Source organism: Cuneatibacter sp. NSJ-177, from assembly GCF_022867805.1.
In the GTDB taxonomy this organism is placed as follows: Bacteria; Bacillota; Clostridia; order Lachnospirales; family Lachnospiraceae; genus Pseudolachnospira.
The window spans coordinates 173,014-229,432 of record NZ_JALIFO010000015.1 but is presented as its reverse complement, the minus strand read 5'-3'; the positions used below and the strand labels follow the sequence as shown (position 1 = coordinate 229,432).

The 56,419-nt window shown below is 50.5% G+C and carries 58 protein-coding genes (1 of these 58 cut by a window edge); 47 read left to right on the top strand and 11 right to left on the bottom strand.

The window, feature by feature from the left end; all coding sequences use genetic code 11:
• Window positions 1-91: 91 nt before the first annotated feature.
• From aroC to guaA, 3 genes are all read left to right on the top strand, one after another.
• Window positions 92-1,132 (top strand): chorismate synthase, encoded by a 1,041-nt coding sequence (gene aroC, locus MUB23_RS18820; RefSeq protein WP_244802294.1) that lies wholly within the window; start codon window positions 92-94, stop codon window positions 1,130-1,132.
• A gap of 128 nt (window positions 1,133-1,260) precedes the next feature.
• A complete protein-coding gene (locus tag MUB23_RS18815; protein ID WP_244802293.1) occupies window positions 1,261-1,611 on the top strand; it encodes a zinc ribbon domain-containing protein in 351 nt (116 codons plus the stop codon).
• 13 nt (window positions 1,612-1,624) lie between these two features.
• The gene (gene guaA / locus MUB23_RS18810; protein ID WP_244802292.1) at window positions 1,625-3,166 is read left to right on the top strand and encodes a glutamine-hydrolyzing GMP synthase; all 1,542 of its coding nucleotides are present in this window, start codon (window positions 1,625-1,627) and stop codon (window positions 3,164-3,166) included.
• Between the two features lie 224 nt (window positions 3,167-3,390).
• On the opposite strand, the gene MUB23_RS18805 is transcribed toward guaA, so the two are convergent.
• Entirely contained in the window at window positions 3,391-3,924 is a 534-nt protein-coding gene (locus MUB23_RS18805; RefSeq protein ID WP_006861348.1) for a helix-turn-helix domain-containing protein, read from the bottom strand.
• Between the two features lie 308 nt (window positions 3,925-4,232).
• On the opposite strand from MUB23_RS18805, the gene MUB23_RS18800 reads away from it, so the two are divergent.
• The 19 genes from MUB23_RS18800 (at window position 4,233) to MUB23_RS18710 (ending at window position 23,462) form a co-directional block, all read left to right on the top strand.
• The gene (locus MUB23_RS18800; protein ID WP_006861347.1) at window positions 4,233-4,421 is read left to right on the top strand and encodes a hypothetical protein; all 189 of its coding nucleotides are present in this window, start codon (window positions 4,233-4,235) and stop codon (window positions 4,419-4,421) included.
• Complete coding sequence (locus MUB23_RS18795) at window positions 4,421-5,512, top strand: site-specific integrase (RefSeq protein ID WP_122011789.1); 1,092 nt, start codon at window positions 4,421-4,423, stop codon at window positions 5,510-5,512. The genes MUB23_RS18800 and MUB23_RS18795 overlap by 1 nt, the downstream gene beginning before the upstream one ends.
• A complete protein-coding gene (locus MUB23_RS18790; protein WP_122011788.1) occupies window positions 5,502-5,837 on the top strand; it encodes a plasmid mobilization protein in 336 nt (111 codons plus the stop codon). Before MUB23_RS18795 ends, MUB23_RS18790 begins: the two co-directional genes overlap by 11 nt.
• On the top strand, window positions 5,827-6,969 hold the full coding sequence (locus MUB23_RS18785) for an AAA family ATPase (protein ID WP_122011787.1): 1,143 nt from the start codon (window positions 5,827-5,829) through the stop codon (window positions 6,967-6,969). Before MUB23_RS18790 ends, MUB23_RS18785 begins: the two co-directional genes overlap by 11 nt.
• A gap of 267 nt (window positions 6,970-7,236) precedes the next feature.
• Window positions 7,237-8,406: a plasmid recombination protein gene (locus tag MUB23_RS18780; RefSeq protein WP_244802291.1), complete on the top strand. Its 1,170-nt coding sequence runs from the start codon at window positions 7,237-7,239 to the stop codon at window positions 8,404-8,406.
• Window positions 8,407-8,415: 9 nt separating this feature from the next.
• Complete coding sequence (locus tag MUB23_RS18775; RefSeq protein ID WP_006861261.1) at window positions 8,416-8,793, top strand: TnpV protein; 378 nt, start codon at window positions 8,416-8,418, stop codon at window positions 8,791-8,793.
• Window positions 8,794-8,926: 133 nt separating this feature from the next.
• The gene (locus MUB23_RS18770; RefSeq protein WP_006861260.1) at window positions 8,927-9,235 is read left to right on the top strand and encodes an ArsR/SmtB family transcription factor; all 309 of its coding nucleotides are present in this window, start codon (window positions 8,927-8,929) and stop codon (window positions 9,233-9,235) included.
• An 88-nt stretch (window positions 9,236-9,323) separates the two neighbouring features.
• On the top strand, window positions 9,324-10,337 hold the full coding sequence (locus MUB23_RS18765; RefSeq protein WP_006861259.1) for a permease: 1,014 nt from the start codon (window positions 9,324-9,326) through the stop codon (window positions 10,335-10,337).
• 18 nt (window positions 10,338-10,355) lie between these two features.
• Entirely contained in the window at window positions 10,356-10,733 is a 378-nt protein-coding gene (locus MUB23_RS18760; RefSeq protein ID WP_006861258.1) for a thioredoxin family protein, read from the top strand.
• A 2-nt stretch (window positions 10,734-10,735) separates the two neighbouring features.
• A complete protein-coding gene (locus MUB23_RS18755) occupies window positions 10,736-10,915 on the top strand; it encodes a cysteine-rich KTR domain-containing protein (protein ID WP_006861257.1) in 180 nt (59 codons plus the stop codon).
• A 352-nt stretch (window positions 10,916-11,267) separates the two neighbouring features.
• Window positions 11,268-12,200 (top strand): adenine-specific DNA-methyltransferase, encoded by a 933-nt coding sequence (gene yhdJ / locus MUB23_RS18750; RefSeq protein ID WP_244802290.1) that lies wholly within the window; start codon window positions 11,268-11,270, stop codon window positions 12,198-12,200.
• 42 nt (window positions 12,201-12,242) lie between these two features.
• Window positions 12,243-13,298, top strand: a complete 1,056-nt coding sequence (locus MUB23_RS18745) for a hypothetical protein (protein WP_244802289.1) — start codon at window positions 12,243-12,245, stop codon at window positions 13,296-13,298.
• A 95-nt stretch (window positions 13,299-13,393) separates the two neighbouring features.
• The gene (cas6, locus tag MUB23_RS18740) at window positions 13,394-14,281 is read left to right on the top strand and encodes a CRISPR system precrRNA processing endoribonuclease RAMP protein Cas6 (RefSeq protein ID WP_244802288.1); all 888 of its coding nucleotides are present in this window, start codon (window positions 13,394-13,396) and stop codon (window positions 14,279-14,281) included.
• 197 nt (window positions 14,282-14,478) lie between these two features.
• Window positions 14,479-15,897 carry a Wadjet anti-phage system protein JetA family protein gene (locus MUB23_RS18735; protein WP_244802287.1) on the top strand — a complete coding sequence of 473 codons (1,419 nt, stop codon included), beginning with the start codon at window positions 14,479-14,481 and terminating at the stop codon, window positions 15,895-15,897.
• The gene (locus MUB23_RS18730) at window positions 15,890-16,552 is read left to right on the top strand and encodes a DUF4194 domain-containing protein (protein ID WP_244802286.1); all 663 of its coding nucleotides are present in this window, start codon (window positions 15,890-15,892) and stop codon (window positions 16,550-16,552) included. Before MUB23_RS18735 ends, MUB23_RS18730 begins: the two co-directional genes overlap by 8 nt.
• Window positions 16,549-19,866 carry an SbcC/MukB-like Walker B domain-containing protein gene (locus MUB23_RS18725; protein ID WP_244802285.1) on the top strand — a complete coding sequence of 1,106 codons (3,318 nt, stop codon included), beginning with the start codon at window positions 16,549-16,551 and terminating at the stop codon, window positions 19,864-19,866. The genes MUB23_RS18730 and MUB23_RS18725 overlap by 4 nt, the downstream gene beginning before the upstream one ends.
• Entirely contained in the window at window positions 19,853-21,085 is a 1,233-nt protein-coding gene (locus MUB23_RS18720) for a Wadjet anti-phage system protein JetD domain-containing protein (protein WP_244802284.1), read from the top strand. Before MUB23_RS18725 ends, MUB23_RS18720 begins: the two co-directional genes overlap by 14 nt.
• A 103-nt stretch (window positions 21,086-21,188) precedes the next feature.
• Complete coding sequence (locus MUB23_RS18715) at window positions 21,189-21,734, top strand: nitroreductase family protein (protein ID WP_244802283.1); 546 nt, start codon at window positions 21,189-21,191, stop codon at window positions 21,732-21,734.
• A gap of 348 nt (window positions 21,735-22,082) precedes the next feature.
• The gene (locus tag MUB23_RS18710) at window positions 22,083-23,462 is read left to right on the top strand and encodes an MATE family efflux transporter (protein WP_244802282.1); all 1,380 of its coding nucleotides are present in this window, start codon (window positions 22,083-22,085) and stop codon (window positions 23,460-23,462) included.
• Here the strand turns inward: MUB23_RS18710 and bioB are convergent.
• Entirely contained in the window at window positions 23,444-24,412 is a 969-nt protein-coding gene (gene bioB, locus MUB23_RS18705) for a biotin synthase BioB (RefSeq protein WP_244802281.1), read from the bottom strand. The two genes, MUB23_RS18710 and bioB, sit on opposite strands and share 19 nt — an antisense overlap.
• A gap of 343 nt (window positions 24,413-24,755) precedes the next feature.
• On the opposite strand from bioB, the gene MUB23_RS18700 reads away from it, so the two are divergent.
• From MUB23_RS18700 to MUB23_RS18690, 3 genes are all read left to right on the top strand, one after another.
• Window positions 24,756-25,166, top strand: a complete 411-nt coding sequence (locus MUB23_RS18700) for a polyketide cyclase (protein ID WP_244802280.1) — start codon at window positions 24,756-24,758, stop codon at window positions 25,164-25,166.
• A gap of 41 nt (window positions 25,167-25,207) precedes the next feature.
• Window positions 25,208-25,567 (top strand): hypothetical protein, encoded by a 360-nt coding sequence (locus MUB23_RS18695; RefSeq protein ID WP_244802279.1) that lies wholly within the window; start codon window positions 25,208-25,210, stop codon window positions 25,565-25,567.
• A gap of 80 nt (window positions 25,568-25,647) precedes the next feature.
• Window positions 25,648-26,415: a MerR family transcriptional regulator gene (locus MUB23_RS18690; protein ID WP_244802278.1), complete on the top strand. Its 768-nt coding sequence runs from the start codon at window positions 25,648-25,650 to the stop codon at window positions 26,413-26,415.
• A 112-nt stretch (window positions 26,416-26,527) separates the two neighbouring features.
• On the opposite strand, the gene MUB23_RS18685 is transcribed toward MUB23_RS18690, so the two are convergent.
• From MUB23_RS18685 to MUB23_RS18660, 6 genes are all read right to left on the bottom strand, one after another.
• Window positions 26,528-28,300 (bottom strand): DUF2079 domain-containing protein, encoded by a 1,773-nt coding sequence (locus MUB23_RS18685; RefSeq protein ID WP_244802277.1) that lies wholly within the window; start codon window positions 28,298-28,300, stop codon window positions 26,528-26,530.
• A gap of 208 nt (window positions 28,301-28,508) precedes the next feature.
• Window positions 28,509-29,654 (bottom strand): M56 family metallopeptidase, encoded by a 1,146-nt coding sequence (locus MUB23_RS18680; protein ID WP_244802276.1) that lies wholly within the window; start codon window positions 29,652-29,654, stop codon window positions 28,509-28,511.
• The gene (locus MUB23_RS18675) at window positions 29,644-30,024 is read right to left on the bottom strand and encodes a BlaI/MecI/CopY family transcriptional regulator (protein ID WP_244802275.1); all 381 of its coding nucleotides are present in this window, start codon (window positions 30,022-30,024) and stop codon (window positions 29,644-29,646) included. Before MUB23_RS18675 ends, MUB23_RS18680 begins: the two co-directional genes overlap by 11 nt.
• 171 nt (window positions 30,025-30,195) lie before the next feature.
• Window positions 30,196-30,993, bottom strand: coding sequence for a hypothetical protein (locus MUB23_RS18670; RefSeq protein WP_244802274.1), 798 nt, complete (start codon window positions 30,991-30,993; stop codon window positions 30,196-30,198).
• Window position 30,994: 1 nt separating this feature from the next.
• Window positions 30,995-31,870: an ABC transporter ATP-binding protein gene (locus tag MUB23_RS18665; protein WP_244802273.1), complete on the bottom strand. Its 876-nt coding sequence runs from the start codon at window positions 31,868-31,870 to the stop codon at window positions 30,995-30,997.
• Entirely contained in the window at window positions 31,867-32,481 is a 615-nt protein-coding gene (locus MUB23_RS18660; protein ID WP_244802272.1) for a TetR/AcrR family transcriptional regulator, read from the bottom strand. The genes MUB23_RS18665 and MUB23_RS18660 overlap by 4 nt, the downstream gene beginning before the upstream one ends.
• 309 nt (window positions 32,482-32,790) lie before the next feature.
• On the opposite strand from MUB23_RS18660, the gene MUB23_RS18655 reads away from it, so the two are divergent.
• From MUB23_RS18655 to MUB23_RS18600, 12 genes are all read left to right on the top strand, one after another.
• Entirely contained in the window at window positions 32,791-33,276 is a 486-nt protein-coding gene (locus MUB23_RS18655) for a TRAP transporter small permease (RefSeq protein ID WP_244802271.1), read from the top strand.
• Entirely contained in the window at window positions 33,273-34,541 is a 1,269-nt protein-coding gene (locus MUB23_RS18650) for a TRAP transporter large permease (protein WP_244802270.1), read from the top strand. Before MUB23_RS18655 ends, MUB23_RS18650 begins: the two co-directional genes overlap by 4 nt.
• A gap of 113 nt (window positions 34,542-34,654) precedes the next feature.
• A complete protein-coding gene (locus tag MUB23_RS18645; protein ID WP_244802269.1) occupies window positions 34,655-35,785 on the top strand; it encodes a TRAP transporter substrate-binding protein in 1,131 nt (376 codons plus the stop codon).
• Between the two features lie 5 nt (window positions 35,786-35,790).
• Window positions 35,791-36,813, top strand: a complete 1,023-nt coding sequence (locus MUB23_RS18640; protein WP_244802268.1) for a hydroxyacid dehydrogenase — start codon at window positions 35,791-35,793, stop codon at window positions 36,811-36,813.
• Window positions 36,814-36,819: 6 nt separating this feature from the next.
• Window positions 36,820-37,119, top strand: coding sequence for a hypothetical protein (locus MUB23_RS18635; RefSeq protein WP_244802267.1), 300 nt, complete (start codon window positions 36,820-36,822; stop codon window positions 37,117-37,119).
• 76 nt (window positions 37,120-37,195) lie between these two features.
• Window positions 37,196-38,272, top strand: coding sequence for a zinc-dependent alcohol dehydrogenase (locus MUB23_RS18630; protein ID WP_244802266.1), 1,077 nt, complete (start codon window positions 37,196-37,198; stop codon window positions 38,270-38,272).
• A complete protein-coding gene (locus tag MUB23_RS18625; protein WP_244802265.1) occupies window positions 38,260-38,667 on the top strand; it encodes a C-GCAxxG-C-C family (seleno)protein in 408 nt (135 codons plus the stop codon). Before MUB23_RS18630 ends, MUB23_RS18625 begins: the two co-directional genes overlap by 13 nt.
• A gap of 30 nt (window positions 38,668-38,697) precedes the next feature.
• The gene (locus tag MUB23_RS18620) at window positions 38,698-40,353 is read left to right on the top strand and encodes an FAD-dependent oxidoreductase (protein ID WP_244802264.1); all 1,656 of its coding nucleotides are present in this window, start codon (window positions 38,698-38,700) and stop codon (window positions 40,351-40,353) included.
• A 36-nt stretch (window positions 40,354-40,389) separates the two neighbouring features.
• Window positions 40,390-41,556, top strand: a complete 1,167-nt coding sequence (locus MUB23_RS18615) for a TRAP transporter substrate-binding protein (protein ID WP_244802263.1) — start codon at window positions 40,390-40,392, stop codon at window positions 41,554-41,556.
• 47 nt (window positions 41,557-41,603) lie between these two features.
• The gene (locus MUB23_RS18610; protein WP_244802262.1) at window positions 41,604-42,119 is read left to right on the top strand and encodes a TRAP transporter small permease; all 516 of its coding nucleotides are present in this window, start codon (window positions 41,604-41,606) and stop codon (window positions 42,117-42,119) included.
• A 2-nt stretch (window positions 42,120-42,121) separates the two neighbouring features.
• The gene (locus tag MUB23_RS18605) at window positions 42,122-43,423 is read left to right on the top strand and encodes a TRAP transporter large permease (RefSeq protein WP_244802261.1); all 1,302 of its coding nucleotides are present in this window, start codon (window positions 42,122-42,124) and stop codon (window positions 43,421-43,423) included.
• Between the two features lie 55 nt (window positions 43,424-43,478).
• Window positions 43,479-43,916, top strand: a complete 438-nt coding sequence (locus tag MUB23_RS18600) for a type II 3-dehydroquinate dehydratase (protein ID WP_244802260.1) — start codon at window positions 43,479-43,481, stop codon at window positions 43,914-43,916.
• An 11-nt stretch (window positions 43,917-43,927) separates the two neighbouring features.
• Here MUB23_RS18600 and aroD read toward each other — a convergent pair whose 3' ends face one another.
• The 3 genes from aroD to MUB23_RS18585 all read right to left on the bottom strand — a co-directional run bounded on the left by aroD (window position 43,928) and on the right by MUB23_RS18585 (window position 46,068).
• Entirely contained in the window at window positions 43,928-44,677 is a 750-nt protein-coding gene (gene aroD, locus MUB23_RS18595; protein ID WP_244802259.1) for a type I 3-dehydroquinate dehydratase, read from the bottom strand.
• A gap of 35 nt (window positions 44,678-44,712) precedes the next feature.
• Window positions 44,713-45,450 carry an IclR family transcriptional regulator gene (locus MUB23_RS18590; protein WP_244802258.1) on the bottom strand — a complete coding sequence of 246 codons (738 nt, stop codon included), beginning with the start codon at window positions 45,448-45,450 and terminating at the stop codon, window positions 44,713-44,715.
• A 150-nt stretch (window positions 45,451-45,600) separates the two neighbouring features.
• A complete protein-coding gene (locus MUB23_RS18585; protein WP_244802257.1) occupies window positions 45,601-46,068 on the bottom strand; it encodes an AraC family transcriptional regulator in 468 nt (155 codons plus the stop codon).
• A 209-nt stretch (window positions 46,069-46,277) separates the two neighbouring features.
• Here MUB23_RS18585 and MUB23_RS18580 point away from each other — a divergent pair, with 209 nt between their 5' ends.
• The 10 genes from MUB23_RS18580 to MUB23_RS18535 form a co-directional block, all read left to right on the top strand.
• Entirely contained in the window at window positions 46,278-46,718 is a 441-nt protein-coding gene (locus tag MUB23_RS18580) for a hypothetical protein (RefSeq protein WP_244802256.1), read from the top strand.
• Between the two features lie 208 nt (window positions 46,719-46,926).
• Complete coding sequence (locus MUB23_RS18575) at window positions 46,927-47,343, top strand: YjdF family protein (RefSeq protein ID WP_244802255.1); 417 nt, start codon at window positions 46,927-46,929, stop codon at window positions 47,341-47,343.
• A 166-nt stretch (window positions 47,344-47,509) separates the two neighbouring features.
• Complete coding sequence (locus MUB23_RS18570; protein WP_244802254.1) at window positions 47,510-48,046, top strand: DUF6323 family protein; 537 nt, start codon at window positions 47,510-47,512, stop codon at window positions 48,044-48,046.
• 24 nt (window positions 48,047-48,070) lie between these two features.
• Window positions 48,071-48,925: a DUF6179 domain-containing protein gene (locus MUB23_RS18565; RefSeq protein ID WP_244802253.1), complete on the top strand. Its 855-nt coding sequence runs from the start codon at window positions 48,071-48,073 to the stop codon at window positions 48,923-48,925.
• A gap of 353 nt (window positions 48,926-49,278) precedes the next feature.
• Window positions 49,279-50,364: a 3-phosphoserine/phosphohydroxythreonine transaminase gene (gene serC, locus MUB23_RS18560; RefSeq protein ID WP_244802252.1), complete on the top strand. Its 1,086-nt coding sequence runs from the start codon at window positions 49,279-49,281 to the stop codon at window positions 50,362-50,364.
• Between the two features lie 12 nt (window positions 50,365-50,376).
• Window positions 50,377-51,291, top strand: a complete 915-nt coding sequence (locus MUB23_RS18555) for a D-2-hydroxyacid dehydrogenase (protein WP_244802251.1) — start codon at window positions 50,377-50,379, stop codon at window positions 51,289-51,291.
• Between the two features lie 64 nt (window positions 51,292-51,355).
• Window positions 51,356-52,603, top strand: coding sequence for a DUF1015 domain-containing protein (locus MUB23_RS18550; RefSeq protein ID WP_244802250.1), 1,248 nt, complete (start codon window positions 51,356-51,358; stop codon window positions 52,601-52,603).
• Window positions 52,604-53,026: 423 nt separating this feature from the next.
• Window positions 53,027-54,724: an ABC transporter substrate-binding protein gene (locus tag MUB23_RS18545; RefSeq protein ID WP_244802249.1), complete on the top strand. Its 1,698-nt coding sequence runs from the start codon at window positions 53,027-53,029 to the stop codon at window positions 54,722-54,724.
• Window positions 54,725-54,883: 159 nt separating this feature from the next.
• Window positions 54,884-55,897 (top strand): ABC transporter permease, encoded by a 1,014-nt coding sequence (locus MUB23_RS18540; RefSeq protein WP_244802248.1) that lies wholly within the window; start codon window positions 54,884-54,886, stop codon window positions 55,895-55,897.
• A gap of 1 nt (window position 55,898) precedes the next feature.
• On the top strand, window positions 55,899-56,419 hold the 5' portion of the coding sequence (locus tag MUB23_RS18535) for an ABC transporter permease (protein ID WP_244802247.1). The gene runs 388 nt beyond the window's last position; only the first 521 of its 909 coding nucleotides appear in the window; the start codon lies at window positions 55,899-55,901; the stop codon falls past the right edge of the window.

Genomic DNA, 56,419 nt, shown 5'->3' with positions numbered 1-56,419 from the left:
TATGCTCGTAAACGGAATTTTTGCTTTTCGAGTACGAAAAGATTACGGCGCGGGCGGGCGTATCCGCCGCTGTGCAGGTTAAGGAGATCATATGTCAGGTTCTACATTGGGAAGAATTTTTACCGTGACCACCTGGGGGGAATCCCATGGCAAGGCCATCGGTGTGGTGATTGACGGGTGCCCGGCCGGGGTGCCTTTGGAGGAAGAAGATATTCAGAAACTGCTGGACCGTAGAAAGCCGGGGCAAAACCGGTTTACCACGGCCAGAAAAGAAGGGGATCTGGTGGAAATTTTGTCCGGGACCTTTGAGGGAAAAACGACGGGCACGCCGATTTCCCTGATCGTGCGCAACCAGGACCAGCGGTCCAGGGATTATTCTGCGATCTCGGAGATTTACCGTCCGGGGCATGCGGATTATACGTTTGATGCAAAGTACGGATTTCGGGACTACCGCGGCGGCGGCCGGTCTTCCGGGCGGGAGACCATCGGACGCGTGGCGGCGGGCGCGATTGCAGAGAAAATTTTAGGCAAACTCGGTATCGAGGTTAGGGCTTATGCGAAAAAGATCGGCCCTTACGACGCTTCCGAGAAGGAAGCGGTGGAAGCTTATCTGAACGAAAAAATGTCGAAGATGGATTCGGTTGGCGGGATTGTGGAGTGCCGCGTGACCGGCATGCCGGCAGGGATCGGCGATCCGGTCTTTGACAAACTGGATGCAAATCTGGCGAAGGCGGTCATGAGTATCGGCGCGGTAAAGGGCGTGGAGATCGGCGATGGTTTTGGAGCGGCTCTTGCCCTGGGATCGGAGAACAACGATCCGTTCCGTGTCGATGGGAATGGAAAAATCAGAAAGAAGACCAATCATTCCGGCGGGATCCTCGGCGGAATCAGCGATGGCTCGGAGATCGTGCTGCGGGCGGCGTTTAAGCCCACGGCCTCGATCGCTCAAGTGCAGGAGAGCGTGAACCGAAGCGGGGAGAACGTGGAGATTCAGGTTAAGGGCCGCCACGATCCGGTTATTGTAAACCGGGCGGTTGTTGTGGTGGAATCCATGGTCGCGCTGACCGTGCTGGACGGCCTTCTTGCCAACATGAGCGCTACCATGGATGGAATTGAGAACTTTTACCGTTGACACCAACGGGCAGGAGGGACTAAAATGGTTCTATCACTGGATAGAACAGTTGATTTGGGAGCAGCAGGATATGGATTCGGCGCGATGCCGATTCCGGAATACATGATTTCCACAAGGAGGAAATGAACATGGATTGGGATCAAATTGGACAAAAAATTACTGGCTTTGGTAAGGATGTAAGTGATAAAGTCAAGGAGACCGCAGAGATGGTCCGGCTGCGCCAGCGTATTTGCGCGGAGGAAGATAAATTGGCGGATGCTTACCGCTCCATCGGCAAGCTTTATTATGAGAAGCACGAAGGGGAGATCGATGAGGATTACATGCCGCACTTTGAGCATGTGGGCGAGGCCAAGGCGGCAATCGAGGAATTCCAGGGCCAGCTCAATGAATTGAAGAAGACAAAGATTTGTCCGGAATGCGGCGCTGCTGTGGATGAGAATGCTTCTTTTTGCAGCAAATGCGGCCATAAGATGAATTGACGGAGGAATGAACGTGGATAGAGAGATGGTAGTCGTCCTGGACTTTGGCGGTCAGTACAATCAGCTGATTGCCCGCCGGGTCCGGGAGTGTAACGTGTACTGCGAAGTGCATCCCTATACGATGAGCGTTGCGGAGCTGAAAAAGCTGAATCCGAAAGGAATCATTTTCACCGGCGGTCCCAACAGCGTTTACGCAGAGGATGCGCCCCGCTGCAGCCGGGATCTGCTGGAACTGGGAATTCCGGTTCTGGGCATCTGCTATGGTTCCCAGCTGATGGCGTATCTGATGGGAGCGCAGGTGGAGACCGCGCCGGTCAGTGAGTACGGCAGGACCGAGGTGTTGGTGGATACCGCATCTGTTTTATTCGAAAATGTGGCGTCCACGACGGTCTGCTGGATGAGCCATACCGATTACATTGCGGAGGCACCGGAAGGTTTTGAGGTGACTGCGACGACGCCGGTCTGTCCGGTGGCGGCCATGGAATGTCCGGAGAAGAGTCTCTATGCGGTTCAGTTTCATCCGGAGGTTCTGCACACGCTGGAAGGAAAGAAAATGCTGGCCAACTTTGTGTTTCAGGTCTGCGGCTGTAAGGGCGACTGGAAGATGGATTCCTTCGTGGAACACACGATCCAGGCCATGCGGGAGAAGATCGGAAGCGGAAAAGTGCTTTGCGCCCTTTCCGGCGGCGTGGACTCTTCGGTGGCTGCGGTTCTGCTCTCCAAAGCGATCGGCAAGCAACTGACCTGCGTGTTTGTGGATCACGGCCTGCTGCGGAAAAATGAAGGCGACGAGGTGGAAGCGGTATTCGGACCCGACGGCCCCTATGAGCTGAATTTCGTCCGGGTCAACGCCCAGGAGCGGTATTACGAGAAGCTGAGAGGCGTGACGGAGCCGGAGCAGAAGCGGAAGATCATCGGAGAAGAATTTATCCGCGTTTTTGAGGAAGAAGCAAAGAAGATCGGCGCTGTGGACTTTTTGGTGCAGGGCACCATCTATCCGGATGTGATTGAGAGCGGCCTGGGAAAGTCCGCCGTGATCAAGTCCCACCACAATGTGGGAGGACTTCCGAGCGTTGTGGATTTTAAAGAGATTGTGGAGCCGCTGCGGATGCTGTTTAAGGATGAGGTTAGAAAAGCCGGGCTGGAACTGGGAATCCCGGAATACCTGGTCTATCGCCAGCCTTTTCCGGGGCCGGGGCTTGGCATCCGAATTATCGGAGAAGTGACCGCGGAAAAGGTGAAGATCGTCCAGGAGGCGGATGCAATTTACCGCGAGGAGATTGTGAAGGCTGGGGCGGATCGGAACCTGGGACAGTACTTTGCGGCGCTGACCAATATGCGTTCGGTGGGAGTCATGGGGGACGAGAGGACGTATGACTATGCGGTCGCCTTGAGAGCGGTCAGCACCTCGGACTTTATGACTGCGGAGACGGCCCAGATTCCCTGGGACGTGCTGATGAAGGTGACCCACCGGATTGTGAATGAGGTGAAGGGCGTGAACCGGGTGTTTTATGACTGCACGGGGAAACCGCCGGCTACGATTGAGTTTGAATAAGTTGAGAGGTCGAAGAAATCCAGTATTTATGCGGGTTTGTGGACTTTCAAGAGGTCTTTTGATAACAATTTGATAACAGTTGTGTAAGAGCCGTTATTCTTGTAATCCAGTGGTTTTAGGGTTACAGAATGATTGACAGGCGGCTGTACAACAAAAAATCCATATTATAAACAAAGCCCTTAGCTGTGGGTAGTAACTCATAGCTAAGGGCTTTTTGTCGTTCTTTATTTATCGGGTTTGAGTTGCTCTTTGAATGCTTCGGCTAATGTGTCGCTTAATTCTTTTGAGGGAACTTTCGCCCAGATTTGTGTGGTATCGAATTTCGGATAGTGATAACGCCAGTTGTCGTATTCTTCCCTGCTGATTTCCTCGGAAGATAGCTTGTCTGCCTGTTCTTTCCAAGCACAGAGCATTTTTGATAACTCGGCAGCGTCCTTACCTTTGTCCTTGTTGACTTTCAGACAGACTTCTCCGTCTGCTTCGCTGACGGTAAGACCGTAAATATCTTCAAGGGTAAATAAGGTATGCATAAGACCGATGTAGCTGTCAATGTCGGGAACATCAAGAGCTTGCGGGGAAACCTCAAGCACCTGTGCCAATGCAGCCGTTAAGTCTGCTTTTGGTTTACGGGAGCCAGTTTCGTATTGTGCCAGACGCACATCTGCGCTCCGTTCGGGAAAGCCGACAGCCGTACCAAGATATTTTTGCGTCATACCACGCAAGAGTCTGAAAAAATGTATTCTTTCGCCAATAGCCATAGTGTTTACACTCCTTGCTTATGTACTGCAATCAGTATAGCAGATATGTTTAGGAATTGTCAAGAGGGAATGAAACAAAAAAGTTTAATATTTTCTCGAAAGCCTCTTGACAAAAGCATATCTGCTTAGTATAATAGAAAACACTAAGCGAATATGCTTAATAAAAACTAGATGACCGTCCGAGTAGGATACTTCGCCAAGACCTTTTGATTTATTCAAGAGTGAACGAGATAACGCCGCTGAAATGGGGGCAGGAACGATATTCGGAGAGAACGGCAACTTAAAAATCTTATGAAAGGACTGACGATATGGAAAACAAATTTATTCGTGCCGATGATGTGGCACAGGAACTAAGCGTATCAAAGCCCTATGCCTATAAGCTCATCAGAAAACTGAACGAAGAGTTGAAAGAACAGGGCTTTATTACGATTGCGGGTCGTGTAAACCGCCAGTATTTTTATGAAAGGCTCTACGGAGCAGGAAAGGAGAGTAAATAATGCCAGTATTCAAAAATGAGGACAACGGCACTTGGTATGTGATGGCGAGATATATGAACTGGAAAGGCGAACGCAAGCAGAAATGTAAGCGGGGTTTCGCCACAAAGAAAGAAGCGCAGGAATGGGAGCGAATGTTTCAGCTACAAAATTCGTCTGACCTTGATATGAGCTTTGAAGCCTTTACGGAACTGTATATCAACGATGTAAAAAACCGCCTGAAAGAAAACACTTGGCTGACAAAGGAGCATATCATTCGCACGAAGATACTGCCCTATTTCGGCAAGTTGAAAATAAGCGAGATTTCCACAAAGGAGATTATCACTTGGCAGAATGAAATGCTTGCCTACCGTGACGAGAAGAAAAAACCGTATTCACAAACCTATCTGAAAACGCTGCACAATCAGTTGTCGGCTATCTTCAATCACGCTGTACGCTATTATGAATTGCGTTCCAATCCTGCCGCAAAGGTGGGAAATATGGGAAGTGAGGAACACAAGGAAATGCTGTTTTGGACAAAGGAAGAATACAAGAAATTTTCCTATGAAATGATGGACAAACCTGTTTCCTTTTATGCCTTTGAAATGCTCTACTGGTGCGGCATTCGTGAGGGCGAATTATTAGCCTTAACCGCCGCTGATTTCAATTTTGATAAGGAAACGGTCACGATTAACAAATCCTATCAGCGTTTACACGGCGAAGATGTGATTACCACACCGAAAACAAAGAAAAGCAATCGCACAATTAAAATGCCGCATTTTCTCTGTGAGGAAATGCAGGAATATCTCGGTATGCTCTATGGTTTGAAAAAGAAAGACCGTATCTTTACGGTAACAAAAAGCTATCTTCATCACGAGATGGACAGAGGGGCGAAAGCCGCAGGCGTAAAGCGTATAAGAATTCACGATTTGCGGCACAGCCATATAAGTTTGCTGATTGATATGGGATTTTCGGCGGTAGCGATTGCTGACCGTGTAGGACACGAAAGCATTGACATCACTTATCAGTATGCACACCTGTTTCCGTCCAAACAGACGGAAATGGCAGATAGATTAGATGATTTGGGGAAAGGAGATTTTGAAAATGTCGGCTAAAAACAGAGATAACAAAAACCGTTGGAGGAATATCACGGTAGGGTTTCGGGTATCGCCCGAAGAAAACGTACTCATTAACAAGGCGGTTGCCTTATCGGGCTTGCCGAAACAGGAATACTGTTACCGCCGCTGTCTGAATCAGGATGTGGTGGTGCAGGGCAATCCGAGAGTATTTAAGGCACTTCACAAGGAACTTGCCGCCGTTCTTACAGAATTGCAAAGGATTGAAGCGGGCGAAAAAATCAATGACGAGCTGTTGAATGTGATTGAACTGATAACAGTTATCCTCGGCGGTCTGAAAGGAGAAGATGGGAATGGAGAATAAAAAAGAAATGACTACTCCAAATGTATCTGCGGCAACAGATACGGAGCAGCCGTTTCCTAAATGTACTGACCATAGTATAGCCGACTGCGATGAAAATATCAAGAGTTTTGAAGAAATGCAGAGGGAAATGCTGCGGCAGTTATCCCCCTCGTATCTCAAAACGGTATCAATGGCGGCTTTGTATGATACCGTATTTGATATACAGACGCCGCTGATTGACGGTCTGCTCCAAAGGGGAACTTACCTTTTTGTAGGCTCCCCTAAGGTAGGGAAAAGTTTTATGATGGCGCAGCTTGCTTACCATATCAGCACAGGAACGCCGCTGTGGGATTATAAGGTGCGAAAAGCAACGGTGCTTTACTTTGCTCTTGAAGATGATTACCCACGCTTGCAGAAACGATTGTTTCAGATGTTCGGTGCAGAAGAAACAGGCAATCTATATTTTGCAACGGAGTGTAAAACGGTTAATGGTGGTTTGGAAGAACAAATCAGAGGATTTATGCAGGAACACTCCGACACGGGTTTAATAATCATAGACACCTTAAAGCGTGTCCGTGAAGCTGGCGGGGCAGATTACAGCTACGCAAGCGACTATGACATTGTGGCAAGGCTCAAAGCGTTGGCAGACAGTTATAAAGTTACAATGCTCATCGTTCATCACACCCGAAAGCAGAAAGCGGAAGATATTTTTGATATGATTTCGGGAACAAACGGATTGATGGGTGCGGCAGATGGAGCATTTGTTCTCAGCAAGGAAAAGAGAACTTCTAATAATGCCACGCTTGATGTGGCAGGCAGGGATCAGCAGGATATGAAAATTCATCTTGTGAGAGATAGCAAGCGTTTGGTGTGGAACTTTGAAAAATCGGAAACGGAGCTGTGGAAAGAGCCGCCTGAGCCTTTGCTTGAAAAAATTGCAGCTATTCTTTTTTCGGAAAGTAACAGATGGGAGGGAACAGCTTCAGAACTTTGCGAAAGGCTCGGCGTGGATATAAAACCGAATGTGCTTTCACTTAGGCTTAGTATCAACGCAAGCAGGCTGTTTCGTGATTATGGTATTCGCTATCAGAACAGCCGCACGCACGATGGCAGAAAGGTTTCACTTTGGAAAGAAACCGATGGGGTGGCGTGACAAACGGTGTCAAAGGTGACAATGTTTTGAGAGTGGTACTGGTATCTCAAACATTGTCACCATCGTCACACATTGACACCGATTAAAGTTTGGCGGAGAGTGCAGAGAGCGCCTTTTCAAAGGCGGCTCTTTGCCCCTCGGAGAGCGCAAAACCTGCTTGCAGGTTGCATTTTTGTTGGCGGAGCTGACAAAAGTGCTTTTGCGTTACTTTCGCAGAAAGTAACAAAGGCTTGCGCCTAACGGCGCAGAAAGGAGAGGAAACGATTCATGCAAAGAACGATAAGCGCAATGGTCGGGAAAGGCTCGGTCAATCACAACAGCCGTAAATTCAAAGCGGAGAATGTTGACGCTGACCGTTCCCACCTCAACATAGATTACTGTAATGAGAGTATTAAAAAAGTCTATCACGAATTGTTCGATGAAGCACTCGAAAGATACAACGCTAAACAGACAAGAACAGACCGAAAGATAGCAAACTATTATGAAAAAATCCGCAGTTCCAAGCAGGAAAAACCATTCCACGAATTGATTTTGCAGATTGGCGATAAGGAAAATATGAGTGCAGAAAGTGAGAACGGACAGCTTGCAAGGCAGGTCTTAGATGAGTATTATCGTGGTTTTCAAGAGAGAAATCCGCAGCTTAGAGTATTCTCGGCTCATCTGCATTTAGACGAAGCAACGCCCCACCTCCACATTGATTTTGTGCCGTTTACAACAGGCAGCAAGCGTGGACTTGATACGAGAGTATCACTCAAACAAGCGTTAGCCGCACAGGGATTTAAGGGCGGCTCTCGTGGCGATACGGAATGGTCGCAATGGGTACTTTCCGAAAAAGAACGGCTTGCCGCCGTTATGGAACGGTACGGAATTGAGTGGGAGCAGAAAGGCACACACGAAAAACATCTCTCTGTTTTGGACTATAAAAAGCAGGAGCGGGCAGAAGAAATTGAACAACTGGAAAGCAAAATCATAGACAAGCAGACAGAGTTTGAAACGCTTTCAAAGCGTATTCAAAATTTTGATAAGGGTACGTATTCACTTTCGCAAATGCAGAGCGCACTGGAGAATGCTCCCGAATATCAGTTACCCGAACCACAAGGTTTTATGACTGCCAAAAGTTATAAGAGCAAAGTGGTCGAGCCGCTAATTAAGCGGCTGAAATCTCTTATTAAAACGCTTATGGTGCGGTGCTTTCAAGCGATTGATGATTACCAAAGGCTCAATCAGACAAACGCCAGTCTGTACCGTAGCAATGAAAAACTTAAAAATCACAATAAACAGTTGACCTCCGATAATAACCGATTGAGGGAAGAAATTAAGGACTATACGTTGCTGCGAAAGGTGTTCGGTAGTAAGCAGATTGACAGCCTGTTAGAACAGGCAAGGCAGTCTAAACAGCGTGGCACACGCTTTAGAAATAATCAATACGAAAGGTAGGAACAGACAATGGCAAAGACAATTTTTGAAGAAATGGGCGGCACTTATGTACGGCAAGGGGATTATTTTATCCCTTGCCTTAGTCTACCAGCCGATAAAGAAAATCATCCAATCGGCGTATGGGGACAGCGGCACAAACGCTACTTGCAAGAGCATAAAAAAGCAACCTATACTACTCTGCTCACAAGCGGCAAGTTGAACAGCTATCTTGCCGATATTGACGAACAAGCAGAAGAATGGTTTTCTCGGATGGTAAGACAGATGGCAGAGCATGAGGATGTGACCGAGACGCTCAAGGCTGAAAATCAAATGCTGTGGGTACAAAAAATAAATAATATTCGTAATAGAGCAATGGAAATTGTTTATACAAATTTAATCTATGCTTAACTGGCAAAGCGGCAGGGAGTGAAATCTCTGCCGCCGCTTTTTTCAAAAAAATTTCAAAATACATATTGACAATTTTCTATGTGACGCATATAATTACACATAGACAATTATCTATGGGAGGTGATTTTGAGAGATGGACGAAAGAAGAACTGCGGCAATCTTCAAAGCATTTTGTGATGAAAACCGTATTAGAATTATAAAGCTACTGCGTTCGGGCGAAAAATGTGCCTGTAAGCTGTTGGAAGAAATCAATGTGACACAGCCCACGCTTTCTCATCATATGAAAATACTTTGTGACGCTGAAATTGTCGTTGGTCGCAAAGAGGGAAAATGGACGCACTATTCCATTTCAGAAAAAGGTGTGAAGCAGGCAAAGGTATGTTTGGAGCAGTTGACAACTCTTGATGTTGAATACAAAAACAAGTCGTGCTGTGAAAAGTGAGTAAGTTTATAGATTACTTTTCCGCACGGCTTATAAAATCGCCAATATATAGACACATTTCAATATAACTATATGAAAGGAGCTTTTTATGGGAGCATTAAAAATTGGTTGGGACTTTTTTCAAAATGAAGTCCTTGGTATGGGTTGGCTGAGTAGGCTCATATCAACTATATTGAATGCCTGCGGTTTAGATACTACAAGCAGAGTAGGCGGCAGCATTCAGTTCTTTATTTACGATACTATAAAAATTATGGTACTACTCGGTGTGTTGATTTTGATTATTTCGTATATTCAAAGCTATTTTCCACCCGAAAGAACAAAAAAGATACTTGGCAGGTTTCACGGGATATGGGCAAATATCATTGCCGCATTACTCGGTACGGTAACGCCGTTTTGTTCGTGTTCCTCTATTCCGCTGTTTATCGGATTTACTAGTGCGGGTTTGCCGCTTGGCGTTACATTTTCCTTTTTGATTTCTTCGCCAATGGTTGACCTCGGTAGTCTTGTTTTACTGATGAGTATATTCGGTTGGAAAGTTGCCGTTTTGTATGTTGTTCTCGGTTTGGTAATTGCTGTTGTCGGCGGTACGTTGATTGAAAAACTGCACCTTGAAAATCAAGTGGAAGAATATATCCGAAACGGTCACGCTATTGATGTTCCGCAGGAAGAACTGCATTTCAAAGACCGTATGAAATATGCTTGGGAACAGGTCGTTTCAACAGCTAAAAAGGTTGCACCTTATGTGTTAATCGGTGTCGGTATCGGCGCAATTATTCACAACTGGATACCCGAAGATCTCATTGTCAAGGTACTTGGGGATAACAACCCGTTTGGCGTTGTGCTTGCTACTATCGCAGGCGTTCCAATGTATGCGGATATTTTCGGCACAATCCCGATTGCAGAAGCCTTACTTGCAAAGGGCGCTTTGCTCGGTGTTGTCCTTTCCTTTATGATGGGCGTAACTACCCTTTCTCTTCCATCAATGATTATGCTTCGCAAAGCGGTTAAGCCAAAGCTGCTCGGCATTTTCATTGCAATATGCACAGTCGGTATTATCGTTGTAGGTTATTTCTTCAACGCAATACAATATTTAATTGTTTAATTTTAGGAGGTTATCACTATGGCATTGTTTAATTTCGGAAAGAAAAAAGAAGAAGAAAAGAAAGCACCTGCTTGTGCTTGTGGTTGTGGTTGCCCGACAAGTGAGGCAGAAGAAATCACAAAGGACTGTTGTTCTGAAGCAAAGGACGGAATTTGCTGTATTAAGGTATTGGGTGCAGGCTGTAAATCCTGCCACGAACAGTATGAAAACGCTAAACAGGCAATAAAGGATATGGGGCTTTCCGTAGAGGTGGAATACATTACAGATATGCAAAAGGTAATGGAATACGGCGTAATGAGTATGCCCGCCATTGTAGTCAATGAAAAGGTTGTTGCTATGGGCAAAGTGCTAAAAGCAAATGAAGTCGTGGCTTTATTGCGAAAGTTAGGGTTTTAAAAGTGGAAAAGGAAAAAACAGAATGGGTAAAATGCCCCGTTTGCGGCAATAAAACTCGTGATAAAATTAGAAAAGATACGGTCATTAAAAATTTTCCGCTCTATTGTCCTAAGTGTAAGCACGAAACTTTAATCAATGTGAGGGATATGACCGTATCCGTATGCAAAAAAGTGGATGGATAATTGTTCAGACATCTTGATTTTCTAAGCAAAATCGCTTATAATTTGAGTCGGAACATATTGCTATTATCCGCAGTTGCAGAGCGAGTGTTATCAATGCCGATAACAAAATGATAACATTAGCTCATATAGGCAGGATAATATGGATACATCAAATAATCAAAAGAACTACGAACACGGCAGAGAATAATCATTAAACAAAATTGATTAGTATTTGTCGAGTTCGAATAGTAGACAGAAAGCCGGAAGGCCGCTTAAACAGCAGACTTTCCGGCTCTTTATGTATAGTGTGACACTTGCTTTATAAAAGGTCATATGATACATTCTTTTTATCGTGCGGAGGGAATGCAGTGATATGGAAGTTATTAGGCCATTAAATCTTGACTACGAGACCAAGGAAGCGGCGCCGTTTCCTTTTCATCAGCTGTTTACTGACAGAGATGGATTGGTCGAAGTGCATAACCATCATTCCATGGCAGTCTGCGGAGACTGCCTTGCCGTATTGAAGCGAATCAAGGATAATTCTGTTTCGCTGATTTTTGCCGACGCTCCTTACAATATAGGAAAAGACTTTGGAACTAATCGGGACAAATGGGAAAACGTCGATACCTATATTGAATGGTGTAAACAGTGGATTGATGAGTGTATGCGTGTCCTAAAAGAGGATGGCACCATGTATTTTATGACTGCCACACAACATATGCCTTATTTAGATATCTATGTATCGGAAAAATACAATGTCTTATGCCGCATTGTCTGGACGTATGACAGTTCGGGCGTTCAATCCAAAAAAATGTATGGTTCTTTGTATGAACCGATCTTGATGATTAACAAAAGCGAAAAAGCAAAGTACACGTTTAACTACCATGATATTATGGTGGAAGCGAAAACAGGCGCCGTCCGGAAACTGATTGACTACCGGAAAGACCCTCCGCAGCCTTACAATACAAAAAAAGTTCCAGGAAATGTATGGAATTTTAACAGAGTCCGTTTTAAGATGAATGAGTATGAGAATCATCCCACACAGAAACCGGAAGCATTGCTGGAACGTATTATAAAGGCATCGTCTCATACTGGGGATGTCATACTGGATCCCTTTTCCGGCTCTTTTACTACATCTGCTGTTGCGGTACGTTTGGGAAGAAACGCGATCGGTATTGATTTGAATGAAGATTACTTCGAAATCGGGATACGCCGGACAGGGATTTCCAGTGAGTACAACGGGAAGCTGCTGAAAAAAGAAAAAGTGAGGAAAACAGCGGCGAAATCGAAATACGTGAGGGATTAAAAGATGCAGATTACAGAGTCGTTTGTAGAAGATATTCTCAAAATGAAATTTAAAGAGGATTACCAACGGATCTACGATTCGAGCCTTTTGCTGCAATATCTGGACAGGAAGATGAAAGCCGTCCATGGAAACAGCAAAACCCGAAGAAGCCTTGCCAGTATCTATGCGATTTATTCCATATTACATTTTTATCAACATGATTTTTACAATCAGCCTGATCAATACCGAGATTTCGGCGGGTATGATTATATGCGGCTGTTCAATTATTACCGCGGCCTATATGGCGGGCGTAAGCTGCAAAATCACGCGCTGAACTCCCGTGTCAATGGTGAATTTCGGAATCGGTTTCCGACCATACCAAATGATCTAATCATTATTGATAACGGAAAATATTTGATCCATATTGATTATCTGTACGTTGGCAATCAGGATATAAGCGAGGCTGCGATTCAAATAATTGAGAAATACATTGACTTGCTGATGGCGAAAGACCATGCGCTGATTCAGACTTTACAGCAGATGCAGGCGCTGTCTGATTATTCGGCAAAAAAGAATCAAATCAATGCCTTGCTGACTGAGGACGCGGAAGCGAGAATATTCGAGATCATCAGTTATGCGATTCTCAAAAATCACTATAAAAATATCAAGGTGTATTTTGGCTACTCGAAAGAGACGATTCAGGAAGAAGAGCTGCAGTTATTTAAAACAGGCAGAACGAATGCGAATGACGGCGGCATTGATTTTGTCATGCGTCCTGTCGGAAGATTCTTTCAAGTCACCGAAGTGAACAATTACGATAAATATCTTTTGGATATTGACAAAGTAATGCACTTTCCTATTACATTTGTGATCAAAACCATCAATCGCAAGCAAACAGTTCTTCGGGAATTTCAAACATACATAGAGGAGCGGGCGAATGGGATGCGGGTGATCCGAGAACGCTATGAGAAAGCGATTGAGGAAATTATTACAATCAACGAATTGCAAGAATGGACGTTTGAACTTGATGATTCCGACATTGATGATCTTATCCGGGATATCGATATCTATTATAAACTGGAAATGAACATGGAAACTGAGGATGAAAGCGAAGAATAGCATCGAGATGCGATTTCGATGGCAAAAGGGCCGATTCTGGAAGCGGTGTTTCCGCAGAAAGAATGGGGACCATTAGATAGAAAGGAACCGATCCGATGCAAAACGAGAGCTCAGCTTTGTTTTCCCTCTCTTACCTTCCGCTGCTCATCCGCCTGAGATGCTGCGAGACGGCCCGGCTTCCCGCGTTTCTCGGCTCTACGCTCCACGGCGCGGTCGGGTGGGCCTTACAGTCCAACAGGGCCGTGTATCAATACCTTTATGAAAACGGAAAATCAAGAGGGGATGGGCGTGACGTCGGAAATCCTTATCTATTGGAGCCGCCGTTAGAAAACCGAACGGTCTACCAAGAGGGGGAAGAGCTGCGGTTCCGGTTTGTACTGTTGGGAGATGCAGTCCAATATGCGCCTGAATTTATTAAAGCTTTGGCGAAGACCAAGGAATTGCGGTTAGGCGTAGGGCGAAAAAAATTCGAACTGATGGAGATCATGCAGGCCGGCCGGCTGGAGTCTCTGTGGAAAAAGGAAGCCGAAGACTGCGTCAGCAAGATCGAAATAGAGAATTTGGCGGATGAGCCGCCGGTCATCTGCCGGAATTTCGCCATGCTGCTGAAAACTCCTTTGCGGATCCGAAGAGAAGGCAAGCTGCTGACCACGCTGGATTTTCCCACGGTGATCCGAAATATCACGAAGCGGATTCAGTCCCTAACGGAGCGCTATGGCGGGGAGATCGACCTAGAAGAGTCTGGGCATTTGTGTCTTTTGGCGGAGCGGATCCAGATGACGTCCTGTGAGATGTCCGTCAAGCAGTTGGAACGATATTCCAACAGACGCGGAGAAAAAATGGACTTTAGCGGCATCTTGGGAAGCATGACCTGCGAGGGAGACCTGACGCCTTTTACGCCGTGGCTTGGCGCAGCGCAGGTCCTGCATATCGGCCGGAACGTTACCTTTGGTTTTGGAAAAGTGGATTTGGTTTTTTGGTGATCCTTTTCAGAATAGGGCAGCGAGTGTGTGGAAAACAGCGGCCTCGAATTGTCAATTTTAGTAGAAAAAGAAAGATTGCTGTGTTAAGATGAAAAAGAGAAAAGAATGGCGGGCTTTTGGAAGCGTTCCCGCCATTCCATACTGAGACCGGTCAATCTGGAACCGATTCTCTGATTTCTCTCAAGAAGGAGCCGAGAATGTCTCTTTTTCAAAATGTCAGCGACAAATTTTTTAATCCCTTCTGCTGCCGAAACCGGGAGCTTTATTTCGAGTGCGTCAACCAACTGATTGAGAAATCCAAGGAAATTCCTGTCCTTTATGAGAATGACGCCAGAAATTGTCTGATCATCTATCTTCTAAACGGTATGTATTCCATCGAGACCGAGGATATTGGTGAGGAGATCAGCGGTCAGAGGCCGGCGCCGGAGAATGCGTCGATTATTTTGCGGTATTTTCGCAGGTGCGGCTGGATTACGCCGAAAGAGATCGGAAGAAACGGGGATAACATTGCCTCGGTATCTCCGTATTGCCGGAAGCTGGTGGACGCGATCCATAAAATCTTTGATCGGGATGCCAGCGGCGCCATCACCAATCATATCTTTTCCATCTACGAGATATTAAAAGCCTCATTGGAAAAAGACAGCGCCAGGGCAATCCGTCCTTATTCTAATATTTTAGTTCCGCTGGTTGAGAATGAATGCGATCTGAAAAATGAATTGCTGGTACTAAAGGATAGTATCCGTACGATTATGCATGCGGTTATGAGGATGGCGGACGCCAATAGCTTCGGCCAATTTCTGATGAAGGATGAGATGTTGGACCGTTTTTTTAACGACTATTTTTTTATTAAGCGAAGCGGTTTGATTCCAGGCTATATCTCCGGCATCGATCGGATGCTGGTTAAAATCCAGCGTTCCGAGATGTATGACCGTATTGTTGACGAGTATCGGGAGATCAAAAACGTAGATTTGTTCGCGGCAAAGGAGATCATTGACCGGCAGTTTGGAGAACTGGACAGCTTTATCAATTTGGAATACGAAAAAGAGATGGCTTACATTGATAAGAAAATCAATACCTACTATAATCTGTATTCCACCAGGATGCTGATGGTTCTCAGTAACAATACGAATCTTCAGCATTACCTGAACCAGATGCTGATGCAGATGCGGGATCTGGATCCAGGGGAGCGGGAACTCCTTTTGACCCGGCTGTCCGAGTGTTTCCGGCTGAAAAGTTTTGGCTATATCAGCAGGAAGTCATTTGAACGGAGAAAAAAGAGAAATCCGAACACGGCGAATGCCGCGATCGACACCGGCGAACTTTCGGAGGAAGAAAAGAAGAAGCTGACGGACGAGATTTTAAAGGAATATCCGGATCGGTACAGCATGGATCAGGTGAAGGCCTACTTCGACGGACGATCTTTCCCCCAGGGGAAACTGGCGGTGGACGAGATGGGAATTCATTCACGTGATGATGCCATGATGGTGGCGGCAGGCATTATTTATTCCGGAACGGCTGGCTTCCCCTACGAGGTGGAATTCGGAGAAGGCATGGTGGAGACCGAGGTGGCGGAGATCAGCAATGTCCGCATTGTGAGGAAGGAGAGAAATGGGTAACATTAATTTGCAGATTACAATCAAGGAAGAAAATATTATCCTGTTTAAGAGGTGCGTCCGCAGGTTGTTGGAATCCACATTTTTACTGAGGGAAAAAGAAGAAAAATTATATGCCTTCCTCTCCAAGGAATCCAACCGGCAGGATATTTCCGATTACCTGCGGATGATTGGTTATGATATTTTGGTGGATGAAAAGTGCGAGCTGGCGATGCTGATTATGAACGAGGCGGATGCGGATACCGTTGGCCTGAAGCGGGCGAATATCGTCACTTTCAGTAACGCGCAGTATCATCTATTGCTGGTGCTTTGGGAAGTCTATCTGGAAAACCTCGGATACGAGGAAGGAGTTTTTCTGACCAGGGGGGATTTGATCGATAAAATCAAATCCTTTGGGCTGATGCCGGTCAGCACAGAACTGCGGGCAGCTTTTAAGCTCTTTAAAAAATATAACTTGATCGATTATGACGAGGAGGACAGCAGCGAAGAGGCGAAGATCCGGCTTTATCCATCGCTGCAGTTTGGCTGGGATGTCCCCCAGTTCAAAGCGGTGGCGGCGGAATATAGTAAAGCCGAAGCAGAACAGGATAAGGAAGAATCTGCCGAGCTTGCAGATGAGGCGGCGGCCGCCGGGTTTGACGAGGAGGACGAAGAATGATACTGCTGAAAAAGGTCCGTCTGATCAATTGGTACGCTTTTACCAACGTGACGGCGCCCATTGGTTTTTTTACACTGATCGCGGGAAAGAACGGAAACGGAAAGTCTGTAATGCTGGATGCGATCAAATATGCGGCATACGGCGATACGGTATTCAACAAATCTTCGGAGAATAAGGGAAGCCGGACGCTGCCTTCCTATACCAGGGGGCTTTTAGACGCTACGGCGAAAACTTACATGCGTCCGGTGGATAAAGTTCCCAATGTGTACAGTCATATCGTTTTGGAATACTATGATGATGTTCTTCAGAAATACTTTCTCCTCGGAACAGTTTTGGAGACGAATGTGTCCAATAGTATCCAGTCTTACCGGTATGTGATGGATCAAACCCGGCTGGACGAGGTCGGTCATTTGTATGAAGAAAAAGGAAAGCAGAAGCCTCACAGCGCGGGGACTTTCCAGAAGAAATACGGAGTGATCCTCCTGAATAAGGAGCAGGGAATCGGAAAGTTTACCCAGATGACGGGGCTGAAACTGACGCAGGAGCAGACAAGCACTTACCTTAGAAAACTTCGGGGAATCATGTCCTACGATCCCAATGCCAGAATTGACCAGTTCATCCGGGAGAGCGTGCTGGAAAATAAACCGGTGGATTTTACGAAGTTAATTGAGGCGAAGGAGAATATCGGAAAGCTCAATGATACGTTCCATATGATTCAGGATGAAATCGAGGAACTGGATGGAATCTTGACGGAGTTTGAGCGGTACGAGACCCAGAAAAACCGTCTTCTAACCGATGATATTAAGATTGTATATAAGAATGTGAAGGGGCTAAAACGGGAACTGGGGGAGCTGGAGCAGGAACGCCAGCTGGCCAGGCGGAAAAAACAGGAGGCCGAGGAACTGCTGGAGGTGATCCAGGACCGGGAGAAAGAGAATGCGAAGAAACTCCGCCAGGTGGAAACCAGTTTAGATCAGTTGGATTGCATTCGGCTGATCCGTCAGGAGGAGGAACGGCTGGAGACCCTGGAGAAAGCCAAAAAAACGTGGAAGAAGGAGCGGGATAAACTGGACCGCTTTCAGACTCAGGTCAGTGAAATGATTTATTTCCTGAACGAAGAGCAGGTCAGCGTGGAGAGCAAGGAAATCCTGGCCGGGCTTTCCTCCAAAGAATACGCTCCGGCGGAAAAAGAAAACGCAGTTGTCCGCTTAAAGGGAAGAATCGATAAGGCTTTTGAGGAACAGGTGAGGCGGTTGGCGGAGCTCGACTTGCGCCGTAAGGAAATCGAGGACAAAATCGAGGTTCAGCTGTCCATCCTGGATGCCTGCCGGAAAAACCGGAATGCCTACAGTTTCATCCCGGACTATGTGAGCTTGAAAGAAGAGATCAACCGGGAATTTGTCAAAAGGGGAATTTCATCGGAGGCGAAATTTGCCTGCGAATACGTGATTGGGCTGAAAGATGAGGCCTGGCGGGACGCCATCGAAGCTTTTTTGGGCCGGCGCCGGTACACGATTTTGGTGGAACCGGAGTATTATGAGATTGCGGACGATATCCTGAATCGTTCGAAAAATAAGTATGCTCATCTGTTTAATACGAAACTCCTGATGAAAAAGCAGATTTCGGCCGGTCAGAGCTCTGCCGCGAAACTTTTGACTGTGAAGAATCCGGTAGCACAAAAGTATTTCGATTTCCAGCTGGGGCATATCAAGGCGGTGCCGATGGCGGAAGTCAAGAATTATGAAAACGCGATGTCCGTGGAGGGAAGAGTATCGATTGCCATGGATAGCTACTTTCTGCGCTTTGACCGGATCAAGTCGTATTATCTGGGACAGGAAACTTTTCAGCTGAATCGGATTCGGGCCGAGCGGGAAATTGAGTTTTTAAAGACGGAGAAGAAAACATTGCTGGAGCAGTCCGCCGAATGCAAAAAGAAGATGGGGCGGCTGAGAATGGACCGGGAGTTATTCCAGGATTACAAATATGACGCGTACCAGGAATATCAGTCCGCTGCCACACATGCCAGGGAATGTGAAACTACTTTGAAACGGTTGAAGGACGCCCAGAAAAACAATCGGGAGTTTATGGAGCTGAGCCAGTTAAAAGCACAGCTGGAGGACGAGCTTACTGCCATTCAGCGGGAGAAAAATGCACAGCTGGATGTGAAAAGCCAGTCAACTTCACAGATTACGGTTCTGGAAAACACAGCGAAAGGAAAAACAGAGAGGCTGCAGGAGGAGGAAAAACGGTTTCAGGAATATCAGCTGACGGAATACGCCGCGGTTCAAAGAGCTGTGGAAGCTTATGAGCGATATCTGGCCAATCATGAGACGGGGGCCGGTGGGTTGATTATCCCGGATACCAGGCGCAGGATTAAGAATGAGATTCAGCTCCATGAGCGGGAGATCCTGACACAGCAGGCGGCATACAATGCAAAGCGGCCGGGGGAAGCCGGTCTTTCCGTCGGTTTGGAGCATCGTGCGATTTATGAGAGCCGCAAGGCGAAAATATGGATGGATGATCTCCAGGAAATCAAGCAGAAGCTGACGGAGCAGACCAGCCGGTATGAAGATATTTTTAAAAATGAATTTGTTCTTACAATCCTGAGGTCCTGCCTCAAGTCCATCGAGGATTTAAAGCTGATCAACGGGGAGCTGGCAAAACTGCAATTTTCAGCGAAATATCAGTTTGACGTTCATTTTGTCAAAGATCAGTCGGATTATGCCAAAGTGATCGAGTATGCGAAATATCTGGATGAAAGGGAGCAGTTTGGCGGGAGCAGCGGCCAGATGGTGCTCGGTCTCTTCAATTCTTATTCAGATGAGGCGGCGGAACAGCTGGAAAAGGATATCAAGGAGATCATTAACCGGATCATTGCCAGAAATAACAATGAAGCCATTGAACGCTTTGCCGATTACCGCAATTATATGACCTACGAGATTCTGATCACCAACGATATCCTGGATCATGCGAAGCTGTCGAGGCAGACCGGGTACAATTCCGGGGCTGAGGTGCAGATTCCTTACCTGTTGATCCTGTCTTCTGCGCTGCTGATGATCTATAATGAGAAGGTCAATTCTACGAGGCTGGTTTTCATTGATGAACCTTTCGTTAAAATGGATCCGGGAAACGTGAAACTGATGTTGGATTTCATGAGAGACCAGAATCTGCAAGTGATATTCTGCGCGCCGGACAAGACCGAATCCATCGGCTGTGAGTGCGAGGTGATTCTTCCGGTCCTGCGGGTTCGGCCCAATAACATGCAGCTGGGAATTATCCAATTCCATGAGGATAAGGGCTATGGAACAATTTGAGGAAAAACTTCTGAAACGGCTGGTGGAAAAGTACCGCAGGAGTAAAAAAGACAGCGGCACGAACCGGATTGTCCGGCGCACGCAGGTAAAGCCCTCTGAGTTATACAAAAAATACGATGACAACGATGGGGATCTGAAGCGGATCCAGGCGTTGAACGAAGCAGTTCAGTCTTGCTGTGACAGGGGATTTGTCACCTTTGAGATGAAGGGATTCGGTTATGAAATCGCCGCTGTTTATCTGAACGACAGCATGGTTGGAGAAGTTGAAAAATATCTCGGCGAAAACTGGGGGTACGAATCCAAGCAGGAAAAGATGCAGTATGTTATGGATTTAATCGACCAGTATCAGGGCCAGTCTCCCCTTGCAGAACAAGAATGTGCCAGGCTAAAGCGGGAACTGGAGAAAAACCAGGTGCCGAAAAGCTACGATCAAGAGGAAGACCTGCTGAAGGCCCTTGTATTTGTTGAGAAGAACCGGGAAATGTTATATATCCGGGAGGCATCGATGCTGATCTACGGATCTTCCAAATATTTTGAGGAAAATACCCTGGACCCGGTCTGCAAAATGCTGCGGGCGTATCTTGGGAAAACCTGCCGGGATGAGGAAATGCCGGATGAGATCCTGAAGGAGTATCAGATACAAAAAGAGACGCAGCGGCTGTGCCTGAAAGGTGATTGCCGGATCCGGATCAATGGGAGAACGCTTGAGGTGGGAGCGCTGAAGCAGGGAATCGAATTTCATGGGGAGGAAATTTCGCAAATCGAAACCATCCGGATGAACGCGGAGGAATGGATCACAGTGGAAAACCGGACCGCCTATCTGCGCTGTCCGCCGGATCATGCGGTAGTGTTTTATCTGGGAGGCTACGCCAATCGTTTCCAGAGAGATTTTCTAAAGATGGCTTACCGGGACAATGCGGAGAAAACGTTCTCCCATTTTGGAGACCTGGACGCAGGGGGATTCTTCATTCATGAGCATTTGTGCCAGCTGACAGGAATCCCGTTTTCCATGAAATATATGTCGAAATCAGAGCTCCAGGACGAGCGTTATCAGTCCTGCCTCCGGACGCTGACGGAAAACGATCGGAGACGGCTGCGATCTCTGAGAGAGAAAGATGCTTATCGGGAGACTGTGGAATATATGTTAGAAAAAAACGTAAAGCTAGAGCAGGAAATCATCAGTTATTATTTGGCAAATGAATGGGCGGGAGAGCGGTAAGTTCACAATCGGTTGCATTTGTGTGCGGGCCGTGTTATGCTTTTTTTGAAAAGCCGGTAGGCATGAAAGGTTCCATTCCGATTTTCGGAGAAAGGAGTTTTTTATGGATTTTGAAACATTGCAGAAAACACGGGAAAGCTGCCGGATCTACAGCGAACAGCCGGTTCCCCGCGAGACTTTGACCCACCTGATCGATGTGGCGCGCTTATCCCCCAGCGCCTGCAATTCCCAGCCTTGGCGGTTCCTTATCGTGGATCAGCCGGAGGCCCGCGCGAAATTGGTGGAAGCTTTGGAGGACGAAGGCCTGAACGGCTGTCCCTGGGGCGACCGGGTGCCCGCATTTATTTTGATCTGTGAGGAAGAGGCGCATCTCAAACCCGGTGTGGGGGAACACTATGGTTCCCAGCATTTCGCCCAGCTCGATATCGGTATGGCGGCCATGGCCCTCTGCTATGAGGCGACCTCCATCGGGCTCGGCACCTGTATGATCGGGACCATGAGCCAGAAAAAGCTGCACCAGACCTTTGGCATTCCGGAGGAACGGCCGGTCCGTCTGATCATTACCGTTGGGTATCCGGCAAAGAAAGGGGAACCACGGAAAAAGCTTCGAAAAAACTTGGATGAGATTATCGCCGATAACCATTGGTAATCGGAACGAGACCGGAGAAGAGGCTGTCGTAAAATGGGATTTTCAACAAGATGTAATGTTTGGCTGTGATACAAAAGCCGGCCTCTTGTATGAAAGACCCTTTTGCAGCAGCCCCTTCTTTTTTGCAGCAACTTGTCAGCGATGCGGCAGACGGATGATTTTCGATTGAAAGGCAAAGCAATATTGTTCGGCTTAAAAACATATCCTGTAGGATGAGCGCATAGAAAAGTTCCGGCATACCGTCCAATGGCATGGTGTAGGGAAAAGCCGGAGGCCGCTTTTTTCTGTATTGTATATCAAACCGATTTCAGCGAACAATAGATATAGTAGAAAAAGGAAAGAAGAAATATGAGCACAGACAGCAGAACCCTGGTATTCGAAACAATTCCTGTTCGCCGCGCCGTCCTGAAACAGGTGATCCCCGCCGTTGCCAGCCAGATGATCGCTCTGATCTACAATCTGGCGGACACCTATTTCGTCGGTATGCTGAACGATCCGCGCCAGACCGCCGCCATCACGGTGGTCTATTCCTCTTTTGTGATGCTGACTGCGATTTCCAATCTGTTTGGCGTCGGCGGGGCCAGCGTGATCGCAAGAGCTCTGGGGAAAAAGCAAAATGACCAGGCCCGGCAGGTCGCCTCCATCTCGTTCTGGCTGGGACTTGCCGCCGCCTGCCTTTTTTCCGCGGTATTTCTGATTTTCGCACATCCGGTTCTGTTTCTCTGCGGGGCGACGGAAGAGACCTTCCCCGTGGCTCTCGGATATGCAAAATGGGTGGTGGTCTTCGGCGGGCCTTTTGTTATCATGAATACTTTGCTGGCCAATCTGGTAAGGGCCGAGGGCAGCGCCGTGCACGCTTCCATCGGCGTAAGTCTGGGCGGGATCGTCAATGTAATTTTGGATCCCTTTTTTGTCCTGCCTCAATTTTTCGGGCTTGGAGCGATCGGGGCCGGAATGGCCACGGCTGTCTCCAATCTGATTGCCGTGGCCTATTTTGTCTGTCTGATCCTCGGAAAACGGCGGGGAACTGTGGTCAATCTGCGCTTTCATTATCTGCGGCACATTGGTGAGCAGATCAAGCCGATCTTAAGCGTCGGCTTTCCCTCTGCGCTGCAATATGCCCTGACCGTCGTCGCTGTAGGAGCCCAGTCCAGATTTGTGGCAAAGTACACGACCGAGGCCATGGCTGCTTTGGGGATTGTCAAAAAATTGGATCAGCTCCCCCTTTATTTTTCCATCGGCGTTGCCAATGGTCTGCTTCCGCTGCTGGCCTACAATTACGCCTCCGGAAACCAGGCGAGAAGGCGGCGGGCGTTCCGGTTCGGCTGCATCATCTCGGCAGGTTTTTCCCTCTTTTGCCTGGTTCTCTATGAACTGTTTGCCCCGCAGCTATCCTCCCTTTTCATCCAGGATCCCCTGACGATTCAGTACAGCGCGGCATTTCTGCGGCGCATGGTCACGGCCATGCCTTTTATGGCATTTTGCTATCCCATGATCATTCAGTTCCAGGCGATGGGAAAGGTAAAGGAAGCGCTGATCACCTCTGTTTTGAGAAAAGGTGTGTTAGACATCCCGCTTCTGTTTCTGATGGACGGACTGTTTCCTCTGTACGGATGCATGTGGGTGCAGCCGATCGTAGATTTTGTTTCCCTGATGGCGGCCGCTGCTTTTTACCGGCGGATCAAGGAAAGAGAAAGGGCGGTTTCCTCTCAGTCAGCTCCCAGCTGATAACCTAGTCTTTCCAGGAGTTCTTGATCGGTTTCCACCGAGATTCCGGCCGTCGTCAGCATATCCCCGGTGATCGCCGCGTTGGCGCCGCTTCGAAAACAGGCTTCCCCCTTGTCTTTTAACAGCCCCCTTCCTCCGGCCAGGCGGATGAAGGCCTCCGGCAGGAGAAAGCGGAATACGGCCACGCAGCGGCAGGCTTCCTCGCTGGTCAGAGGCCGGTTGTGCTCGTAAGGTGTACCGGGAATCGGATTCAAAAGATTGACCGGGAGGGAAGCAACGCCGAGATTCCGGGCGGTCAGCGCTAGATCGATCCGGTCTTCCATGGTTTCCCCAAGGCCGAGGATACCGCCGGAACAAAGGGAGAGCCCTGCTCGCTTGGCCGCCTTTAAAGTTTCCAGCTTTTCTTCATAGGTATGGGTCGTGCAGACTTCCGGGAAATATCGGGCGGACGATTCCAGATTGCAGTGGACGCGGGTGGCCCCGGCCTCTTTTAACCGGCGGAACTGGGCCTCGTTCAACAGCCCGAATGAGATGCAGACCGCGATAGAAGTTTCCCTTTTGATGGCCCGGATGCTGTCGCACATCCGGTCCACTTCCGAATCGGACAACCTTTTTCCCGAAGTGACAATGGAATAGCGGAGCACTCCCCGCGCATCATTGCTTTTTGCGCCGGAGACCAATTCTTCCGTGGGGAGAAGGGGATAGACTTTGGCGCAGGCGGTGGAGTAGTGGGAGCTCTGAGCGCAGTATTTGCAGTCTTCCGAGCAGCGGCCGCATTTTCCGTTGACGATGGTGCAGAGATCAAAGGCGCTGCCGCATCTCTTGACCCGAATTTCATCCGCCGCCTGCATCAGTTCTTCCAGCGGTTCCTGGGAGAGTGCAAGGGCTTCCGAACGGGAAAGCTCCCCGCCATTTAGGACTTTTTCTTTTAATTCTAAAACCAGGCTCATCGTTTGTTTCCTCTCTGATTCGTTTCTTTCTCCATTGAATGGTATCTAACCGGCCAGCCGCATAACAAGGGTTCTTGTTACCGGAGGATACGGAGGCAGTTCCCATCTATTTGCCTCCCAGTATAGAGGGAATCGAAAAGAATGTCAACCAAAAATTTGATCGAGTTTACATTGAGAGGAAAAGAAAGAGAGGGTACCGGCGGTGCCCTTGGAAAAAGCGGAAGATCGTTTTGACGGTCAGAACGATGTGAATTTGAAACGGGCTGAGGAAGCGGTTGTGATGGCAAATGGAAATGGGATATGATATAATGTCGCCAAATAGAAAGAATGGAAGGGAATGACGATGGCTGTTTCACATATCAAAGCGACTTTTTCATACGGGCTTCCCAAAGTCTGGGATGCGGTTGTTTCTTTAAAGGAGTATTCTTGGCGGAGCGACCTTGACCGAATTGAAATCCGGGAGCCTGGAAAACAATTTGTGGAGTTCACCAAAGAGGGCTATCCGACCACTTTTACCATCACTGTTTTTCAGCCCTGTGAGCGATATGAGTTTGACATGGAAAACGGAAATATGAGAGGGCATTGGGTGGGACTTTTTTCAGAACAAAATGGACAGACTACCGTTGATTTTACGGAGGATGTGACGGCGAAAAAAGTAATGTTAAGGCCCTTTGTCGGCGGATATCTGAAAAAGCAGCAGGCCTTGTATGTGGCTGATCTGCGCAAATTTCTGGAAACGAACAAAGAAAAATAGGAACTCCACCGGCGCGTAAATGCACAGAAGGGAAGGACCGGATGAAAAGTGGCAGCTACCAAAAGGGAGATAACAAAAAGGCGGATCTGGAATTTGAACAGTCGATCCGCTATGGCAAAGTGAAAGTCGGAACCGATTATATTTTCTTTAAGAAAGGGCTTCGCTGGTATCAGGCGGAGTTCGGAGACGTCCGCCGCGCCTACCGGAGGATCGAAGGGGTGGACGCAAAAATGTGCTGCGGAAACGTGAACTTTGATATTCAAAAACTGGTGCTGACCGGCAAGGATGAAACACAGCTTGAGCTTTTGATCGGCGAAGGCGCCTGGAGGGAAGCGGACGTCCTGGAACAAGTGATCCGGGAGCGGCATCCGGAAATCCCCTTTGGCAAGGAGAGCCTCTAAGCAACTTTTCGTAAAAAATGAAAAAAACTCTTGACCTTTCCGTTGCGGAAACCCTTATACTCGTTTCAGGAGGTGAGAAAATGGAATACACGGTCAGCCAGTTGGCCGCGCTGTCCGGCGTCAGCCCCCGCACCTTGCGGTATTACGATGAGATCGGCTTGCTCAAGCCCGAAAGAGTGAGCGGCGGCGGGTACCGTATTTACGGGCAGGTGCAGGTGGACCGGCTGCAGCAGATCTTATTTTACCGGGAAATGGATCTCAGTCTGGAGAATATCCAGGAAATCCTGGAGTCCCCGGATTTTGACCGGAGGCAGGCTTTGGAAGAACATTTGCTCACCCTGCAGCTAAAAAAAGAGCGGATGGAAGCGCTGATCGAAAATGTCAGCCGCACCCTCCGCTCCCTGAAAGGAGAAATTGTCATGGACGATGAACAAAAATTTGAAGGCTTGAAGCAAAAGAGGATCGAAGAAAATGAGAAAAAATACGGGCAGGAAGTCCGGGAACGGTTCGGTGAAGAGGCGATGGACGCTTCCAATGCTAAATTGGCGGGCATGAGCAAAGCACAGTGGGAGGAGCAGGAGCGGCTTTCCAAAGAAATTTTGGAGAAATTGGCCGAGGCGGTTAAAACCGGCGATCCGGCGGGAAGCCTGGCCCAGGAGGTCTGCAAGCTTCACCGGACTTGGCTCTGCCTGTTCTGGAAAGATGGTTCCTGCACGAAGGAAGCCCACCGGAATATGGGAGAGATGTACGCGGCGGATGAGCGTTTCCGCGCCTACTACGAGAAAGCAGCGCCCGGAGCCGCAGAATTTTTGCGGGATGCGCTGAAGTGTTACTATGAAACTCAGTGAAGCAGAGTCGCCAGGCGATAGCTGAACGCTACTGTAAAGGATATCGAGGGCGTCTTCTTTGAGGATTGCCCTCTTTTCGCCCCGATTCCGTCCAGCCGGCATTTTCGGAGATTCAGGACCCGGATGACCGGGCTAATAGGATCAGCTCTTCAGACTGATAAAACACTTGATAACCGGCTTTCCGGTAGGTCTCCACGGAGACGGCCGGATCCGGATCCCGCAGGTCGTAGGCGACATAATCTGTATCATAAATCTGGTCCATCAGGTAGACAACATCCCTCTCGGCCAAATGGGAGACGAGGAAACTGGACGCCGTGACCGAAGCATGTTCTGGTATCCGGGAAAGATCTGCTTCCATCCGCTGGTATGTTTCCTTGTTTTGTACCCAGTCTGCCAGCGCGCCGGCGTGGGTAAGCTGGGTTCCGGCGAAAAGCGTCAGCGTTACAAGCGCGGCGGAATACAAGGTGCGTTCCCTCTTGGCCGGCTCCATTTCCGAGAGGCGCCGGATGGCCAGATAAAAAAGAAAACTGAGGGTGCCAAAATTATATTGGTAAGAAATCGTGTGTTGGTAAACATAATCTGGCATCAGATTCATCAATGCCAGGGGACCGAGGAGGATAAAGTCTTCCAGCTTTCGGCCGGCCAGTGGTAAAAAGAGCAGCGGAGCCAGCATTTCCAGGAGATAGATGAGCCGGTTTTCCTGGATACACTGGGCCAGGGCGTAGGCTGGATGTAGCAGGACGGACAGGATCATTTCCCCAAAACCGCCGTTTTGAAAAGAAAAGTTGTGATACCGGCTGGTCATGACGCCGAGCCCCCATCGTTCCATCAAGGTTACGATGATCCCGAAATAGACCAGGGAGAGGAAAAAAAGAAGCAAGCCTAGACGGAATCGGGGCGTCAGGCGGCTGCGAATGCCTGCTCTTTTGGTTCCAAAGAATTCGGAAGCCAGCAGATAGAGGCCCCAAAATGCGGGATAGATGGCGGCGTCTTCTTTTACCAACAGAATGAAAAAGCCGGGAATCAGACCCAAGAAACAGCGCCTCCCCGCCTGGGCGGAAGCATAAAACAGCCAGAGGAGCAAGGGCGCGAGAAAACAATTTTCGTGAATATCATAGAAACAGCCTCCGGCCAGCGCCGGATAGGAAAAATAGCAGAGCGCCAAAAGGGCGCTGGACCGGCCGCCCAGCCGGTATTGACGGCAGAGCTTCCAAAGAGGGATGGCTCCGCAGGCCAGAACCGCCGCCTGGCCAAGCTGCAGTGTGGCCGGATCGGGAAAGATCAGGTACGCAGGCAGCAGCAGATAATAAATGGGCGAGGTGTGGACCGCAAAGTGGGAGAGCACCTGATTTCTCTCGCAGGTGGTGAACGGCAGCCCGGTTTCCTTCATCTGGTGGAACATCTGGACGAAAATTCCAAAGTCAAAGCAAGGCGTCCGGAAGGTGAGGTGCCGGAGAACCGTGAAGCCTCCCACATAGAGAAAAAACAGGAAGGCGGCTCCGATAAAAAACAATTTTAGACGTTTGTCTTTTATCGGGGAAAAAGAAAAATGCACAGTGAAAATGGGAGGCAGGAGGACTGCCAAAATTCCCCCGAAAGTCAAGGACAGCAGCGGGTCATTCTGGACGGCCGACGCGATAATGGCACAGAGAGAAAACAATACAAGAGGCGCAGAAATTACAAGAAAAGGAAACCTTTGGTTCAGCAAAAAAGAAACCCCGGTCAGCAGCAGGCCGCAGACCAAAGTCAAGGCTAAATTTTGCCCGGCGATGGATTCCATGGCGCTTTCCGCCGGGATGAAAATCAAGCCGGAGGCAAGCAAGAGAGTCATCCATCCGCTGAAAAGTGCTGAAATCCAGAGGATCGGGGTAGGATACGGTTTCATTGAGCGCTCCTTTCTGTTGTGGATGCACAGGGGCTTCCCCTTGGGGGACGCAAATACAGTGAATTAATCTGAAATTAAATTCTACAAATGTCTTGAAATAAACATAAAGTTGAATTCCTTCCTTCCGAAAGGACAGGAGTCAATCGCTTTTAAACAAGAATCAGAGAGGCGGTTTGCCGGACAGGAAAACCGCCTGTGAAAAGATTTCTTATGAAGTACCATAAACCGTGGTATAGGCTTCCTCTCCTTCCTTCTCATCCCAGGAAACCTCGCCGGTGTTCAAACCGGCGGGAAATGGCTCGGAGGAGGCCGCCCCTGTCGGGTCTTCGTCATCCAGGGAAAAGATCGTCCCCACTGCGCCGGAAATTCCGGCTGTCTCGGCTTCATCATCTGCGATATAGGTGGTTGCAGTCTCGCCGGGGCCTCCGAAGTTTTGGCTGTTCCCGCTTTGCGTGACCGCAAAAAGCTGAGAGGAACCGGCAGTCAGGAGAAGAATCAGGAGGGCGATGCCGAGAAAAGCCCGCTTCTTTTTCCCACTGAAGATCTCTTCGAACCGCTGCTTTAACTCGCCGGGGCCATTTCCGAAACTGGTGGACAGGGCGCTTTGCAGAGTGGATTTTTGCCGGATGACATGAAGAATGGTTTTACAATAAAGGGCCCGTTCTTCCTTTGACGCATAGAAGGTAATACGCTCGTCACAGGCGCATTCCAGGTCGGCGCGGATGATCTTTTTGAGAAGAGGAAACAGCGGATTGAACCAGTGAATGCAGTGGACCAGTTCCAGCAGGCACTGATACCAAAGATCTTTTCTCTGAAAGTGGATCAGCTCATGGCGGAAGATCAGGGTCAATTCCTCTTCGGAAAAAGCTTGATCCGGCAGCAAAACGCAGGGATGCCGAAGCCCGGTCAGCATAGGGGAGGAAATACCGGAGACCTGGAACAAACCGATCCGGCGATCCATCCCCATCTCCAGGCAGACTTGCTGGAACCATCGGGAAATATTTTCATCTGAGATCGGATGGGAGAGCCTTTGCACCGACTGCGTAAACTGAATATGCTGAATCAGGCGAAGGGCCAGCGCCACCATGACGCCGAACAGCCAAAACAGGAAGATCCAGCGTTCTGGCCGGACCGGGCTGTGGGAGGCCAGAGCCGGGATGGTGGCGGTGAAAAGGGGCGAGGCAGGCTGCGGCCGGTAAGGAATCAGAAAGCCCAAAAGCAGGAGCAGCCAGGTGATGCGCCGCCACCGTGCGGAGTAAGCCGGGCCGGTTAATTGGCGCAGTCCAAGGAAAAGAAGGCTGACCCCGGTCATCACCACAGAGCAGGTAAGAATGGTCAGGAAATCATTGTTCATGTAGTTTCTCCTTGATCCAAAGTTCCAGCTCGTCGAGATCTTCTTCGCCGAACCGGTCGCTTTGGGCCAGGGAACCGACCAGATTCATCAAGGAAGAAGACTCATAGCGCTTGGAGAGCAGCCGGGTTTCAAAATCAAGATATTCTTTTTCCGTGACGACCGGGCGATACAGCCGTTCTCTTCCCGATTTTTCGGAGACGACAAAACCCCGCTGCTCCATCCGCCTCAGCAAGGTCAAGATGGTCTGGGCTTTCCAGGTTTTTCCCTCCGGGAGATGTTCCGATAGGATGGTGGAGGTAACCGGGGGCGTGACATGCCAGATAATTTTCATCAGTTCAAATTCGGCGTCGGGCAGGCGCTGCATGGTCATAAGCAGTCGGGTCTCCTTTCTGAATTCTACATATGTCTTGAATTAAAAATAACAAAGGAAGCGGGATTTGTCAAGTAAAAACAGATCCCGCTTCCGGAAAACACGTTATCTTTTAGAAGCTAACGGAGGAGAGACGCTCCGATTGGGCAGATTTTTTGTTTCAAGCTGCGCTTAGATTGGAAGCTGCTTTCGTTTAAAAGCCCAAACGCTTGCCGCCAGCAGGAGGACAATGGCGGCGAGGAAAGACGGATACATCCACCAGGTATCCACGTTTCCGGACACAATCCCAACGCTGTCCAGCCAGCTGAACGGGCTGATGTTCTCCAGCCATTTCAGCTTGTCGCCGCCTGCCCCTACGATCATGCTGAGGATCAGCAGGCCGATGGGAACGCCGGCGGCAAGGCCGGATCCCAGTTTCGTGCCGCAGAAAGCAGAGGAGAAAAAGAAACTGAGCATGGCGACAGCTGTGCTGAGCAGGAACGTGACGGAAACCAGATTCAGGTAGGCAGGAAAATCAAAATCCCCCATTGCCCCAAGCCAGGCGCAGCCGGTAATCAGAATGCCGGTAAACAAAACAAACATTGCGCCGATCAGATAAAAACCCTGGGTCAGGATCAGACTGGTCCGGGTCACCGGCGCGGACAGCGTGTAGGCAATCGAGGTATCGTCCACCGGTTTCAGCACCAGCAGACGAGTCTGAATCACATAAAACACCATGGTAAAAGCCATCACCAGGACGCTGAAAAAAGTGGACGCCGTGTAAGCAAGGGGAGAAGTCATGGCCGCGGTATTGATGCCGAAGGCGTCCAGCATTCCCCCGATCATGCCGAATAGGTCTTTGACTTTCTCCATGTCGGCCGGATCGACCAGATAGAGAATCACGCTGAGGTAGAAGCAGAGGACAGCCAGAAAGACCAGCATCAGTTTCCAGTTCCGCTTGATCGTATTTTTTAAAATCACAAAATTCATCTCACTGCGCCTCCTTGCCGTAATAATTGAGGAAAATATCCTCCAGGTTCTGTCTGGATATCTCCAGGCCTGTGACCGGAATTGTGGCAAGCTTCTTGATAAACGCGTCGATCTCGTCGCCTTTTACAAAAACTTCACAGCCGTTTTCCATGGTGCGCCCCATCTCAAAGCCAAAGGCGCGCAGCCGGTCAGGCTCCGGAGTTTGGACCAGGAAGCCTTTTCGTTTTACGGAAGTCAGTTCTTTGACACCCGAACGGGCGGCGATCTTTCCGTCTTTGATGATCAAAACGTCGTCGCAGGTCCGCTCCACCTCCTCAAACATGTGGCTGGAAAGCAGGATGGTCCGGCCCTTTTTCTTCTCTTCCTGGATCAAGGCGATAAATTCGTTCTGCATCAGAGGATCCAGCCCGCTGGTTGGTTCATCCAGAATCAGCACCTGGGGATCGTGAAGGAAGGCGGCCACAATGCCGACCTTTTGCTTCATGCCTTTGGAGAACCGCCGGATCGAACCCTTTGCCTCCAATTCAAAACGGTCCATCAGCTGCTTCATGCGTGTGTCGTCCCGGATTCCCCGCAGGTCCAGCTGATATTTCAGAAATTCCATACAGGTCATCCCGCCGGGAAAGGCGATTTCTCCGGGGATGTAGCCGAGCGCTGCCTTGATTGCCGCTGCTTCCTGAAAACAGTCCCGGCCGTTGATCGAGCAGCTGCCCCGGTCGGGCTTCATAAAGCCCATCAGCATACGGATCGTCGTGGTTTTCCCCGCCCCGTTGGGACCGAGATAGCCCATGACGCGGCCTTCTCTTACGGAAAAGTCCACGTCAAAGATCCCCTTGCCGCTGGGGTAACGAAGCGTAAGTCCCTTGGCTTCAATCATAAATACTCCTCCTTATAAAAGTTGGCTTTCATCATTTTAAGACAGGCAAGAAACTCCTGCTCCATGGAGTCAAGGTCCGCGGCGCTTTGAAACGAAGCGCCTGATACGTAGCCCTCGGCGTATTTCACCAGAATCGTTAGGACCAGTTCCGGATCCACGGTTTCTTTGAATTTCTTTCGGTCAATCTCTGTGAATACAAAGTTATTCTGAAAGGCAGCGCCGGTTTCCATGCGGGCGCTGAGTTCTTCCGCTACCTCCGGATCCGTCTCAAAATAGATGGACGTCAGAAAATTCAACATTGCCGGCCGTTTTCGGATGAGATCCAGCTTGATTTTGGTGCCGGTTTCAATTCGGTCAAAAAAATCCGTGACCTGATCGAATTGGATTTGGGCGAAGGCCTGGATCAATTCCTGGAAAGCCAGGTCAATGAGATAGAAATACATGTTCTTTTTGCTGCCAAAGTAGTGGAAAATCATTCCTTTTGATATTCCGGCTGCAGTGGCAATATCGCGCGCGGAAGCTTTTTTGTACCCCATTTTCCCGAAATGGAGCATAGCTGCGTCGACGACAGCATTTTGCTTTTCCTCCGGCAGAGCGAGAAATGCCTCCAATTGAATCACCTCCTGTAAACCGATTCGGTTAATGAAAGCATATCACGATTAACCGAATCGGTCAATGACTTTTATCAAATTTGAAACAGATTGGGGAAGAAAGTAAGACAAAATTGTCGGACAATGATTGTAGAAGAGAGAGACGTCTCAATGCTTCCGGAAATCAAATAACAAATCTTTCTTGTCCGGGAATAAAATAAAGTTGACATGACAGAAGGAAAATGTTATAATTATAACAGTTGATTGGTCGACCAAGGTCAACCAATCAAAAAATCACTGGAGAGATCGGGATAAGGAGGCGAGGGCAAGATGAAAAAGATATGCAGCTTTTTGTATCGGGCCGCCGGATATATTGCCGGCGTGCTGTTGGGAATCATGATGATTGTCCTGGTGGTTCAGGTTTTCCGGAGGCGTGTGCTGGGAAATTCGCTGACCTATGCGGAGGAACTGATCCGCTTTTTGGAAATTTGGCTGGTGTTTTTGGGGGCGAGCCTTTGCGTCAAGGACGACACGCACCCTACCGTGACCATCTTTTTTGACCATTTTCCCCAGAAGATCCGCCCGGCCGTCAAATCCTTGATCTATCTTTTGATTTTGGCTGTCGGAATTGTGATGATGATTTCCGGCGTTCTGCTCTGCATGAAATACTACCGGCAGATGACGCCGACGCTGCGGATATCGTACGCCTATGTCTACGCGGCGATCCCCCTTTCAGGGCTGCTGATCGATATCCAGGCATTGGGCGTTTTCTCCGAGTTTCTTCGGAGAAATAAAGAAGGGAGGACCCAGGGATGAGTATGGGAATCGTGTTGGGCGTTTGCTTTGTGGTCTTTTTTGTCATCGGACTTCCCCTGCCGTTTGCCATTGCGCTGTCCTCGGTGCTCGCCCTTTTGGTCGGAGATATGCCCTTGGTCTTGATTGCCCAGAGAATGTATATGGGAACCGACTCGTTCCCGATGCTGGCGATCCCCTTTTTTGTCCTGTCCGGTGAGATCATGTTAAAGGGCGGCCTCTCGAAGCGCCTGATCCAGGTGGCGAATTCCCTGATCGGCCATCTGACCGGAGGGCTTGCCATGACGTCGGTGGCGTCGGCGGCATTTTTCGGGGCGATCTCCGGGTCCGCTCCGGCTACCACGGCCTCCATCGGTTCCATCATGGTGCCGGAGATGAAAAAAGCCGGGTACGACGAAGACTTTTCCGCCGCCCTGGTCGCTTCCGTGGGACCTCTGGGGCAGATCATTCCTCCCAGCATTCCGATGGTGCTCTGGGCCACGATGGCGGGGATCTCCGTCTCAGACCTGTTTTTGGCAGGGGTGTTTCCCGGTATCTTGATGGCGCTTGCGCTCTGCATTTGCAGCTATATCATTGCAAAGAGGCGGGGCTTCCGGCGGGTCGGGAAGCGGGCCCCGGCCCACGAAGTCTTTCATGCGCTGAAAGAAGGAATTTGGGCGCTGCTGATGCCTGTCATCATCCTGGGAAGTATCTACGGCGGCGTATGCAGTCCGACGGAGGCCGGAGGAGTTGTCTGCTTTTACGCGTTGTTTGTCGGGTTTTTTATCTATCGGGAACTAAAGATCAAGGATATGATGGGGATTTTGATCAACACGGTGAAGACCACGGCCATGGTGGTGTTTATGGTGGGCTGCGCCAATCTTTTCGGCTGGATCATGGCCAGCGAACAGCTTCCGGCGAAGATGGTGTCCGGATTCCTCTCTGTCAGCGGAAATAAATTTGTGATTTTGTTCCTGCTGAACGTGGCGCTGCTGATCACCGGAGCGCTGATGGACAATATTTCGGCCATGACGATTCTATGCGCGGTTTTAACCGGAATCGGGAGCGCCGTGGGAATGGACCCGATTCAGCTGGGCGCCATCATCGTCATCAATTTTGCGATTGGAAACATCACTCCGCCGGTGGGCTACACGTTATATGTGGCGGCGGGGATCACCGGGCAGCCCTTTGAACGGATTGCCAAAAACGCCATGCCCATGCTGCTATGTGAGATTCTGGTACTGTTGATTATCACCTATATTCCATTTTTCACCCTGGCCCTAATCTAGCGGGCTGTTTCAATGGTATTCCGGGCGGCCTCATCGTGTAAATGCGCCGGATATCATTGATAAAAGACGCTGGTATTTGAGGAAATCCCTCAAGATTGAAAGGAGAAGAAAGAATGAAAAAGAGAACACAGAAACTCAGCGCGGTAATGCTTACAGCGGCCCTCCTGTGCGGATTGGCGGCAGGCTGCGGTTCCGGGGAGACGGGAACAACCGGGGCCCAGACCCAGGCTCCGGGGACCACGGGAGCGGAAACCACGGCGGCGCAGACCACGGCGGAAGCCGCCGGTGAGACGGCGCAGGCAGGAAGCACCGGTACCGCGGAGCTGACTCTCCAGCTGGCCTGGGGGACCGCGGACAATGAGTATGATCCCTTCGCCATCGCGGCCCACGTTTTCAGCGGCATCGTTACGGAAAAAAGCGGCGGCCGGATTGCCCTGGAGTTTTATCCCAACAGCGTTCTGGGAGCCGAGCGCGATACGTTCGAGGGCGTGTCGATGGGGACGATTGACATGTGTCTGATCAACAATACCCCGATCGGCGGCTTTGTGCCGGAGTGCCAGGTGCTGGATATGCCGTACCTGTACCCGGACAAGGAGACTATCTGGAAGATTGTGGACGGGGAAATCGGAGCGGTCATCGACCAGGCCATCTTAGATGATTACGGCGTGATCAGCTTAGGGGTCTTTGACGGAGGATTCCGCCAGATGTACAACAATGTCCGCCCGATCCTTGCGCCGGACGATATGAAGGGAATCACCATGCGTTCGATGGAGAATACCGTCTATCTGGAAATGTTCAAGGCGCTGGGGGCGAACCCGACGGCCATGCCGTTCACGGAGATTTTCACAGGCCTGCAGCAGTCCACGGTGGACGGATTTGAGATCGGCATCGCCACATATTACACCAACAATTTCCACGAGGTGACGAAGTACATGTCCCTGACGAACCACACCTTTACCCCGATCCGGCTTTTGATCGGACAGGACAAGTGGAACAGTATTCCGGAGGACCTCCAGAATATCCTTTTGGAGTCTGTGAAAGAAGCCCTTCCAGAGGCCAGACAGCAGAACGATGCCAATGAAGAAAAAATGATGGGAATCATCAAAGACGCCGGTGTGGAGATCAATGAAATCAACGATATGAACCAGTTTAAGGAAAAATGCCAGGACATTTGGTATCTGTTTGAGGACGAAGTGGGATCGGATCTCCTGAACTCGGTGATCGAAGCCTGTACGAAAGGCTGAAGCTTATGAGCGGATGGGAAAGTAGAAAAGTTTTTATCGCGGAACCAAACGATGGACTGGATGATACCTTCCAGATCCTAAAAGACCTGGGCTGCCGGGTGGTGACGGGGCCTCCGGTCTCCTGCGCCGGTCAGGGTTACAGCGAGGACGAATTGGTCGAACTTTGCCGGGATGCGGACGCTTTTTTCGGGATGTCGCGGGAGGTTATTACGCGCCGCATTCTGGAGGCCAGCCCCAAACTCCGTGTGATCTGTAAATACGGGACGGGAGTCAATAACATCGACGTGGCCGCAGCCACGGACTGCGGGATTCTGGTGGCCAATGCGCCGGTTCACAATCTGACCGTGGCTGAATATGCGATTGCTTCCATGTTAAGCCTGCTGAAAAAGATTCCGTACAATGCCAATCATCTGCGGAGCGGAGGGTGGCGCGACAGCACCACGACCGGCCAGGAATTATATCAGAAGACAGTGGGAATCTTGGGATTCGGGCGGATTGGGAAGCAGATTGCGAAGCGCCTCTCCGGCTGGGAGGTGAAGCTTATCACCTATGATCCGGTGGTGACCAGGGAAGAGGCTTCCCTGTTTGGCGCGCGGATGGTGAGCTGGGACGAATTGTTTTCCGAATCGGATATCGTGACCGTCCATCTGCCGTTAAATGATGCGACGGCCGGTATCATTGGAAAAAAGGAATTTGACCGGATGAAGGAGACCGCCCTGTTTGTCAACGATGCGAGAGGAGCCTTGGTGGATCAGGAGGCTTTGACCGACGCTCTGGTCCATCACAAAATTGCGGGGGCGGCCATCGATGTATTTCCCCAGGAGGGATTGCCGTCCGACTATCCGCTCCTCTCCATGGACCAGGTGATTTTGACGCCCCATACGGCCGGCTACACCGTGGAATCCCTGCGGAGGATTGCCGGGCAGGCCACGGAAAACTGTATGGCCGCGCTGCGCGGACAGATACCGGAATTTGTGGTAAACCGGGAGGCAATCCCGAAGTGGAAGGAGAGGTTCGGAGCCCGGTAAAGGGGGATGAATGAAAGGCTTGCCGGTGGCAGGCGAAAAAGAAAAGGCGGGACCGCCGTAAAAGAGTACGATTTGGCAGTGGGTAATTCTGGTTTGTTTGACGCCGGAACCCTGCCGGGCCGAGACTCTTTGCGGTGGTCCCGCTTTTTTTTGTTGCCCGAAAAGTCCAGCGGTATAGTAGGAGGGGATCAAAACGGGATGGAAAATGAAACTGATAAAGTGTACCAAATTTTGTCTAGCGAAACTAAAATAATAAATAAAAAGAAATTAATTAAAAATTGCGAAGTTTATCAACAAAGTAATTGACATTAATTCTTTGTCATGCTATTATTTCATTGAAAGAAAATAAAAATTTCGTTAGACGAAATTCCGGAGGTAAGACATGAAAAAAATGAAAGCAATGGTGTACTACGGGCCAGGCAGATTGGAGTTGGAGGATTGGGAAATTCCCCATCCAAAGCAGGGGGAAGTCCGCGTAAAGATTTCATACTGCGCGGTCTGCGGCTCTGACCTGGGAGCTTATAAGAATGCTTCCGACCGGTTTCGCCCCCCGATTGTTCTGGGGCATGAGTTTTCCGGCGTTGTGGATGAGATTGGAGAGGGTGTGGATTCCCTTCACATCGGCCAGCATGTATGTGGAAATCCTCCCATTTACTGCGGGACATGCTGGTATTGTACCCATGGCCATTACAACATCTGCCCCAACCGCCTGAGCCTCGGCAACTCCGTTGGGGTGGACAAATGCAACGGGACGTTCCGGGAATATATCGTACTTCCCGCCTACACGCTGGTTCCGCTTCCGGATTCCATGGATTTGCTGAGCGGTTCTTTGATGGAACCGCTGGCAGTGGGATATCACGCAGCCAAAAACGGCGCATTCCAGCCGGGGGAGACCGTGACGGTAATCGGGACCGGGCCCATCGGGCTGATGACGGTTTTGAGTTTAAAGGCCCAGGGGGCCGGGCATATCATCTGCAGTGATCTGTCGGAGGCCAGGCTGCGGCTGGCCGGCCGGCTGGGAGCGGATACCCTGGTCAATATCGGGGAGCAGGATCTCGTGGAAGCGGTGAAGAAAGCGACGAACGGGCTGGGAAGCGACCGCACGATCATCTGCACCGATGCGCCTTCCTCCTTTTATCAGGCCATCCACGCCACCCGAAGCTGCGGGGATGTGATTCTGGTCGGCATGATCCAATCCAAGATTGAATTCTGCCCCATGGATATTTTCGGGAGAGACATCAATATCATCAGCAGCTATACGTTTACGGACGAGATCTATGAGGCGGTAAACATGGTGGCTGCGGGGAAAATTGATTTGGAGCCGATGATCACATCCATCTATTCCCTGGAACATGGGAAAGATGCCTTTGACGCTCTGATGGTGCCGGGGAATCCGGAGGTAAAGGTGATCATCGACATGTGGGGAGAGCAGAAAGGAGAGGAAAAATGGGTCAGGTGAGCGATACCATCCGGCAGATCTATCTGACGGAGGAAACCAACTGCGCCGAAGCTCTGTTCCGCGCGGCTCTTGCGTCCAGAGGAAAAGAATTGCCCCAGGAATGCTACCGGATGATGAGCGGATACAGCGGCGGAGTCAGCAGCGAAAAGCTGTGCGGCGCCATCCTGGGCGGCGTGGCCGCCGTCAGCGCCCTGATCAACCAGGGAGATGAGGAGAGTTTTGAAGCCAGCAAGGAGGCTTCGGCGGAGTTCCTCGCGGCCTGTGAGGAAGCGTTCGGCACTTCCTGCTGCCACGAGATTAAAGAGGTTTGGAGAAACGAGGAGGAACGCTGCTTTGGGGCCGTGGAAAAAATGGCCGGTCATTTAGAGGCGGTTTTGAGGAAATATGAGCGGTAGGAGATATAGCGGGGGCGAAGGGAGCGAAAGATGAAAATAGTGATTGTCGGCGGTGTGGCCGGAGGGGCCAGCGCCGCAGCAAGAATCCGGCGGCTTGATGAGTTCGCGGAAATTCTGCTCTTTGAGAGAGGGGAGGAAGTATCCTATGCCAACTGCGGACTTCCCTATGTGATCGGAGGCGTGATTACGGAGGAAGAAGAACTGTTTCTTCAGACGCCGGATTCCTTTTGGACACGGTTTCGGGTCCAAGTGCGGGTGCATTCGGAAGTAACCGAGATTGACCGGAAGAAAAAACGGGTCCGGGTGAGAAACCTGGCTACGGGCCAAGACTATGAGGAGACCTATGATAAGCTGGTGCTCTCGCCGGGGGCCGAAGCTTTTCTTCCGCCGGTGGAAGGAATCGGCCTGCCGGGCGTGCTGACCCTCCGGAGCGTGGCGGACCTGCGCCGGATCCGCCGGATGCTGAAAGAGAAGAAGGGAAGCCGGGTTCTCGTGGTGGGCGGCGGTTTTATCGGGCTGGAGGCGGCGGAAAACCTGAAATTGGCCGGGATGGATGTGACGGTTTTGGAAGGGGCAAGCCAGATTTTTCCTCCCTTTGACGAAGAGATGGCTGGAATTCTCAAAAAGGAGATGAATGAGAATGGAATCCCTGTGATCCTGGATGCTCCGGTCAAACGGATCAAAGAAGGGGAGTCCGATTATGAGGTAGTATACGGCTCCGGCCAGGAAATCCGCTGCGACTGGATTTTGATGGCCGCCGGCGTTAGGCCGGAAAGCCGTCTGGCCCGCGAGGCGGGGCTTGAAGGGAACGGCCGGGGCGGAATTGTAGTGGATTCCTACCTGCGCACCAGCGACAAAGAGATCTACGCGGTCGGAGATGCCATTGAAGTGAAAAATCAGATCACTGGGCAAGCGAGTATGCTCCCTCTGGCAGGTCCGGCCAACCGGCAGGGAAGGATCGCCGGAGCCAATGCGGCAGGGGCGGAGCCGGAGGAGTTTTCCGGCGTGATCGGAACCTCCGTGGCAAAGATATTCGGCTTGACGGCGGCCTGCACGGGCCTGAACGAAAGAACATTGAAAAAAGAGGGAATTCCCTATCAAAAGGTCTATCTCTCCCCGCTTTCCCATGCCGGGTATTATCCGGGAGGAGAGCCGGTCACGATGAAGCTTCTGTTTTCCCCGGCCGGCCGGGTGCTTGGCTGTCAGTGCGCCGGGCGGGAAGGCGTGGACAAGCGCATCGATGTGATCGCAGCAATTATAAAAAAGGAGGGAACCGTGTCGGACCTTGCCAATCTGGAACTTTGCTATGCGCCGCCCTACTCTTCCGCGAAAGATCCGGTCAACTATGCCGGTTTTCTGGCGGAGAACGTAATTTCCGGCCGGTCCCCCATCCGGCATTGGGAAGAGCTGCGGGAGGAAACCGAAGAATCCCGGATTCTCCTTGACGTACGGACCAGGGAAGAGTACGAGGAAGGGCATCTGGGCGGAAGCATCCATATTCCTTTGGATGAACTGCGGGAACGGATCCAGGAAATTCCGGAAGAAAAAGAAATCTGGATCTATTGTCAGGTTGGCCTGCGGGGGTATCTGGCCCAGCGGATTTTGATGCAGAGAAGGAAACAAAAGGTGTTTAATATTTCCGGCGGTTACCGGCTGCTGCAGGTGACCGGGCGGGAAGAAGTTTAGGGAAGGCAGCGACTTAAAATCAAGAGGAGGAATCAGATGAAGAACAAAAGAATCGGTAAGAAGTTGATGGCATTGGCACTGTCGGCGGCACTGATGCTGACCGGCTGCGTTTCCTGCGGCTCGTCCCAGGGACAGGGGACTTCCCAGGCAAACATGGATCCTACGGACGCCGCACCGGCTGCGAAGACAAAAGCCGGCGATCAGGCAGCTTCTTCGGGGACCGGGGAGAGCGCCCCGATTTCTCCGGTGTTTGCCGACGGTCCGGAAGAACATCTCACTTTAGTCCACGGAAACAATATCGGCACGCCTAACGATAAATGGAGCAATTATTTCAAAGAACTGGTGGAAGAACGGTCCGGTGGAAAAATCACCGTGGACATCTATCCCAGCAACGAGATGGGAACCGAACGGGAGCTGACCGAGGGGGTTCAGGTGGGTACCTATGATATTCAGGTCACCGGCCTGGTATCCACCTTATCCTTTATCCCCGCCCTGGCCACCTTGATGATTCCCTATCTGTTCAATGGAATGACGGCCGAACAGATTGACCAGGCGCTCAACGAGAGCGAGTACCACGAGAAGATGCAGGCGGCTTACGGCGACAGCCAGTTTCATCTGCTGGGCGGTCTGATGCAGGCGAGCACCTACCGGAATGTTACGTCGAACAAAGAAATTCGAACAATCGACGACTTGAAAGGGCTGAAAATCCGGATTGTGGAAAACGCATACTGCCTGAAATTCTGGAATTCTGTCGGCGCATCTCCGACGTCGGTCACCTGGGCGGAAACCTATCTGGCGCTTCAGCAGGGAGTGGTGGAAGCGCAGGAAAACCCGTTTGACAATATCTACCTGGGAAATATTTTTGAGGTTCAGAAATACCTGGTGATCAGTGAGCACCTATTAAATGTCAATCACATGATTATGAACCAGGAACGCTTTAAGTCCCTGCCGGACGGCTACCGGGAAGTCATCGAGGAGTGCGCCTCGGAAGCCAGAATCCGGGCGGCAGGGGACATGGCGGACGAGATCGAAGGATACCACCAATTACTTCTGGAAAAGGGCATGACCGAGATCAAACTGGACGAGGCGGTGGTGGAGGCCCTCAAAGAAAAGAGCGGGGAAGTCCGTGAGATGGTGAAAAGCGAGCTGGGAGAAGAACTGTACAACAGTCTGATCACAGCGGTTGAGCAGGCGAAACAGTAAGTTGCCGCGGATGATGGGGCAATAGTTTAGAAAACGGAGGCCGAGATATGAAAATTTTGCGTTGGCTGGACCGCAATCTGGAGATTCTGATCTGCGGGAGCCTGCTGGCTTTGCTGTCCGCCGCCATGATGCTGCAGGTTGTGATGCGCTATGGATTCAACGCGGCTTTGTCCTGGCCGGAGGAGTTCAGCCGGTACTGCTATATCTGGATTACTTTCTTTTCCATCAGTCTGACCATCCGGTCGGGATCCTATTTCCGTGTCACGGCGGTGGTGGATCTTTTGCCGGAAAAGGGACGCCAGGCGGCGGAGGTTTTCGCCCATCTGGTCAATCTGGCTTTTTTCGGCGCCTGCGCCGCCGTCTCGATTGGGATTTTTGATTCTGTTTACCACAGCACGCAGTCTTCCCCGGCTTTGCGGATTCCCATCTACATTGTGTATATTGCGCTTCCCTGCGGGATGTTTTTCAGCTTGGCCCGAAGCGTTCAGATGGTGATTTTAAGCGTGCGCGCTCTGGCAAAGCGAAAGCCTGACGAGAGCGCAGCAAAGGAAAGGAGGGCGTAAAGATGGATGTCAGTCTGGTTGCATGGATCTTCCTGGTGTTTGTCATCTGCCTGCTGTGCGGAATCCCGGTCGTCATCGCGATGGCCGCGGGAGCGCTGCTCCCCAGCCTTCTGGGGATGGCGGGGGCGACCACCTTTTCGGCATTGGTGCGCAGCATATTTGGAAGCGCGGAAAATACGACGCTGATCGCCATTCCTTTATTTATTCTGGCTGGGAACATCATGAGCGAAGGCCAGATCGCAAAAAAGCTGTATGATATATTCGCCTATTTTGTCGGGAATAAAACAGGAGGCCTGCCCTGCGCGGCCGTGATGACCTGCCTGTTTTACGGGGCGATATCCGGCTCTGCGCCCGCAACCGCGGCCGCGGTCGGCGGCATGACTTTTCCCTTGCTGGTGAAGCTAGGGTATGAGAAAACCTTTGTGGCGGCGCTGATTGCGACGGCTGGGGGCTTGGGAGTGATCATCCCTCCCAGCATTCCGTTTGTCCTGTACTCGTCCACCACAGGTGTGTCCTTGGGAGATATGTTCATCGCCGGATTTTTGCCGGGATTTCTGATGGGCGCATTGCTGATGGTCTATTGCGTGGTCTACTGCAAACGCAGCCGGTGTGAGAACAAAGAGCTGCTCGCGGAAAATTATCAAAGACTGCACAAAAGTGGATTTGGGCGGGTTCTGCTGGATGGGATTTGGGCCTTGCTCTCGCCGGTCATTGTGCTGGGCGGCATTTATACCGGGATTTTTACTCCCACGGAAGCGGCCTGCGCGTCGGTCTTTTATTCCCTGATCGTATCGATTTTTGTCTACCGTTCGATCCGGATCCGGGATCTGCCGAAGCTGTTTGCCGTCTCCGTCCGGGGACTCGCGCCGATCTGCCTGATCTTGCCTTTGGCCACGGCTTTCGGCCGGGTACTCGTGATGCTGAAAGCGCCGGCAAGGCTCAGCGAATTTATTGCATCTTCTTTCCACAGCACGGCATTGGTGCTGCTGGTGGTCCTGATTGTATTTTTTATCCTGGGAATGTTTATCGATACGGCACCTGCCATTGTGGTGATGGCTCCCATCCTGCTGCCGACGATGAAAAGCCTTGGGGTCAATCTGGTGCAATTCGGCATTATTATGACGGTATGCCTTGCGATCGGATGTGTAACGCCGCCGTTCGGCGTCAACCTGTTTGTCACAAGCAGTCTGTCAAAGATCCCGCCGATGACCATCGGGAGAAAGGCGTTTGTGATGATCGGGGTGTTTACCCTCGCTCTTTTGCTGATTACCTATATTCCGGGCATCAGTACGATGTTTCTTTGAGGAAGACGGATCGGTTCATTGGCGGAATGCCGCTGTAAGATAGGAGGAAAAAGAAATGGAAAAAATATTGATGCTCCACGGTCTCAACCACGATCAGATGGGAAAGGGAGAAGGCTCTGTCCATGGCGCTGTCACGATGGATGATCTGGATCAACTGGTCGAAAAGACCGCCGCCGCCTTGGGAGTCGAGGTGGACTCTTATCAGAACAATGAGGAAACGGAGGTCATCCGCAGGATCGAGACTGCGGAAGCAGAACATTATGCAGGCATCCTCTTTAATCCGGCGGATTGGATGGACACCGGATCCGGGATTGCCGAGGCGCTGGCAAAACTGATGATTCCAGTGATGGAGATCCATATTTCCAATGTGGACAAACGAGCCGACCGCACCAATGTGATTGCTCCGTCCGTCACCGGGCTGCTGACCGGGTTCGGGGTAAAGGTGTATTCTTATGGGCTGAGAATACTGGTGGCGGAGATCCGGAAGGAATAGGCGGAGTCACTTTAAATGAGGGACAGAATGGTCCGCAAATCATTGGCATTGATCTGACCTTCCATGGAGGTGGTGATTCCGCTGGCATAGGTCAATACAGAGCCGAAGAAGGAGGGCAGGATCCGGCTGACATTTCCCAGAGGGCCCATGGCCACGACGATGCGGGGGCGGACGCCGGACCGGTCCTCCCTCTCCACCATCCCGGACCAGAGGCTCAGCAAATCCCGCTTGGTCTTCGCCGTCACGGCGATCTTGGAGAGGTCTGCGCCGTAGCTTTCACATCGGGACAGCGCGTCAAGGATTTCCCACTGGTCCGGTGTCTTTTCATAATCATAATAGGAAAGAATCGTCTTGACCCCGCGTTTTTTTGCCTCGGCGATCAGCGGGCCGAAGAGCTCCTCCCCGAAGGCAAGCTCCACCTCGATCAAATCCATACAGCCGCTCTCTAAGGCCAGACGGCAGGCAGTGGCCTGTTCTTTTGCGGAAAGCAGGCGGGTCCCGCCGGATGCAGCGCCTCTCACAGAAAAGATAACCGGCTTTTGTTTGGCAGAACGGCGCAGCTTTTCCATGGTCTTTTGCATTTCCTCTTTTACGGGAAAATGCTCATAGGTGTCGGCTCTCCATTCAAATAAATCGGTCCCCAGCTCAGAGAGGATTTTGACTTCCTCCACAATGGCTTCCCTGGTCACCCCCATAATCGCGTTGCAGATTTTCGGGTCATCGGTGTTTAGTCTTACGTTCCGCACGATCACATCGTTCATTTGTCTCTCCTTGTGACGGTTCGCCTGTGTCTTCGTTATCGGATTTGATTTTCTTTGAGGGTTTCGGTGATCTGCCTGGCGGCCGCCACGGTTTCTCTGATCTTTCCGGTCATATCCCGATTGATCAATCGGAAGGCCGGTCCGGAAAGGGAGAGGGCGGCAACCATTTTTCCGGACCGGTTAAAAATCGGAGCCGAAATGGCGATAATTCCGGATTCATTGCTGTCGGTGCTGAGAGCATATCCGTCGGAGCGGATCTCGTCGAGAGAACCGGCGTCGATTTCTAAATCGGGAGCCAGCTGGTCTCTCTGCTTGGGGCTCATGTGAGCGAGAAAAAGCCGCCCGGTGGCGCTGAGGTTCAGACGCCGCCGGTCTCCGATATGGATGACCTGGCGGACGTCCTGGGTGGATTCGTAGAGCTCCATGCAGAGCAAAAATTTTCCGTCCAGAACAAAGAGGCGGACGTTTTCGTTGTAGGCTTGATACAGTTCTTCCATGATTGGTTTAGCCGCTTTTTTGATTCCTTCGTTCTTGGAATCGACGCGGTGGATAAAGCTTTGGAAGGTTCCCCCCAGGGAATATCGTTTGGTGTCCAAATCCCGGCTGACATATCCTCTTTTTTGGAGAGAATTGATAATGCGGAGTACGGTGGCGGAGGAGAGGCTGGTTTTTTTTGCAATTTCATTGAGAGAAAGCTCGTCCTCTTCCAAAAAACATTCTAAAATATCCATCGCTCGTTCTACCGAGCGGGTGTGCAACTCGTTTTCTCCCATGAAATCCTCCGCGTATATGGCTCTGAAACAACGGTTTCGTCTTACTGCGTTTCATTATGAATCATAGCACGCCGCCGCCGGATGCGTCAATATGAGAATGGCGCGGGGCGGCTCATTTCCGGCGCCATTCTCATAGATCGGGATTCTATATCATAAAATCGGGACACATAATTCGCAGGAATGATGATCCACCAGCTTTTTGGCATAGCGTTCGATCATGGGCCTTGATGTGTCCTGCAAAACGTTGCTTTTTTCCAGCTCAATGGAGTAGGTTTCCCAAGCCTTTTGTACGGCTTGCGCGGTATGCTCGATTTGGAATACCATATATTTCCCTCCTTCGAGTTGTCTGAGTTTCACGTCGCCATAACCGATTTCTGTTCCGGCAGGGGCTGTGATACAGACATCGTACCGGCAGTTTTGGGGTTCTGTTCTATTGGGATTGTCTAAGGGGATGGCCAGAATAGCCGTATGGTCATCATATAAATTGTGTGTATTTAACCAGTCTTTGAATTTCTCCATGAGAACATAATTCTCTTTGCCATATGCTCCGGTTCTCCTCATGTACAGAATCGTGGATGTGTGAAAAATCTCTCTCTCTTTATTCGTAAAAAAATCCATGTTGTAACTCCCATTCATTTTAGTACACCGGTGTCTATAGGAAGCATAAGTTGAATTAAAATAATTTTCAACTAAAATTTTAAAATTTATGTCGGAAAAACCGCTCAAAAAAATCTTTCTTTCCTGTAGCGCAATGAAATATCTTCCGTTATAATAGAGCATGGAAATAGGAGACATGAGGGCTTTGGCCGGATGATGGAGGAATGGAAATGAAGCATACATATTTTTATCGGACGATGGGTTGGAAAGCTTCCGGAGTATACTACGATGAAGAGGGAAATCCGTTTGCCCTGGCCGGAGAGGTTCAGGCGATTCACCGGGATGAAAAATGGTCCCTGCAAGGACTGATGGAAGTTCTGTCGGATCCGCCGGTCCGCTATACCAATGTCTATACGATTTTTCCTGCGGAGCAGGCGGCTACCTTGAAATGGGAATCCTCAAATCCGGCACTGGGGACGCTCCGGGGGACTTTTGAAATCGTCGGGGACAGCATCCTTTCCACTTACCGCTCCGATGACGGCGTCTATTCGGGGGCCGAAACATTGATTCAGATTGACGAGAAGACCTATTATAATGTGGGAGTTTCTTTTAAGAATGGGGTGAAAATGTCTTCCTGGAGCGCGGACTTGACGGCGCGGGAAGGCGAGTGACTTGAAGCGCCCTGGATTTTGTGATATAACAAAAGGGCAAAGATAAAAACACATCGTACCCGCTCGTTCGGGTATGGCGCCTGGCGAAAGCCAGTGCGGATCCGGTTGGTAGTCCGGACGGGAGCCGGTTTTCCCAGACCGGCTTTTCAGTAACCCTCCTCCTTGGTCGTCCGTTCTTTGCGCATCAAAGCATAAGGAGGACTTTGTTATGGGCAAAGAATCAGTGGCGCTTACCGTGTTTTTTGAAGATCCGTTCTGGGTGGGCGTGTGGGAACGCACCAGGGACGGAAGGCTGACCGTCTGTAAAATGACCTTTGGCCCGGAGCCAAAGGAGTATGAAGTCTGGGAAGCAGTTCTAAAAAACTATGATACGCTGCGGTTTGGTCCGCCTGTCCTGGCCGGGGACAGAAGCGCCTGCTCGAATCCGGGGCGGCTTCGGAAAGCTGCGCGCCATGAGGTGCAGGGCAGCGGAGTCGGAACCCGTTCCCAGCAGGCTTTAAAGCTTTTGCAGGAGCAGGGAAAGCAGACGCGGAACGCGCTTCGCCGGGAAAAGCGGGAGGAAGAGCGGGAGCGAAAGCGAGAGCTGCAAATGCAAAAGAAAAAAGAAAAGCACAGAGGCCATTAGAGGATATCTGCGCTGCGCCGGTTTTATTTGAAAACGGCGGAAATGAAAAAGAGGTGGGGTTCCACCTCTTTTTCTATTAATACTATACCACAAAATCCAAGATTTTTAAAGACTGGTAATTAAAATAAGGAAAGCTTATAATAGGCGGACAACGAAAGGAGGCTTTATGGATCATCAAACGCTTGCATTGCTGCCGCTGGCGAGACGCCGGCAAGAGGTGAGCGCTTTACTCACTTGCAACGAGAAAACCGCGTCCTATGGCCTGACGCTGTCCGGGGAGGAAGTGCTGGAGCTTGTGGAGTGCCGGGACCGGAGCCTGCGAGAGCGAAAGCGGGTGGAGTTCGGGGAGGGAATCTTGAACCTGCTGATCGAGACTTTTTGCGATTCTCCTTATCTCAACGGGGAAAACTATTTGGACACGCTGAAGCGGCTGCAGGATATTTTCTACGAATATAAAAATGATTCCGCAGATCTTCTCACGGATGACGAGCTTTTAACCTTTCTACGGGAACAGTTCGACTCAGTCTGCGGAGGCGATATGGATTATTTGGAACAGACCTGCGCCGAGCGGTTTGCGCGGGCGATCAGGAAGGGGTACCGGGGCTATCAGCAGACCGGAGGCAGGAAAGAATACAGTAAGTGGGACGAAGAGACGCGATGGGACGGGGAACTGTATTGGGAAGCCCTGAAAAATTTGTTTTAAGAAAGCCGGCCGGGAGGAGCGAAGATGGATTACAGTTTGGAAGAACTTCTGCCGATTGTGGCAAGGTTATCGGAACGCTATACGAGGAAAGAAAGCAGTTCGGTGACGTATGAGACTGCGGAGATGTTGATGGAGGCGGTTCTTACCTGCGTCAGGGAAGGGATGGAAAACGGGGAGCGGGCTGTAGCCGGGGGAGAAAAACCGAAAGCGGAACAGATTTACCAGCGGGGACGGGAGCGAATCGAAGAAAAGGCCCAGAAGGCAAAGAGAATCTATGAAGAGCTCATGACCGGCTGGGAGGATTATGGCTGCCTCAATTACCGGGACACGGTCCGAACCGGGATGATGGAGTTTTTCGCCCGGTACGATGCGCAGTTTCAGCCGCAAAACCATCTGCTGACGTTGGATTATCCGCTGCTTTGCCCTCTGCCGAAGCAGTGCGGAGCAGATTTGATTTTAGGATATCTAAAGCGGGTCCGGATCGAAAAAGCCTTTTTGGACTGCTTTCGCCGGGAACCGGTGATCCGCCTCATGGATCGGGTTTCCCCGGACGGGCGGAAGAATTACATGGGAAACCTCTGCGAGCCGGTATTGTTAGCTGCATGCGGGTGCATGATAGCGGATCAGCCGGTGGGAGAGCTAATGTTAAATTCCAGGGATCTGGCTGAAATCCGGGAAACATTTTCAGGCGCCGGCCGGCCGGAAGCCGAGGCAAAGATCCGGTGGATCCTGCGACGGATCGGAGAACAGGTGCCATGCGCAGGGACGGCTGGCTATTTGGAACAGGCAGCCCCCGGATTTGCCACGCGGATTTTCAATGGAATTCAGTCGGACTGCCTGGCCGCCGTGTTCTTTATGCAGGAATTTCCGATGGCCTGACGGAATCGAAACGTGAAGGAAAGCCGGACGGACGATGGGGCAGAATTTTCGTCACCTAGATTCCCAACTGAATAAGAAAGCAAAGCCAGAGATCAGTTCAATCAGTAAACGATCCCTGGTTTTTCTTTCTTTTCCGGTTATAAAGTGATTAAATATGGAAAAAGTATTTAGAAGTATCCTTTTTGTATGCCTGCCACAAAAAAAGATTACGAATTTGTAGTATGGCAATATGGAAAAGGGAAAAAACTATCGATAAAATGAAGTTGGATCTGTGAGAAAAGGAAAGAAAGGCCGGAAGAGGAAAAACATACCGCCTATGGGGCGGCATCCCAGGAAAGACAGGAGGAACCAAAATGGGCAAGGACAGAATCTACAATTTTTCAGCAGGCCCGGCGGTATTGCCGGAAGAGGTGCTGAGAGAAGCAGCGGACGAGATGTTGAATTACCGCGGATGCGGGATGTCTGTAATGGAAATGAGCCACCGGTCTGCGGTCTTTCAGGGAATCCTAGATGAAGCGGAAGCGGATCTGCGGGAACTGATGGGAATTCCGGATCATTATAAGGTCCTGTTTTTGCAGGGCGGCGCATCCCAGCAGTTTGCCATGATTCCGATGAATCTGATGAAAAACCGTGTGGCCGATTATATCGTCACCGGCCAGTGGTCGAAGAAGGCTTACCAGGAAGCGGCGAAGTACGGGAAGGCCAATAAAATTGCCAGCTCGGAGGATAAAACTTATTCCTATATTCCGGACCTCTCGGATCTTCCAATCAGCCCAGATGCGGATTACGTGTATATCTGCGAAAATAATACGATTTATGGGACAAAATATAAAAAGCTTCCCGACACAAAAGGAAAAATCCTGGTGTCGGATGTCTCGTCCTGCTTTTTATCGGAACCGGTGGATGTAGAGCAATACGGCCTGATTTACGGCGGCGTCCAGAAAAATATCGGACCGGCCGGCATGGTGATTGTGATTATCCGGGAAGATCTGATCTCGGAAGAGGTCCTGCCTGGCACGCCGACCATGCTGACCTATAAAACCCATGCGGACGCGGGCTCCCTGTACAATACGCCCAACTGCTATGGGATCTATATCTGCGGAAAGGTATTCCAGTGGCTGAAACGCCGGGGCGGCCTGGCCGTGATGAAAGAATACAATGAGAAAAAGGCCAAGGTTCTCTACGACTATCTGGATGAGAGCCGCCTGTTTTCCGGAACCGTGGTCCCGGAGGACCGTTCACTGATGAACGTGCCGTTTGTGACTGGAGACAAGGACTTGGATGCCGAATTCGTCAAAGAGGCGAAGGCGGCGGGTTTTGAGAATCTGAAAGGCCACCGGACCGTCGGCGGTATGCGCGCCAGCATCTACAATGCCATGCCGTTGGAAGGCGTGGAAGCTTTGGTCGCATTCATGAAAGATTTTGAACAAAAGCATTGAGGAGGGACGGCGATGGTTCGTATTTTAGTGACGGATGGAATAGCAAAAAGCGCGGTGGAAAAATTGGAAGCAGCCGGCTTTGAAGTTGTGATGGAATTTTGTGAACCAGAGGTTTTGGAGCAGAAAGTCCGGGAATTTGACGCCTTAATCGTCCGCTCAGCCACCAAGGTTCGAAAACCCGCGCTGGATGCGGCAGCAGAGGCAGGAAGGCTGAAACTGATCATCCGCGGCGGCGTCGGCTTAGATAATATTGATGTGGCCTATGCAAAGGAAAAAGGAATCGAGGTCAAAAATACGCCGAATGCCAGCAGTATTTCCGTGGCGGAGATGGCGATCGGCCATATTTTCTCCGTGGCGAGAAATCTGGCCTTTGCCAATGTGACGATGCGCCAGGGCGCCTGGGAAAAGAAAGCCTGCGCCGGGGTGGAACTCTTCGGCAAGACCTTGGGCTTGATCGGCTTAGGAAGGATCGGGGCGGAGACGGCGAAACGGGCCAAGGCATTGGGGATGGACGTGATCTACACCACCCGCAGCGGCCCGAAGGCCGGAGCCGGGGAGTACCGTTTTGTTTCCCTGGATGAGCTGTTGGCGCGGTCCGATTTTATTTCCCTGCATCTTCCCGCCGCAAAGGACGCCGATCCTCTGATCAACCGGGAAACGATTGCGAAAATGAAGGATGGGGTCTGTATCATCAATACGGCCCGCGGCGTGCTGGTGGATGAGGACGCGCTCCTTGAGGCCTTGAATTCAGGCAAGGTTTCCGGCGCCGGACTGGACGTTTACCGGGAAGAACCGACAAGGAATGAAGCGCTCTGCGCCCACCCGAAAGTTTCCGTTACTCCCCACGTAGGAGCGTCCACGATGGAGGCCCAGGAACATATCGGAGAAGAGATCGTGGAGCATATCCGGAAACAATTTTCTGCTTAAGAAATGGAAAACGCTGCCTCTCTTGGGGACGGCTTGGTTTAAATGAAATTTAGGAGGAAAATCAATGGCAGTATTTCGCCCTTTCGCCGCGCTGCGGCCGACAAAAGAGCTGGCCGCCAAGGTAGCGGCCTTGCCTTACGATGTGATGAACAGCGAGGAAGCCCGGCAGATGGTGGCCGGGAACCCTTACTCGTTCCTGCATGTCGATAAAGCGGAAATCGATCTGGACCCATCCGTCAGTCCTTATGCGGATGCGGTTTATGAAAAGGCGGCGTCCAACCTGGAGGAGATGGTAAGGGACGGGGTCTATGAGAAAGATGAGACGAATTGCTACTATATCTACCGGCAGATTATGGGCGGCCACTCCCAGGCAGGAATCGTCGGCTGCGCTTCCATCGATGATTATCTGGAAAACCGGATTAAAAAACATGAGCTGACCAGGGCGGAGAAAGAGGAAGACCGGATCCGCCATGTCGATACCTGCAACGCCAACACCGGCCCGATCTTTTTGACCTACCGTTCGTCGGCTGCCCTGAAAGAGCGGATGCAGGAGTGGATGAAACATCAGGAACCGGAATACGATTTTGTGGCGGAGGACGGCGTGCGTCATACCGTCTGGGTCATCGCGTGCCAGGATACGGTGGAAGAACTGCAAGAGGCGTTTCGCTCCGTCCCGGAATTTTATATTGCCGACGGCCATCACCGGGCGGCATCTGCGGTCAAGGTCGGCCTGCGCCGCCGGGAGCAAAAGCCGGATTATGACGGCGCGGAGGAGTTCAATTATTTCCTTGCGGTGGCCTTCCCCAGTGAAGAGCTCCATATTTTGGACTATAACCGCGTGGTCCGTGATTTGAATGGGCTGACGCCGGAGGCTTTTTTACGGCGCGTGGAAGATAAATTCGAAGTATCCCCGTATCCGGGAAAGCAATGCCGTCCGGAAAAGCGCCATACCTTTGGCATGTATCTCGGCGGAGCCTGGTATCTGCTTACGGCAAAACAGGGTAGTTTTGATGAGAAAGATCCCGTCAAGTGCCTGGACGTATCGATCCTTCAGGAGAATCTGCTGACGCCGGTTCTCGGCATCGGTGATCCCAGGAAAGATCAGCGGATTGATTTCATCGGCGGAATCCGCGGCGTCTCCGAACTGGAACGCTTGGTGGACGGCGGGATGGCGGTGGCTTTCAGTATGTATCCGACCGGAATGGATGAGCTGATGGATATTGCAGATTCCGGAAACATCATGCCTCCGAAATCCACCTGGTTCGAGCCGAAGCTGCGCAGCGGTTTGTTTTTACATGAACTAGGGGAATAAAAGGCCTGCGTCCCCATTCATTTGCCTGTTTCCGTGCTCCGGCCAGCCTGCAACCAGGGATGGCCGAAGACATCCTCCCATAAGCCTGCTTTGCCGCTCGAAACGAGAAGACAAAGCAGACTTTATTTTATTCAGCCTAAAAGCTGGATTGATTGAGAAAAATAAGAAACAATTGAAAAAAGTAAAGATTTAAAGGCGGAAAAAGGTGGCTTTATTGGTTAGAAACAAAAATAGTTTTTGAATTTGTATCTGAGCCACATTGATAGATAACAGCATGATCGTTTAATATGTTGGTATGGAAAGAAAATAACGTGATTGAAAAGAAGAAAACAGAAATATCCTTGGGGCAAAAAGAATAATAGAAGAATGCCCGGGAAGAAACTGGTTTCTTTTTTATAAAAGAAAAAAAGGAGGGCAAAAGTATTGAAAAAGGGATTAAGCGTAATCTTAAGTTTTGCCATGGTAGCGACTCTGCTTTCGGGCTGCGGCAATTCTTCGTCGGGAGGCGGCACAACCACCCAGGCGGCAGGCGGTTCTGGTACGGAAGTGACCGCAGCGGCGGGCGGCGGTTCTGAGGCAGCGGGCGGCGTCATCACGATGGGTGTTTCCGGTACCCCGGATCTGGATCCGGCTATTGCGACGACGGGATCCAGCTGCATTGCAATGGCCAATATGTATGACACGCTGGTTTATCCGGGCAAGGACGGGGTGGAGCCCCGCGTGGCGGAATCCTGGGAAAACAGCGAAGATGGTCTGACTTATACGTTCCACCTGAAAAAGGGGATTCAGTTCCACGACGGAAGCGAGCTGACAGCCTCGGATGTCGTGTTCTCCATGAACCGTCTTCTGGCGATCGGCGAAGGTTACGCCTATCTGTTTACGGATTCGGTAGAATCGGCGGAAGCTACGGACGACTACACCGTGGTGTTCCACCTGAAAAAAACGTTCGGACCGTTTGTCAGCGCCCTGGTACGTCTTCTGATCGTGAATGAAGACCTGGTCATGGCCAATAAACAGGATGGCCCTTACGGCGAATTCGGCGATTACGGGAAAGCCTGGCTGGTGACCAATGACGCCGGATCCGGCGCTTACATGGCGAAAGAGCTGGTACAGCAGGATTACTTCCTGGCGGAGAAATTTGATGATTGGTTTGTCGGCTGGAACAATCAGTATGCCCCTGCCGGTTTCAAGATGATGGCAATCACCGAAGCTTCCACGGTCCGCACCATGGTGGCCAACAAAGAACTGGATATCACGGATCAGTGGCAGAGCGCAGAGACTCTGGCGGCTCTGGAAAAGATGGATGGGGTTTCCATCGGAGAGTATTCCACTTATCTGGAGTACAACATGTATTACAACACGCAGATCGAGCCCATGGACGACATCAACTTCCGCCGGGCCATCAGCTGCCTGATCGACTATGACACCATCTGCGAATCGGTCTTCATCCATTCCGTGAAGGCAACCGGACCGGTACCAGCAACGGTGCAGGGCCATGTGGACACCGCCGTATTCGAATACAACCTGGACAAGGCGAAAGAATATCTGGCGGCCTCCAAGTATGCGAACAACTATGGCGATTACACCGTTGAAATCCTTTGTAATTCCGACGTGGCGGATCTGGAGAAAATTGCTCTGATGATCCAGTCGGCAGCTTCTCAGATCGGCCTGAACATTGAAATTTCCAAGGCACCCTGGGTTTCGATCATCGACCGGATGGGCTCCGTGGAAACCACGCCTCACATGATCGCAATCAACTCTGGTCTCAGCTATGACGAGGCCGGCGCTTATCTGGAGTCCCGTTATCATTCCAAGACCATGGGCACCTGGGAACAAGGCGAATGGCTTGGCGACACGAAGCTGGACGGCATGATCGAAGATGCCCTGGCGACCGTAGACAAGACCGAGCGTTTTGCGAAATACGGCGAAATCCAGAATTACATTGTCGATGAGCTCTGCCCGACCGGTTATCTTTGCGAGATGACGGAGCGAATCGCTTACCAGAGCAGCTATATCACCTGGCCCGCCCTGGAGAATGTAGCGGAAGGCGAGATCGCCAGCGCTCTGTATGGATACCTACATCAGTTTGCAGACATTGAATACCATACCGAGAAGAAGTAACGATGCCGGCTTCCTGAAAGGAATGAGTACATAGAAAATTGGATTCAATTTTCCTGTGTCAAAAAAGTGGCGGGAGGAAACCTTCCGCCACTTTGCTAAAAAAGACGTTTTCAGGACTGATTTTCAGGAGGTTGAAAGCAAAGGAGGGCTTAAGAAAGAATGGGAAAGTTTATCGGTAAGAGGCTTTTGCTTGGAATCTTGGTTCTGCTCGGAACTTCGATTTTGATTTTTACCATCGCCCGGATCGTACCCGGCGATGTGGCGACGATTGCCCTGGGCAGCCGGGCGACCGACGCGGCAAAAGAGGCTCTCAGAGAAGAGCTGTACCTGAATGACGCGCTGCCGGTCCAGTATCTGAAATGGCTGGGCGACGTGCTCCATGGAAATTTTGGAAATTCCTTTATCACCAAACGTCCGGTAATGATGGATGTCAAGCAGTTCCTCCCCGCAACGGTGGAATTGGCATTGGTGGCCGGCGTATTTATGTTCATTGGAACCTTCGGCCTTGGTATCTTGGCGGCTAAACACAAAAATACCTGGGTGGACGGACTGATTCGGATCCTTTCTTACATTGGAATCGCGATACCGGCTTTCGTGGTCGGAATCTTACTGCTGCTGTTGTTGGGCTATGCCTTTCCGGTGCTGCCGGTGTTAGGGCGCCTCAGCTCTGATTTGACGCCTCCGACTGCGATCACCGGACTTTACATATTGGACGGACTGCTGACCGGGAATTTTCATGTGGCCTGGGATGCGTTTTTGCATCTGCTGCTTCCTGCTTTTGCCCTGGCCCTCGGCCCGATCGTGCAGGACGCCCGCGTGCTCCGCTCCTCCATGGTGGATAATTCGGGGAGAGAGTACATGGCGGTTTCCACCGGGTACGGGCTTCCTCCCGGACTGCTGACACGGAAATATCTTTTGAAGCCGTCGGCGACTTCGGCGGTTACGATGATGGGCATGGACTTTTCCGCTCTGCTGGGGCAGGCGTTCCTGGTGGAAAAGATCTTTAACTGGCCGGGCATTTCCCGTTACGGCATCAATGCAATGCTGAACAAAGATCTGAATGCAATCTGCGCGGTGGTTCTGATCATCGGCCTGACGTATTTCCTGGTAAACCTGGTTGTCGATTTGATCATCGCCGGGCTGGACCCCAGAATGCGGATAGGAGGGAAATAATATGAGTGGAGATGTGAATATGACCGCAGCAAAGAAGAAAGGGCTTCTGTCTCCTTCTGCAAAAGAGAACCTGCGGATTTACTGGTATAAATTTACGAGAAACCGCTTATCGGTGTTTGGCCTGATCCTGGTATGTCTCTCCCTGCTCTTTGCCATCTTTGCCAAGCAGATCGTGCCCTACCCGGAGCATATCGGGACCTTCGTGGACTACGCCAATGCCAGTCAGGCCCCCAGCGGCTCTTACTGGTTCGGCACGGATCAGATGGGGCGCGATGTATTTTCCCGTGTGATTTACTGTTTCCGCGGGGCTTTGCTGATGAGCGTGGTGGTGCTTGCCATCGCCGTACCGGTCGGAACCCTGCTGGGATTGATCGCCGGTTATTACCATGGCACGAAAATCGACACTGTGATCATGCGTATCACGGACGTGTTCCTCTCTGTGCCGGCTTTGATCCTGGCTCTTTGTATCGCCTCAATTCTGAAACCGAACATGATGAACTCCATGCTGGCCGTCACCATCAT

Excerpts from the sequence above, each read along its gene's own strand:
- MUB23_RS18780 (WP_244802291.1), top strand. The coding sequence starts at position 7,237 with ATGCAAAGAACGATAAGCGCAATGGTCGGGAAAGGCTCGGTCAATCAC.
- MUB23_RS18575 (WP_244802255.1), top strand. The coding sequence starts at position 46,927 with ATGGGCAAAGAATCAGTGGCGCTTACCGTGTTTTTTGAAGATCCGTTC.
- MUB23_RS18680 (WP_244802276.1), bottom strand. The coding sequence starts at position 29,654 with ATGAACAATGATTTCCTGACCATTCTTACCTGCTCTGTGGTGATGACC.
- MUB23_RS18655 (WP_244802271.1), top strand. The coding sequence starts at position 32,791 with ATGAAAAAGATATGCAGCTTTTTGTATCGGGCCGCCGGATATATTGCC.
- MUB23_RS18580 (WP_244802256.1), top strand. The coding sequence starts at position 46,278 with ATGAAGCATACATATTTTTATCGGACGATGGGTTGGAAAGCTTCCGGA.
- MUB23_RS18790 (WP_122011788.1), top strand. The coding sequence starts at position 5,502 with ATGTCGGCTAAAAACAGAGATAACAAAAACCGTTGGAGGAATATCACG.
- MUB23_RS18610 (WP_244802262.1), top strand. The coding sequence starts at position 41,604 with ATGAAAATTTTGCGTTGGCTGGACCGCAATCTGGAGATTCTGATCTGC.
- MUB23_RS18670 (WP_244802274.1), bottom strand. The coding sequence starts at position 30,993 with ATGAATTTTGTGATTTTAAAAAATACGATCAAGCGGAACTGGAAACTG.
- MUB23_RS18720 (WP_244802284.1), top strand. The coding sequence starts at position 19,853 with ATGGAACAATTTGAGGAAAAACTTCTGAAACGGCTGGTGGAAAAGTAC.
- MUB23_RS18540 (WP_244802248.1), top strand. The coding sequence starts at position 54,884 with ATGGGAAAGTTTATCGGTAAGAGGCTTTTGCTTGGAATCTTGGTTCTG.
- MUB23_RS18570 (WP_244802254.1), top strand. The coding sequence starts at position 47,510 with ATGGATCATCAAACGCTTGCATTGCTGCCGCTGGCGAGACGCCGGCAA.
- MUB23_RS18590 (WP_244802258.1), bottom strand. The coding sequence starts at position 45,450 with ATGGGAGAAAACGAGTTGCACACCCGCTCGGTAGAACGAGCGATGGAT.
- MUB23_RS18640 (WP_244802268.1), top strand. The coding sequence starts at position 35,791 with ATGAGCGGATGGGAAAGTAGAAAAGTTTTTATCGCGGAACCAAACGAT.
- MUB23_RS18665 (WP_244802273.1), bottom strand. The coding sequence starts at position 31,870 with ATGATTGAAGCCAAGGGACTTACGCTTCGTTACCCCAGCGGCAAGGGG.
- aroC (WP_244802294.1), top strand. The coding sequence starts at position 92 with ATGTCAGGTTCTACATTGGGAAGAATTTTTACCGTGACCACCTGGGGG.
- serC (WP_244802252.1), top strand. The coding sequence starts at position 49,279 with ATGGGCAAGGACAGAATCTACAATTTTTCAGCAGGCCCGGCGGTATTG.
- bioB (WP_244802281.1), bottom strand. The coding sequence starts at position 24,412 with ATGAGCCTGGTTTTAGAATTAAAAGAAAAAGTCCTAAATGGCGGGGAG.
- MUB23_RS18555 (WP_244802251.1), top strand. The coding sequence starts at position 50,377 with ATGGTTCGTATTTTAGTGACGGATGGAATAGCAAAAAGCGCGGTGGAA.
- MUB23_RS18615 (WP_244802263.1), top strand. The coding sequence starts at position 40,390 with ATGAAGAACAAAAGAATCGGTAAGAAGTTGATGGCATTGGCACTGTCG.
- MUB23_RS18695 (WP_244802279.1), top strand. The coding sequence starts at position 25,208 with ATGAAAAGTGGCAGCTACCAAAAGGGAGATAACAAAAAGGCGGATCTG.
- MUB23_RS18735 (WP_244802287.1), top strand. The coding sequence starts at position 14,479 with ATGTCTCTTTTTCAAAATGTCAGCGACAAATTTTTTAATCCCTTCTGC.
- MUB23_RS18800 (WP_006861347.1), top strand. The coding sequence starts at position 4,233 with ATGGAAAACAAATTTATTCGTGCCGATGATGTGGCACAGGAACTAAGC.
- MUB23_RS18770 (WP_006861260.1), top strand. The coding sequence starts at position 8,927 with ATGGACGAAAGAAGAACTGCGGCAATCTTCAAAGCATTTTGTGATGAA.
- aroD (WP_244802259.1), bottom strand. The coding sequence starts at position 44,677 with ATGAACGATGTGATCGTGCGGAACGTAAGACTAAACACCGATGACCCG.
- MUB23_RS18805 (WP_006861348.1), bottom strand. The coding sequence starts at position 3,924 with ATGGCTATTGGCGAAAGAATACATTTTTTCAGACTCTTGCGTGGTATG.
- MUB23_RS18630 (WP_244802266.1), top strand. The coding sequence starts at position 37,196 with ATGAAAAAAATGAAAGCAATGGTGTACTACGGGCCAGGCAGATTGGAG.
- MUB23_RS18675 (WP_244802275.1), bottom strand. The coding sequence starts at position 30,024 with ATGACCATGCAGCGCCTGCCCGACGCCGAATTTGAACTGATGAAAATT.
- MUB23_RS18785 (WP_122011787.1), top strand. The coding sequence starts at position 5,827 with ATGGAGAATAAAAAAGAAATGACTACTCCAAATGTATCTGCGGCAACA.
- MUB23_RS18585 (WP_244802257.1), bottom strand. The coding sequence starts at position 46,068 with ATGGATTTTTTTACGAATAAAGAGAGAGAGATTTTTCACACATCCACG.
- MUB23_RS18620 (WP_244802264.1), top strand. The coding sequence starts at position 38,698 with ATGAAAATAGTGATTGTCGGCGGTGTGGCCGGAGGGGCCAGCGCCGCA.
- MUB23_RS18745 (WP_244802289.1), top strand. The coding sequence starts at position 12,243 with ATGAAATTTAAAGAGGATTACCAACGGATCTACGATTCGAGCCTTTTG.
- MUB23_RS18775 (WP_006861261.1), top strand. The coding sequence starts at position 8,416 with ATGGCAAAGACAATTTTTGAAGAAATGGGCGGCACTTATGTACGGCAA.
- MUB23_RS18650 (WP_244802270.1), top strand. The coding sequence starts at position 33,273 with ATGAGTATGGGAATCGTGTTGGGCGTTTGCTTTGTGGTCTTTTTTGTC.
- MUB23_RS18565 (WP_244802253.1), top strand. The coding sequence starts at position 48,071 with ATGGATTACAGTTTGGAAGAACTTCTGCCGATTGTGGCAAGGTTATCG.
- MUB23_RS18765 (WP_006861259.1), top strand. The coding sequence starts at position 9,324 with ATGGGAGCATTAAAAATTGGTTGGGACTTTTTTCAAAATGAAGTCCTT.
- MUB23_RS18715 (WP_244802283.1), top strand. The coding sequence starts at position 21,189 with ATGGATTTTGAAACATTGCAGAAAACACGGGAAAGCTGCCGGATCTAC.
- MUB23_RS18635 (WP_244802267.1), top strand. The coding sequence starts at position 36,820 with ATGAATGAAAGGCTTGCCGGTGGCAGGCGAAAAAGAAAAGGCGGGACC.
- MUB23_RS18730 (WP_244802286.1), top strand. The coding sequence starts at position 15,890 with ATGGGTAACATTAATTTGCAGATTACAATCAAGGAAGAAAATATTATC.
- MUB23_RS18685 (WP_244802277.1), bottom strand. The coding sequence starts at position 28,300 with ATGAAACCGTATCCTACCCCGATCCTCTGGATTTCAGCACTTTTCAGC.
- MUB23_RS18815 (WP_244802293.1), top strand. The coding sequence starts at position 1,261 with ATGGATTGGGATCAAATTGGACAAAAAATTACTGGCTTTGGTAAGGAT.
- MUB23_RS18605 (WP_244802261.1), top strand. The coding sequence starts at position 42,122 with ATGGATGTCAGTCTGGTTGCATGGATCTTCCTGGTGTTTGTCATCTGC.
- MUB23_RS18690 (WP_244802278.1), top strand. The coding sequence starts at position 25,648 with ATGGAATACACGGTCAGCCAGTTGGCCGCGCTGTCCGGCGTCAGCCCC.
- yhdJ (WP_244802290.1), top strand. The coding sequence starts at position 11,268 with ATGGAAGTTATTAGGCCATTAAATCTTGACTACGAGACCAAGGAAGCG.
- MUB23_RS18795 (WP_122011789.1), top strand. The coding sequence starts at position 4,421 with ATGCCAGTATTCAAAAATGAGGACAACGGCACTTGGTATGTGATGGCG.
- MUB23_RS18725 (WP_244802285.1), top strand. The coding sequence starts at position 16,549 with ATGATACTGCTGAAAAAGGTCCGTCTGATCAATTGGTACGCTTTTACC.
- MUB23_RS18625 (WP_244802265.1), top strand. The coding sequence starts at position 38,260 with ATGGGTCAGGTGAGCGATACCATCCGGCAGATCTATCTGACGGAGGAA.
- MUB23_RS18760 (WP_006861258.1), top strand. The coding sequence starts at position 10,356 with ATGGCATTGTTTAATTTCGGAAAGAAAAAAGAAGAAGAAAAGAAAGCA.
- MUB23_RS18600 (WP_244802260.1), top strand. The coding sequence starts at position 43,479 with ATGGAAAAAATATTGATGCTCCACGGTCTCAACCACGATCAGATGGGA.
- MUB23_RS18645 (WP_244802269.1), top strand. The coding sequence starts at position 34,655 with ATGAAAAAGAGAACACAGAAACTCAGCGCGGTAATGCTTACAGCGGCC.
- MUB23_RS18700 (WP_244802280.1), top strand. The coding sequence starts at position 24,756 with ATGGCTGTTTCACATATCAAAGCGACTTTTTCATACGGGCTTCCCAAA.
- MUB23_RS18550 (WP_244802250.1), top strand. The coding sequence starts at position 51,356 with ATGGCAGTATTTCGCCCTTTCGCCGCGCTGCGGCCGACAAAAGAGCTG.
- cas6 (WP_244802288.1), top strand. The coding sequence starts at position 13,394 with ATGCAAAACGAGAGCTCAGCTTTGTTTTCCCTCTCTTACCTTCCGCTG.
- MUB23_RS18710 (WP_244802282.1), top strand. The coding sequence starts at position 22,083 with ATGAGCACAGACAGCAGAACCCTGGTATTCGAAACAATTCCTGTTCGC.